This window comes from Rhodobacter sp. CZR27 (assembly GCF_002407205.1).
Classification (GTDB): Bacteria; Pseudomonadota; Alphaproteobacteria; order Rhodobacterales; family Rhodobacteraceae; genus Cereibacter_A.
In genome coordinates this window covers 3,266,375-3,321,410 of sequence record NZ_CP023548.1, presented here as the reverse complement: position 1 = coordinate 3,321,410, position 55,036 = coordinate 3,266,375, and the positions used below count along the sequence as shown (strand labels likewise).

The following is a 55,036-nucleotide window of genomic DNA, read 5'->3' as shown; positions in this document are numbered from 1 at the left end:
CTCGCTTCTGGGTGACCGGCGCGCCGGGCAACGGGGCGACATCCTCACGGTCGTGATCGAGATCGATGACCGGGCCGAGATTTCCAACACCACCGGGCGCAGCCGGTCCGGCGACGAAAGTCTCGGCATCCCCTCGTTCTTCGGGCTGCCCCAGCGGATCGACAAGCATCTGCCTGATGGGGCATCGATGGCGGATGCCGTCTCGACGAGTTCCTCGTCGAGCTACGAGGGCGACGGCTCCGTGCGGCGGAAGGAAAAGCTCACGCTGCGGATCGCGGCGACCGTGGTTGAGGAACTGCCGAACGGCGTCCTTCGCATCGAAGGCCAGCAGGAGGTCCGGGTCAACTACGAGCTGCGCGAGTTGATCGTCACCGGCTACGTCCGCCCCGAGGATATCTCGCGGCTGAACGAGATCACGTATGACAAGATCGCGGGCGCACGGATCGCCTACGGAGGGCGCGGCCAGATCACCGACGTTCAGCAGCCGCGCTATGGCCAGCAGGTGGCCGACATCATCCTGCCGTTCTGACCATGCTGCGGCTTCTCCTTCCCCTCCTGCTGGCAGCCGTGGGCCTCGCGGCGGGCACGGGCGCAGGCATCCTGCTGCGGCCGGCGCCGGAACCTCCGGAACCGGCGGCTGCGGCAGCCGAAGAGAAACCCCACGAGGTCGCGCCGGCCGACGGTCACGCGAGCGCGGAAGATCCGGAGGACCGTCCCGAATATGCCAAGCTGAACAATCAGTTCATCGTCCCGGTCCTTGAAGGGGGCCGGGTGGCCGCGATGGTGATCCTGTCCCTGAGCCTCGAAGTGCCGCATGGCGGGACCGAGGACGTCTATGCGGTGGAGCCCAAGCTGCGCGATGGCATGCTCCGCGTGCTGTTCGATCACGCCAATGCAGGCGGCTTCGAGGGGTCCTTCACCGAGGCGGCCAATCTTGTCGTCCTTCGTCGGGCGCTGCTGGAGGTCGCACAGTCCGTTCTCGGCCCCCGCGTCAAGGACGTGCTGATCGTCGACATCATGCGGCAGGACAGCTGAGCCCCGGCTCAGCCGAGCCTCGCCTTCAGAAGCCTCAGGGCCTCGGAACGGGCGAATGCGGTCCCGGCCGAGGCCTTCTTCGTTGCCCAGTCCGCCGTCTGCCGTGCGAGGACGAGGTTGATCTCCGCCCGCCGCCGATCGGCCCAAGCCTGATAGCGCAAGCTCGCCCTGGCAGCCAAGAGGGGATCCAAATCGTCGGCCGGGGCGCACTCCAGCGCCTGAAGCCGATCCAGACTCTCCTGCCGAAGACTGGCGGCACGCTGCAACTCGGCCAGTCGGACGTCGAGGATCATCTGTGCAAGCCCTTCGAGCCGCGCGATTTCCTTCTGGTGTTTCATGGTCTGCGTCCCCTTGCCTTGCGCCGGATGGTCTCGGCGAACCGGATCGCGGCCGCGACGGCGCGATAGTGCTCCGGCCGGATCTCCTCGCCGATGCGGACCGAGGCGTGAAGCGCCCGCGCGGTCGGCGGATCGCGATGGATGGGAACGCCTGCCTCTGCAGCGCGCTCCCGAATGCGGGCCGCCACCTCGTCCACGCCCTTGGCAAGGCAGACAGGCGCGCGACGGCTGCCGCGCTTCCACTGCAGTGCCACGGCGTAGTGGGTGGGGTTCACCACGATCACATCCGCTTTCGAGACGTCCTGCAACATCCGGTTCGTGGCCACGTCGATGGCCTGTCGCCGCCGCTGCGCCTTCACATGAGGGTCGCCCTCGGAGTCCTTCATCTCGTCCGCCAGCTCCTGCCTGGACATCCGGTGGCGCCGGAGATGCTCTGCCCGCTGCCACAGATAGTCGCCCGCCCCGATGGCTGCCGAAAGAAGCACCACCAGAAGCAGGAAATCCAGCAGCAGGTCGAGCATGACGGCCGTTGCGATCCGCGGCTCCATGCGGAGCAGGCCCAGGATCTCCTCGGAGCGCTGCACGACGCAGACCCCGAACAGCAGGCCGACGGCGAGCAGCTTGACGAAGCTCTTTGCGAACTCGAACAGGCCATTGCGCCCGAAGCGGTTGCGCCATCCCGCCAGCGGCGAGATCCGCTCGAGCTTCGGCTGCAGCTTCTCGGGGGCCACGACGATCGAGCGCTGGACCGCCATCGCCCCGATCGCCGCGGCGGCCGGCAGCAGAAGGATCGGGCCGACGGGGATCAGGACGCTGAGAAGAAAATCTCCGGTCGGCGCGGTCCCGGCACCCAGGAACTGCCGCGACAGACCGTCCGCCTGGCCGAGAAGGATCGCCCCGACCGTACCCAGCTCCGTCATGGTCCGGCTGCCAAGCCACAGGCCGGCCAAAAGAAAGCCCGCATAGGCTGATGCCGTGGCAAGATCCTGCGACTTCGGGATCTCTCCCTTCCGCCGCGCCTCATCCAGCCGCCTTTGCGATGGCTCGTGCGGCTTTTCCTCATGGTCGGACTCGCTCATGGGGCCTGCCCGAAGGGCGAGGCGAGGAACCTCGCCAGCGCCTCCAGCCAGAGCGCGAGTGCGGCCGGTGCCGACAGGAGAAGCAGGGCAAGTCCGCCGAAGGTCAGGGCGGGGGCGCCGACAAAGGACACCATCAGCTGAGGCATGGCGCGGTTGATGATGCCCAGCGCGACGTTGAACACGAAGGACGCCGCCACGAAGGGCATGGCCAGGCTGAAGCCCAGCGTGAAGGTCCGGGCGATCAGGTCAAGCCCCCAGGCCGAGGCATCCACCGCATCCGGCAGGCGCCCGGCCGGCAGGAGGTCGTAGGAAAGAATGAACAGCTCCGCCACCTGCACGTGAAGACCGCTTGCCACCGCGAGGGCGAGCCCCCCCATGGTCAGGAGGTTGCCGATGACCGGCTGCGGCTCGCCTGCGGTGCCGCCGAACAGTTGGGCCAGGGATGTGGCCTGAGCCGCGATCGATCCTGCCGTCTGGAGGGCAAGGACGAACAGCCTCAGGCCCATTCCAAGCATGAGCCCTGCCACGGTCTCGGTCAGAAGAAGCGTGATCGAGCCATCGAAGTCTGGCACACGCTCGCCCACCGCGGGGAACACCACGGCGGTGAAGGCCAGGGCCAACGCAAGACGCACCCTCTGGGGAACCGCCATCTCTCCGAATGCAGGCAGGATCGCCATTGCGGCGCCCACCCGCAGGAACACGAGAAAGCCGGACCGGAACAGCGCCTGGGCCATCTCCGCGAGCTCGGTCAGGCTTTCGATCAGCGGCGTCATGCCGGCACGGTGCCCACCATCGAGGCGCGGGCTTCCGTGCCGATCTCGTCGTAGGACAGCACGGGCACGCCCAGACCCTTCGCCGCGGCCACCGCCCTCAGGAAGCGGCGACGCAGCGTCGAGGTGACGAGCGCCGGCTGGATCCCGTGATCTGCGGCCCGCGCCAGCCGCTCTGCCAGCCCGTTCGCCAGGCGACTGAAGGCCTCGGGGGGCAGCGCCACATCGCGGAGGCCGCGGTCCGCCTCGATCTGATGGGCCAGGAAGGTCTTCTCCCATTCCGGTGCGAGCTGGATCAGGGGTATCGTTCCATCCTCGCGCTTCAGCTCGGCCACGATCTGGAAACCCAGCCGCTGGCGGACGTGTTCGCAGATCGCCTCGGGCGAGTTGAGCGTCCGGACCTCGGCGATCGCCTCGAGGATCAGCGGCAGGTTGCGGATCGACACCCGCTCCTCGAGCAGGAGTCGCAGCACGTTGAGAAGCAGATCCATCGGGACGCGATCCGGAACGAGCTCGTCGAGGAGGCGGCGGTTTGCCTCGGCGCGGACGCGATCCGTCAGGTTGACGAATTCGTCGAGCAACCGCCGCAGGCCCTTCAAAGTCAGAAGACGTGCGAGATTGCCCTTCATGATCTCCAGCAGATGCGTTGCCAGCACTTCGGCGGGCGTGACGACGGTCAGCCCTGCCAGCGCCGCCTCCTCCTGATGGTCGGGCAGGATCCAGCGTGCGGGCGCGCCGTAGACGGGCTCGCGCACGTCCACGCCTTCCGGCGCATCGACTCCCTCCATCAGCAGGACGAGCGCACGGTCCGGCATCAGCCGGTCGCGCACGCGCTCGACCCCCTGCAGGCGGATGCGATAGGTCCCGGGGGGCAGCATCACCTCATCGGTCACCCGGATCTCGGGAAGGATGAGGCCGAACGCGCTCGCGATGTGATTGCGCATGTTGGTGATGCGCGCGTCGAGTCCGGTCGCGGGATCGAGCACCATGCCGACAAGATTCGGCGCGAACTCGATGTGGATGTCGTCGAAGTCGAGGACATCCCCCATCGGACGCTGGAGCGGCTTCTCGGCTTCGTGCACTGTCTCCGCGGGAGTCTCGACCCTCCGCGATCCCATGTAGGCCAGGGCCGCCAATGCCACGGCGGCGATCATGAACGGGACGAAGGGCAATCCCGGCACCAGTGCGAACAGAGCCATCAGGAGAGCCACGGTTCCCAGGGCGCCCGGGTAGCGACCGAGTTGCTGAAAGAACGAGACGTCGGCAGATCCGGAACCGCCACCGCGGGCGAGGAGGAGCGCCGCGGCGATGGAAATGATCACGGCGGGGATCTGGCTCACCAGACCGTCGCCGATCGTCAGGATCGCATAGGTCTCGAACGCCCGGCCGACTGGCATGTCATGCATGAACACGCCGACGATAAGGCCGACGACGATGTTGAGCGCGGTGATGAGCAGGCCGGCAACGGCATCACCCTTCACGAACTTCGACGCGCCGTCCAGCGAGCCGAAGAAGTTGGTCTCCGCCAGCTCCTTCTCGCGCCGGCGCTTGGCCTCGGCATGGTCGATCGCGCCGGCGGACATGTCGCTGTCGATCGCGAGCTGCTTGCCGGGCATGCCGTCCAGCGCGAACCGTGCCCCGACCTCGGCCATTCGACCCGCGCCCTTCGTGATGACCACGAAGTTCACGATGAGCAGGACACAGAAGATCACGACGCCCATCATGACGCTGCCGTTCATGATGAAACTGGCAAAACCCTCGATGACATGTCCCGCCGCGTCGGTTCCCGTGTGCCCGTTGCCGATGATGAGCTTGGTCGACGAGATGTTGAGCGACAGCCTCAGCATCAGCGACGCGAGAAGGATGGTCGGGAAGGCAGAGAAGTCCAGCGGACGCTCGATGAAGAGCGTCACGGTGAACATGAGGATGGCGAGTGCGAAGGAAAGTGCCAGGCCGACGTCAAGCATCCAGGCCGGAATTGGAAGGACCATCATGACGATGACGGCCATCAGCGCCAGCGCGAGCAGGACGGTTGGCTGGAACAGGTCGCGGGGCGAGAACGATCCGGGCATTGCGTCAATTCCCGAAGAGGGGTCTGGGCGCGCCATCGAGCGGAACCAGCGAGCCCACCGCTCCGACACCGCCTGCCCGGAGCAGCGGATAGCCGTTTACGCGAACGGCTCCCGGCTCCGGTGCCGCGGTCTCCGGCAACCCCGCATAGAGCCGGTCGAAGCGGTCGCGGTAGCGCGCGGCAAGATCCGGTGTCGCCGAGTGATATGCTCCGGCAGCCATTGACCAGTCACCCGATTTCGCCTGCAGGTCCTTGAGATACCGCGCGGCGTAAACCGCATTCGCCCGGGGGTCGAACATCTCGCGGGTCGAGGCGAACGCTCCGGCATGCCAGCGGTGGTTCAACTGGAAGCACCCGACATCGAAGTTGCTTCGGCCGGACTGGATGGTCGCCTCGACGAAGTGCTCCGCCTCAGCGCGGCTGGGGAACCAGTGCCCCTCGCCGGCGACGTTGACCGCCCAGGGCCAGGGCTTCAGCTTTCCATCCTCCAGCGAGCGCCCCGTCTCTGTCAGGGTGATGGCCATAAGCACATCGCGCGGCACGCCGGTTTCCCGCGCGGCCAGCGCGGCCGCATCCTCGCAAAGCCCCGCATCGCGGGCACTCGACCCGGCGCTGTGGGAGAACGCAGCTGACAGAAGGACGACCGCGACGGCACATATTCTCATGGCCGTTCGCGCAGAGCCGACATCGCTCATCAGGGTTTCACCCTTTGTTCCGGTTTGCTTCCGCAGTATCGGCGAGGAGTACTAGGAAATCGTTACGTTCATTGGCCCGGCTGACCCAGCAGCGCCTCGATCCGCGAGCGGTCCGACGCGCTCTCCTCGACCAGTGCACGACTTCTCGCGAGCGGGCCTGCGAGTTCCCCGTCGATCGACGTCGCGGCCGGAGCCGGTCCCTGCGTCTGAAGCGGCGCGGGCGATTCGGGAACCGCAGTGGGCACGGGCAGTGCGGGTGGAACCCTCCCGGCGGGTGTGGCAGGGAGCCGGCTCCTCGCGGTGTCGCGCAGCCTGTTCGCCTCCTCGCCCTCCAGCCCGGCGAGCGTTCCCAGCGCCTTCGCGGCGTCACGCTCCTGCAGCGCGATCCTCGAGAGAAGGAGGCGATCCTCCGGCTCCGTAGCGGGGGCCGCATCCAGCCAGCGTTCTGCCGCGGCTGCGAGGCCAAGACCGAGCAGACGATCAGCCAGTTTCCGCCGCGTGGCCACGGGAAGATCGGGAACCTTGTCCTCCCTTGCAAGGACGGCTTGGGCCAGGAGCTCGCTGTCGGGTCCGGCATCCGCGAGAAGCCTCCAGACGTCCGCATCCGCCTCCGGCGCAAGATCGCGACGCGCGAAGGCCGTCTCGAAATCACCGGTCGCAGCCAGAGCGAGGCGGTAGGCGCGGCCCAGCCGCCTGCCGATCTCCGACCCCGGATTCTCGTGAAGCATGGCGGCGAGCGCGATCACGTCCTCGGCGGTCGGCGTCTTGCCAGCGGCGACCTGCCGCTCGACAAGCAGGGCGAGCGCCTCCGCGCCCGTCGGCCCGCTCTGTCCACTGACGGAGGCGAGCTGCTCCAGCGGCTCTGGCCTGCCCTCGGCCACGGCCAGGCGCGCCTCGGTCAGGACGGCGGCCTGACCGGCATCCCCTGGCGCGCGTAATACGGCATCCTGCACGGCACGGGCGCCGGCGGGATCGCCGCGCGCCATGTAGTCTTCGGCCAGGCGCGGCCCGAGGTGGCGGCGGAGGTGAGTCGGAAGCGCGGAGAAGGTCCTCAGCACGGCGGGGCTGTTGACGGAACGGGTGCCGGAGGGGGGATCCGAGAGGACCGACCACAGCGCCGCCGCCGTGTCGCAGGTTGCCATGCCGGCGAACGCACCTTCCGGCACCCGTTCACCGTCAAGGATCCGCGCCAAGGCATCCCAGACCGGCCTGTCGCTCTCAACTCCCGGGAATGTGGCGAGCAGCTGCCGCGCTTCCGCACCGAAGCCCAGACTGAGGTAGAAGCGGACCGCCTTCCCCAGCGCTTCCGGCTGGATGTCGTCGAATTCCCCGGTCAGCCCCGCGAGCGCGGTAGCCATCTGCCGTGCGACAGGTTCCTCGGTGCTCCAGGACGTGACGTCGATCCTGTCGTCGGCGATGCAGTCCGACCCTGCGGCAGTGAGATGCTCCTGCGGCCGATCCGCGGCGGCGGGTTCGAAGCCGGGCTCGCGCAGCACCTGCATGTGAGGCGTAGGCGCATCATCCTCGGGGCGGGTCGGCGCGGGTGGCACCTCCGTCGCGAAGTCGACGGCTCCGGCCGCGGCGCCGCGGCTCAGCTGTTCGACGAGCGATTGCCGCATGGCGTCCACGGCAGGCTGGTTCATTCCGACCTGCAACTCGACGGTCGGTTGGGGCGCATCGGCCTTCCGCCAATCATATGCCTGCGTCGGAGCAGCGGGACGCGAGCGCGGTCGCACCTGTGCCAGCGCCGGCGTGCCTGGCGGCGGCAGCGGTCGCTCGTACGTCGATTCCGGGGGAGCCGCCCCATCATGGATGTCGAGGACGATCACGCCGGGCCGGACCTCGACAGGCTCCACGTGACAGGAGCAGCCGATGCCGAGATGCAGGTCGCTTTCGGACGCCGCGCGCAGAGAGGCGAGGCGCTTCCGGTTGATCAGCCGGAAGGCCTTGGAAAGATCGAAGCTGCGTTGCCCGGGAGAGAGGCGCAGCGCGTAGCCCTCTGGGGTCCGTCCAAGCTGCCAGTGCCGGATCGACGGATCCTCGACCACCACGCGGGTGAAGCCGGGGTGCTCTCCCGTCCGGATCGCCACCTCGGAGGCGAGCGCTCCCTGACAGAGGGCGGCAACCGCGGCCGACAGTGCCGCCGCGCGGGACAGGCGGGCCATCAGGCGGCCTCCTGCTTCAGCGCCCTCAAGGCTTCTTCCAGATCGGTGAAGCTGGGGCGCACGTGATGCGGGGTGTTCTGCCGCCCCACCTCGATGCACATGTTGGCAGGATGGTTGTGCAGGTTGGCGATCAGCACCTCGCGGATGAGGTTGTAGAAGTGATCATCCTCCTCGACCACCGCCCGCATCCGCACCGAGAACGGGCCGACGATGCCGTAGGCGAGGAAGACGCCCAGAAACGTCCCGACCAGGGCGCCGCCGATCATCTTGCCCAGGATCTCCGGAGGCTGGTCGATGGAGCCCATGGTCTTGATGACGCCGAGCACTGCCGCGACGATCCCCAGCGCGGGAAGCGCGTCGGCCATCGACTGCAGCGCATGGCTGGAATGAAGGGCGTGTGCCCGCGCCTTCTCCATGCGCTTGTCGAGAACCTCCTCGACCTGGTGCGGGTCATCGTAGTTCATCGATGCCGCTCGAAGCGTATCGCAGATCAGCTCGATCGCCTCATGGTCGTGCTGGATCCTCGGATACCGTCCGAAGACCGAGGAATCCTCGGGGTTCTCGATGTGCTCCTCGAGTCCGACGGGGTTCACCTTCGCGATCCGCACCAGCTCGAACAGAAGGCAGAGCAGGTCGCGATAGTCGGACGGCTTCCACTTCGGCCCCTTGAACACCTTGCCGATGTCCTTGAGCGTCTGCTTGACGGCGGACATGTCGTTGGAAAGCAGGAAGGCGCCAACGGCAGCCCCGCCGATCATGATCATCTCGAACGGCACCGCCTTGAGGATGATCCCGAGCTTGCCGCCGGCAAGCATGTAGCCGCCGAACACCATCACGAAGATCACAACGATGCCGACGATCCCGAACATTCCGATACTCCCGCTTCTGTTGCCCGCGAGGTTCGCAGGGCGCAGTTAAGAAAGCCTCACTCCGTGGGAGCGAGTGCGTTCCTGCCGGCAAGAAGGACGCTGACGCTGTAGGCCGCCTCGGCCGACATGCCCGACAGGATCGCGGCCGCCGGTTCGGGCCGCATCCGACCGATGAAGCCGGCCGCGAACTCGGGCGCCATGGCCTCGAAGAGCGCGGCCGCCTCCTTCGGCTTCATGGTCTCGTAGACGGAGGTGAGCCGGGAGAGATCGCCCTCCGCGGCGCCGTCGGCACGCGCCAGCGTCTCCGACAGTTCCGCCTCAGCCGCGGCAAGTTCATCGAGCCGCTTCCGGATCGTCCGGTCGGCACGGTCGAGTGCGGCCTTGCGCTCCTTCATGGAATCCTCCTGCGCACGGACCTGGGCTTCGCGCTCGCGAAGGGCCTCGGCCAACGCCAGGGGCGGCTCGGGGCAGGTGAGCGGTGCGCCATCGACAGGCTTCTCCGGCGCCCGCGCCATGGCGGCCCCGATACCGGAGCCCAGCCGCATCGCGCCCGACGAGGCCAGCAGGAGCGCAAGCAGCACGAGGGCGCCTCGCGCCCGATGTCGGCTCCGGTCGCTCATGAGCCGATCTCCGCATCCTCGCGCAGGCTGCGGCGGCGGACGAAGCGCAGGCGGCGTTCCGCCTCGGCATCGGCGTCCGCCCGCGGCTCTGGCGGCTTGTCGGGCAGGTCATGCATGGACGCGAGGAGCAGTTCCAGCCGAACGGCCACGCCCTCTGCCCGCTCGGTCAGGGTTTCGAGCGAGCTGGCCGAGACCACGGCCGCCCCACGCGCCTTCTCGAGCGCCCGCGTCATCTCGTCGACCTGCGCCGAGAGCACGGCAATCGCGCTGCCCATGCCGCCCTCGAGCGTCGAGAACCGCTTCAGCCGCTGCGACAGGACGTAACAGTAGAGCGCCGCGCCAAACGCGCCGCCGGCCATCAGGATATCCGCGATGAATTCCACTCCCACCTCCTAGTTCAGCACGAATTCGGTCACGAGAAGGTCCCTCACGCGACCTTCCCCGGTGACGATCTGGATGCGACGCAGCATCTGCGCCCGCAGTTCGACCAGTGCGGCGGGATCCTCCAGCCGGGACACCTCCACGGCCCGCAGATAGCCGTTCAGCACGTCGAGGATCCTCGGCAGCAGCAGCGTCACCTCGGGAGCCGCCGTCTTCGACACTTCAAGCTGCGCCGTGAAGCGCAGGTGGGACATCGACGAGCCGCGACCGAGGCTGATCACGATCGGCTCGATCGGCACGAAGGCGAGATCCGGCAGCGCGGCGGGTTCCGGTTCCGCCGCATGATCCGCACCCTCGGCCGGGGGGGCCAGGATCAGGCCCGACCAGGTGGCGTAGAACCCGCCCGCGCCCAGCGCAAGCGCAAGCACGAACCCAAGGACAAGCGGCAGCTTCGACCGCTTCCTCGGCACCTCGCCCTGGGAATCCCCCACGTCCGTCATGATCGACTCCGTCCTCTCGACGGGCCGATCTATAAGCCTGATCCTCCTAACCGATTGTTAAGCCACATCCGTCATTCCTGAGCCGGCGAGGCAGAAGCCAGCCAGTTTCGGAGACCGAAGTGCAGAACCTGATTTCAATCTGGAGCAGCCTCGACGGTCGTCGGCGCGCGATCATCGCGGGGACGACGATCGCCATGTTTCTCGCGATATTCGGGCTGTCCCGCATGTCCGGCCAGCCGCAGATGGCCCTGCTCTACGCGGGTCTCGAAGGGTCGGCCGCGGGCGAGGTGATCTCGGCGCTGGAGGCGCAGGGCGTCGCCTACGAGGTGCGGGGCGATTCGATCCACGTGGATGCCGCGCAGCGGGACCAGGTCAGGATGACCCTTGCCGCGGAGGGTCTGCCGGCAACGGGCGCCGCGGGCTACGAGCTGCTGGACGGGCTGTCGGGTTTCGGCACGACCTCGCAGATGTTCGACGCCGCTTACCTCCGCGCGAAGGAGGGCGAGCTTGCCCGCACCATCCTTGCGACGCCCCAGGTGAAGGCCGCCCGCGTGCACATCGCGCAGAACCCCTCGCAGCCGTTCCGCCGGGACGCGCGCTCGACGGCGAGCGTGACCGTCACGACGTCTGGCGGGACCCTGGCGGCAGAACAGGCACGGGCCTTCAAGCATCTGGTCGCCTCGGCCGTCGCGGGCATGCAGCCGGAGGACGTGTCGGTGATCGACAGCGTCGGCGGGCTGATTCTCTCGGGCAACGAGAAGGACGCGGCGGCGGCCGCCGGCGAGGGTCGCGCGACCGAGATGCGGCGGAATGTCGAGCGGCTTCTGGAGGCCCGCGTCGGTCCGGGACGGGCCGTCGTCGAGGTGAGCGTTGATGTCGAGACCGCCAGCGAATCGATTGTCGAGAAGAGCTTCGACCCTCAGGGCCGCGTGCCGATCTCGTCGGAGACGCAGGAGAGGACAAGCTCCTCTACCCAGCCCTCGCCTGACGTCACCGTGGCGTCGAACCTGCCCGAAGGGGATGCCGCGGGCGGCCAGGGCGGCAAGACGAACTCCAGCGAGACGCGGGAGACGGTGAACTTCGAGGTCTCGCAGAGGCAGCGCGAACTGCTGCGCCAGCCCGGCGCCGTGAAGCGGATCACGGTGGCCGTGCTCGTCGATGGCATGAAGACCGTCGGGCCGGATGGTACCGTCACATGGCAGCCGCGCCCCGAGGAGGAACTCGAGGTGCTGCGCGAACTGGTCGGCTCCGCCGTAGGCCTGGACGAGCAGCGCGGCGACCGGCTGACGCTTCGGTCCCTGGCGTTCGAGACGCCGCCCGAACTCGGGACGCTCGCCGAGGCCGGACTGCTGTCGTCGATGGAGAACTTCGATCTCATGAGCGCGATCCAGATCGGGGTTCTTGGGCTGGTGGCGCTTGTGCTCGGATTGTTCGTGGTCCGGCCGATCCTCACCACGCCGCCGCGCCTGCCGGAACCCCTTGCCCCGCTGGCCCTTCCGGCTGTCGATGACGGCAGCGCGCTGACCGGCGAGATTGACGACGGCAACGACCTGCCCAACTTCGCGATGGTCACCTCCGATCCTCTCGATCTCGATGAGGATACCGATCCGGTCGCCAGGCTCCGCCGGCTGATCGAGGAGCGCCAGGCCGAATCCGTCGAGATCCTGCGCGGCTGGATGGAACCACAGCGGGAGGGCTCGTGATGGCCCTGCGACTGGAGGTCTTCGAGACCGACCTGCCCGAAGCTGCCGAGGTCATCGTGACCGACGCCGCCACCCTGGAAGAGGGCCGCCTTGCCTCCTACGAGGAGGGCTACAGCGCCGGCTGGGAGGATGCCACCACTGCCCAGGCCGAGGATCAGGCGCGGATGCGAAGCGACCTTGCCCGCACCATGCAGGCTCTCGGTTTCACCTACCACGAGGCCCGGATGCACGTCCTGCGCGCGGTTGAGCCGCTGCTTGCCGCCGTGATCAGTCGCATCCTGCCGGATGTGGCGCGCGAGGCGCTCGCGCCGATCGTGCTCGAAACACTGATGCCGCTTGCCGAACAGATGGCGGAGGCACCGGTAACGCTGATGCTGAATCCGGCCTCGCGGCCGGCGGTGGAGGCGCTGCTGGAAGAGGCGACGGGGCTGCCCCTCACGCTGGTGGACGAGCCGACGCTGGGCGAAGGTCAGGTCTCCCTGCGTCTGGGCGCGGCCGAGACGCAGGTGGATCTCGATCGCGCCGTCGCCGAGATCGCCCTCGCCGTGCGCAACTTCTTTGACCTCAGCGAGCAGGAGATCCGCCATGGATGAGTCCGATCAGAATCCCTTCAGCCAGGTCCCGATCGAGATCTGCATTTCCGTCGGGCGCGCCCGGCCGCAGGTGCGCGAACTCCTTCGCCTGCAGCGCGATGCGGTGCTGCCGCTTGACCGGCGCGTGGACGATCCGGTTGAGCTCTATGTCGGCGACCGGCTGATCGGCCGGGGCGAGCTTACGGAACTGGAGGGCGAGCAGGCCGGCCAGCTTGCGGTGCGCCTGACGGAAGTCGCCAACCTGCGGGGTGGTCTCTGATGAGGCTGCTGCCGGCCGTCCTTCTGCTGATCGTGGCAGCCCTGCCCGCGGCCGCGCAGGATCTTCCGGTCGATTTCGGCGACGGCGGGTCTCTGACCACCCGCAGCATCCAGTTGATCGCGCTCATCACGCTGCTCAGCCTCGTGCCGGCGCTGGCGATGATGATCACCTGCTTTCCGTTCATCGTGACGGTGCTTTCGATCCTTCGCCAGGCGATCGGGCTGCAGCAGGCCCCGCCCAACATGCTGATCATCAGCCTGGCGCTGTTCCTGACGTGGTATGTGATGGACCCGGTCTTCACCGAGGCCTGGGTCAAGGGGGTCGAACCCCTGACTCGGAACGAGATCGACCTGAGGGAGGCGCTGACCGCCGGCCTCGCCCCGTTCCGCGGCTTCATGGCGGGACGCATCGACGGCGACACGTTCGCGGCACTTCAGGCATTGCGGCCGGACAGCACGGGAGAGCCGATCGACTCGCCCCTGTCGCTGCTCGTCCCGTCCTTCCTGCTCTCCGAGATCCAGCGCGCCTTCGAGATCGGCTTCCTGATCTACCTGCCCTTCCTGATCATCGACCTCGTCGTCTCCGCGGTCCTGATGTCGATGGGCATGATGATGGTGCCGCCGGCGGTCGTCTCCATGCCGTTCAAGCTGGCCTTCTTCGTGGTCGCCGACGGCTGGAGCCTGATTTCCGGCGCGCTCGTCCGCAGCTATTTCTGAAGGCGAGCGGTCCAGAGCCTGAAGCGCTCCTGTCCGGTGACCTCGCGGATGAGGCCGAGGGCCGCGAGCCGGTCGATGTTGCGCTGGACGGCCGCGCGGGAGGATCCCGTTTCAGCCTCGGCGACGGGCGCCGAGAGCAGCGGCCAGCGGGCGAAGGCGTCGAGCAGCCGCGAGGGCGTGCGCCCGGAGAGGCCCGAGATCTCGTCCGCGGCCCTGTCGCGCCACTCCTCAAGTTGATCGAGCAGCCGGAGAGCCGCCAGCGAGGCCTGTTCCGCCCCTGCATACCAGCGGGCCAGCCGCTCCTCGGGGGTGCCACCGGGACGCAGGGCGGCACTGCCGCCGGAGGCAAGCGGCAGGAAGCTGCCGGATCGTCCGTCCGCCGCGGCCAGCCGCGCCGCCACGACCGCAGCCTCGATGGGCGCGGTACCGGCATCGCCGATGATCAGGTTCCAGGAGTGGAACACCAGCGCCGCCCGGGTGATCGGGTGCATCCCGGTCGAGGCCGCATCCACCGCCTCCCAGTCCAGCGCCCGATCAAGCGCCGGCCCCCGGCCAAGGAAGGCCGAAATCCCGGTCGCCGGGCCGGGACCGGAGACCAGCCGGCGGGCCGCCCAACCGGCACGGGTGAGCGCCAGACTGTCCTCCTGCGGACCGCTGAGGCGGAGCGCGATCCACAGCGAGAGCCGGTCCGGCGTGACGCGGTCTCCCGCCCACCAGCTGAATTCTGCCGCTTCCACCACGCCCAGGCGCTCGCGCAGGCCGACCGGTGCCCGGCGCACCCTCTCGTCCAGCGCCCCGAGACGCTGGGCGACCCGGCCAAGGTCGGCCGCAAGAGATGCCTCGGCCCGCCGCCATTCGGCCGCCCGCAGCAGATCCCGCCGATCGGATCGCGGCAGGGGCGGTCCGACCTCCTCCTGAAAGGGATCGGCTGGCACGAACCAAAGATCCTCCTCCGCCGGGACCCCGTCATAGAGGGAGGGCGGGTCAGGCTCGGTGTCACGAAGGGGCGGCTTCATCGTTCGACCATAGCATCGCCTGCCGGCCGAAGGGAGGCTGCGGCTTGTCGCCGCACTTCGGATCTTTACCCTTGTCCGGAACATCGTCATCCTGCCCCAACCCTGGCTGCAGGGTTCCAACGGAGAGCCCTGATGCTCGTCGCCCTCGACAAGATTTTTGCCGACGACCCTTCACCTTACGTCCTGCTCGACCGCAACCTGGTCATGATCTGGGCCAATGCGGCCTATCTGCGCGCCACCGGCCGCACGCGGGAAGAAATCGTCGGGCACATGATGACGGACGTGTTTCCCGCGGATCCCGATTCGATCCCGCATCAGATGCTGCGCTCGTCCTTCCGTCGGGTTCTGGATGAGGGGCGCCCGGACCACCTTCCGCTGATCCCCTATCCGATCCCCGGACGCGACAGCCAGTTGGAGGACCGGTTCTGGAGCGCGACGAACACCCCCATCAAGGATGCGGACGGCCGGGTCGAGTTCATCCTTCAGAACACCAACGACATCACGGCCATCTACCGCGCCGAGCGGATCGCGACCCAGCCGAGCGACCAGGCGCGGATGATCCAGCGCGCCGAGGCGGTGGCGCGCGAGAACCTCGAACTCGGCAGCGCGGTGGACTTCTTCCGCAGCGTGTTCGACCAGGCGCCGAGCTTCATGGTCGTGCTGGAGGGTCCCGAGCATATCTTCCGGATGGTGAACCAGGCCTATGTCCAGCTGGTCGGGAAGCGCGACCTGCTGAACCGCACCGTTCGCGAGACACTTCCCGAACTGGAGGGGCAGGGGTTTCACGAACTGCTGGACGAGGTCTACCAGACCGGAACCGCCTTCACCCGGCGGGAGGCCCCGGTGCTGCTGCGAAGGCCCGACGGGGTCCAGCGCCGATATGTCGATTTCATCATGTGTCCGCTGCGCGGGCCCGATGGCTCGATGCGGGGCATCTTCGTGGAAGGCCACGACGTCACCGGGCAGAAGCTCGCAGAGGCGGAGGTGATCGAGACGCGGGAACGCTTCCGGCTCATGGCCCAGACCGTGCCGAACCATGTCTGGACGGCAACTCCCGAGGGCGATCTCGACTGGCTCAACGATCGGCTTCGCGACTACGCCGGCCTTCCGGCCGAGCGGCTGATCGGTGACGGGCTGATGGCGGTGGTGCATCCGGACGACCGCCCGCGGGCCGAGGACGTCTGGAGGGACGCCATCGCGACCGGCCGCCCGTTCGAGCAGGAGCTGCGCATCCGCAGGCACGACGGTGCGCACCGGTGGCATATCTCCCGCGCGCTGCCCATCCGCTCGGACGAGGGGCGGATCGTGCGCTGGGTCGGCACGAATACCGACATCGAGGACCGCAAGCTGGCCGAGGAGGCGATCGCCGACCTGAACGCGACACTCGAAGAGCGGGTGCAGCAGCGCAACCGCGAGCTCGAGGCGCTGAACGACACGCTCCGCCAGAGCCAGAAGATGGAGGCGATCGGGAACCTGGCGGGCGGAATTGCGCACGATTTCAACAACCTGCTGCAGACGGTCAGCGGAAGCGTGCAACTGGCCATGCGGGCGCTGCCGGTTGGCTCCGAAGCGCGGCCGAGGCTTGATCAGGCGCTGCGCGCGGTGGAGCGGGGCGCCACGCTCGCCTCGCAGCTCCTGTCCTTCGGCCGGCGCCAGCCGCTGGCGCCCCAGGTGATCCACCTCGGCAGGCTCCTCCATGACGCGAATCACATCGTGCGGAGCGCCGTGGGGGAAGGCGTCGAGATAGAGGTGCTCGTTGCCGCCGATCTCTGGAACACCTGTGTCGATCCGTCGAACGTCGAGACCGCGCTCCTCAATCTCGCGCTGAACGCCCGGGATGCGATGGAGGGGCGGGGCAGGCTGACCATCGAGATCGGCAACGGCTGCCTCGACCGCAGCTATGCCCGTGCCCATCCCGATGTGGAGCCCGGAGAATATGTGACGCTGACCGTCACCGACACCGGCTGCGGCATGGCCCCCGAGGTGATCGACCGCGTCTACGAGCCCTTCTTCACCACCAAGGCCGAGGGGCGCGGCACCGGCCTCGGGATGTCCATGGTATATGGGTTCGTCAAGCAGTCGGGCGGCCACATCAGGATCTGCAGCGAGCCGGGGGCCGGAACCTCGATCACCCTCTATCTTCCGCGATCGCTCGAAGCCGAGGATGTGGCAAGGTCCCTCGCGACCGGACCGATGACCGGAGGGTCCGAGACGATCCTGCTGGTGGAGGACGATAAACAGGTCCGGGCAACCGCCGCCGGCCTGCTGCGGGACCTCGGCTACCGGGTGCTCGAGGCGCCGGACGCAGACCGCGCCCTTGCGCTGCTCGAGAGCGGCGCACGCATTGACCTGCTTTTCACCGACGTCATCATGCCCGGCAGGCTCAACAGCCGGCAGCTTGCAGACCGGGCGCAGGCGTTCCATCGGAACCTGCCTGTCCTGTTCACCTCGGGATACACCCAGGACTCCATTGTCCATGGAGGGCGTCTCGACAGCGGCATCCACCTGCTGAGCAAGCCCTACACGCAGGAAGCGCTGGCTCGGAAGGTCAGGGAGGTCCTCTCAACGGGCCGGACCAACGGCAAGGATGAGCCCGAAGGGCTTGCCGGCTTGCGCATCCTCGTCTGCGAAGACGATGTCATCATCCGCATGAACCTGGTCGAAGGCCTCCGCGAGGCCGGCTGCGAGGTGGCCGAGGCGGGCGCGGGTTCCGAAGCGCTTTCTCTGCTGGCGGCTCAGGGGGCGGACGTGATGCTGGTGGACCTTGGCCTGCCCGACATGTCGGGCATCGACCTCGCCATGACCGCGCGCGCCGGGCACCCGGATCTTCCGATCCTGTTCGCCACGGGCGATGCCTTCGTGACCGAAGCGGAGAGCATGGCGCACACCGCCGTGCTGACCAAGCCCTTCGGCGACGACGCGCTTCTCGATTCGGTCGCGCGCCTGACCGGTCGCCGGCTTCATCTGACGATGAATTCGGCGTGAAGCGCGCCAGCCGCGTGGATGCTCTTGAGGATGTCGATCATGTCGTTGGGTGCCACCCCAAGCGCGTTGAGCCCCGCCACGACTCGCGACAGCGTGGTTTCGCCCTGGATCTCCGCCAGCCCGCTGCCCGGGTTCTCCTCGATCGAGGCGGACGTGCGGGGGACCACGATCGTCTCGCCCTGGCTGAACGGATTGGGCTGAACCACCATCGGCTGCTCTTCCACCCGCAGCGTCAGACCGCCCTGCGCGACGGCGACCCGGCTGATGCGGACATCCTCGCCCATCACGATCGTTCCCGATCGCTGATCGACCACGACGCGCGCAACCGTCTCGGGTTCGACGGTCAGGTTCTCGACCTGCTGCAGCACATGCGCGGGCGATCGCGCCCGCGCTGCCCCGAGGTCGAGGGCCACCGTCCCCGCGTCGAGCATCAGGGCGACCCCTCGACCGAGTTCCCGGTTGATCACCCCCTCGATCCGCCCCGCCGTCGTGAAATCGGGTGTGCGAAGGGCAAGCCGCATGTTCGTGAGGCCGGCGAAGTCGAACTCGACCTCGCGCTCCACCCGGGCTCCCTCCGGGATGGTTCCCGACGTGGGGACGCCCTGCACGACGCGCGCCGCCTGCCCCTCGGCCGAGATCCCGCCGGCAATGATCGCGCCCTGCGCCACCGCGTAGATCTGTCCGTCCGCCCCGTTGAGCGGGGTCATGACCAGCATTCCGCCGAGCAGGCTCTTGGCATCGCCCATTGCGGAGACCGTCACGTCGATCTGGGTTCCGGCACGGGCGAAGGGCGGCAGCGTCGCCGTCACGAAGACGGCGGCGACGTTCTTCGGCCGGTATTCCTCACCGGTCACGTTGACGCCCAGCCGCTCGAGCAGGTTGGACATGATGTCCTCGGTGAAGGGCGAGTTTCGCAAGCCATCCCCGGTTCCGTTGAGGCCGACCACGAGGCCGTAGCCGACCAGATCATTGCCGCGCACGCCGTCGAACCGCACGAGGTCCTTGATCCGGATCGGGGCCGCGGCCACAGGCAGGGCAAGGCAGAGGAAAACGAGGATGAGCCGGATCAGCATCACAGGTAATCCACCAGACTCATACGGCTGAGCCGCGTCGTCAGCTTGTAGAGCGTCTCGATCTGCGTCTGCGTCGCCTCGAGCTGGGTCGCCGTCTCATAGCTGTCCACGCCGAGCAATTCGATCCGCGCGATCTGGAGGGAGGTGGTCTCGGCGGCATTCGCCGTGGCGGCGGCCTCGATCCGCTCCTCGACCATACCGATGCGGGCGGCGAGGTCGATCCGGTCCGTCTGCCCCTGCAGGAGCCGCGCGCCCGCCGACTCCGCCAGGCTGGTCCGGCCGGCATCCGAGCCGGACAGCGCCCCGCGGTTCAGCATGGCGGCCAGCGCGAGGCCCTTCAGCGTCTCCTTGATCACGGAGTGCTGCGCCGTCACCTGCAGTTTCACGTTTTCAGTCGCAGAGACCGCGATCGGCGCCAGCGATGCGGCCTGGCAACTCATCGCCGCATATCCGCCCGCATTGTTGAACCAGGCGAAAACCGCCTGTTCGACATCCGCCGCCGAGGCGGCGCCCGCGATTGCGGTTTCCAGCGACGCGAGGATTACATCGGCATCCGCGACCGCAGCGGACTGCGGTTCGTTTCCCGCAAAGATCGAGCGATCGCCGATCCGGGTGTTCAGTGCCGAGATGGCCGACCGGAATGCGTCCTCCGCTGCGGTGCCAAGCTGATCGGTGGTCATCTTCATGCCGTTGGGAGAGAGGCTCGTCAGATCGAGTGCAAGATCCGACGCCGACTTGTTCATCGCGGACAGCACATTCTGCATGCCACTCGCGAGCAGGGTCGCCTCGCTGGTCACGGACTTCCTCGCGGCGAGAAGGGCGAGGCTGCTGTCGATGCCGTTGATCGACCCCAGGTCGCCCTTGACCTTCTTGCGGACGTCGGCGGTCAGCCCCGTCACGGTCTCCGTGGACAGCCGCTGAGCCTGGGATTTCAGAGCCACGTTCTGGCGCCGCAACATGAAGGTTCGGGCGAGATCGCCCAGAGAGACCGCGGTCATCTACATCTCCAGAAGGTGGTTGATCAGCTGGTCGCAGGCGGTGATCACCTTGGCATTGGCGGCATAGGCCTGTTCCAGCCGAAGCAGACGCTCGAGCTCCTGGTCGGTATCCACGCCGTCGCCCAGTTCGAGCGCATGAAGCTCATCGCGCCGGGCAGCAACGAAGCTGGCCTCTTCATCGGCCGAAAGAAAGGCCGAGGAGACGAGCGAGACCGTTTCGGTCGCAAAGCCGGCAAGGCTGTAGGCGCCCTCAATGCCGCCGGTAGACGCGCTCAGGCGCGCATCGAGGGCGGCTCCAATCGCATTCAGCAGCGTGGCGTTCCCGCTGGGTCCGGCGCTGGTGGCGTTCAGGCCGTCGCGCAGACACCAGAGATCACCGCCCCGGGACGGGTCGACCAAGACATTGACGCTCAGCCGGCCGGCAAGACCGGCTTCGTCGGCGGGGTCGAGGGCACCGCCTGCGTCGGTAAACAGTCCGGCATCGCCAACTCCGAGCGTGGGGTCGACGCTGGGGCTTGCCAGACGGTCGACAAGGCTGCGGGCCAGCGCGTCGAGCCGCGCCTGTTCCTGCGGGGCCAATTCGTCCCGGATGGCGAAGGCCGCGGCCAGCGACCCGCCGGCCATCAGCCCGGTTTCACCGGAGACGCGCACCGGCCGGCCGTTCAGCGTGAGACCCCCGAGCGCGCCATCGGCCAACCGATCCGTGGCGTCGATCCCCGGCTTGGCCGTGAAGCCGAACTCGGCAGCCCTTCCATCGAGAAGCGCGGCGCCCCCGGCGGTGAACAGGGCAATCTGTCCGTTCTCGCGCTGAACCTCGCGCAGCGGAACGATGCGTGCGATGCTGTCGACGAGCGTCTGGCGCTGATCCTCGAGCGCCGAGGCATCCCGGCCGACGCTGCGGACCTCGGTGATCTTCGCGTTGAGGTCCTTGACGCGGGCCAGGGTGGTGTTCAGCTGGTCGACCTGGGACGCGATCGAGGAGTCGGCGTCCTGGCGTGCCGTCTGCACCGCATCGGAGGCCTGGTTCAGGCCTCTCGCCAGTGCAGAGGCGGCATCCAGCACGTTCTGGAGACGCGCCGTCGACTCGGGCCGGCTCGCCGCGGCCACCAGAGAGGAAGACAGGGACGAGATCCGGGCCAGCAGCGAGCCATCCCCTGTATCACCGAGCGTGTCCGCCAGGCCCTGGTAGAAGGCGGCGCGGGTATCCCGATTGCCGGTACCGGCATCGGCCAGCCGCCGGTCGCCGACCAGCGTCATGTCGATCATCCGCCGGACGCCCACCACGCGGACGCCCTGCCCCTCGCTGCCCAGGTTTCGTGCGGCAACCTCCAGCTCTCGCCGCGCATACCCCTCGGTCAGGGCGTTGGCGACGTTGTTCGAGGTTGTTTCCACGCCGCGCGCCGTGGCGGTCAGGCCCGAGAGCGCGTTGGACAGGGCGCCGGTGATGCTCATCGCTCAGCCCCTTCAGCGCTTGATGTTGGTGGTTTCCTGCAGCATCTCGTCCACGGTCTGGATGATCTTGGCGTTGGACGAGTAAGCACGCTGGGTCTGGATCAGGTTCGTGAGCTCCTCCGCGACGTCGGTCGTGGAGCCTTCGCGGGCGTAACCGACCACGTCGCCCGTCGGGCCGTCCCCTGCGTTCCAGAGGTAGAAGGACCCCGAGTCGGGCGATATCGCGAAGGTCTGGTTGTTCAGCGCCGTCAGGCCGTTGTAGTTCGGCACGTCCACCAGCGGCACCTGGTAGATGACCCGGGTGAAGCCCGTGTCGTAGGTCGCCCGAATGTAGCCGCCATCGTCGATCTCGACGCTGGTCAGGTTGCCCACCGGGGAGCCGTCCTTGGTGATCCCGGTCTGGGCGAAGTCGCCGGAAACCTGGGTCATGGCGTTGGCGCTGCCGGGCTTGCCGAGCGTAAGTTCGACCGTGTTGCTCGCCTTGCCCGCCACCGCGAGCGTCACCGTGCCCGTCGCGCTGCTGTAGGTGGGAGACGCAATTGTCCCCGTGCCGTAGGGGTCCACGTTGAAGACGTTGCCGTCCGCGTCGGTGAAGGTGCTCAGCGGGTTGACCGCCGGGGCGCCGGGAGGTGTCGCGCCCGACAGGTCGAGCAGCGTCCCGCCGCCACTGCGGGCGTCGCTGAACTGCATCTCGTAGATCCCCACCACGCGATTGGCGCTGGCGGAATCCTTGATGACCATCGTCCAGTTGTTCGTGGGGGAGCCGCCGCTTGCCGGCATTTCCGGATAGTAGCTGACCGTGAGCGTCTCGGAGGTCCCGAGGTTGCCGAAATACTCCACCGAGACGGTCAGCGCGTCGCCCGAGGCACCGTCCCGGGTTTCTTCCGCGGGCAGGTTCACGCCCAGGCTGATGCGGGTCGTGGGATCGGCCGCCGTCTGGTTCGCGGCGATGACCACGGGTTCGAGCTGGGCGATCGAATCGCGCGACATCGTCGGGATGGTGCCATCGGCAGTTGCGGGCCAACCGAGAAGCACAAGGCCGGTGTCCGTCTTTAGGACGCCGCTGGGGTCGGTCTTGAACGAGCCGGTGCGCGTCATCAGCAGCGCGTCGTTGCCCGTCGTGCTCCCGATCGAGGTTTCCTGGATCACCGGCAGCATCCCGCGGCCGGAGATCGCCATGTCCATCGCGTTCGAGGTCGAGACGAGCGCGCCCCGCTCCTCGATCAGCCGCAGGGTATTGGCACGGACTCCGCCCGCCGAATAGGTGCCGGAATTCGCCGACTGGGTGATCACCATGCTTTCGAAGTCGGCATCGGCGCGCTTGTAGCCGTAGGTTCCGGAGTTCGCGATGTTGTCGGCGATCGTCGCAAGCCTCGTGGCATTGGCATTGAGCCCCGCCACCCCGGCGTTGAGCGAAGAGGAGATCGTCATGAGGAAAGCGCCTTTCTGCTGCTTCGGGCCTTGGTGACCCGAAACTGCGCGCGGCGACTTAATACGGGGCTAACGCAACCCCTCCCGACGGTCGATCATCGGTCCCTGCGGAGCAGAATTACTTCAAGTCGATTGTTTCGCACCACGGTCGGATCCGGCGTGGCCGGTTTCCGGTCGGCGAAGCCCGACACACGTTGCAGCCGCTCGGCCGGAAGCCCGGCCGATTCGATCAGCCCGCGCATCCCCTGCGCCCGCGCCGCGGACAGGTCCCAGACGGGATTGCGGATCAGCGTGATCGGATAGCTGCGGACATGCCCGTTCACCGCGATCCGGTTCGTGGTGATCGGCAGGATCTCGGCCAGAAGCCGCGCGATGTCGTTCAGCACCGGCTCCGGCTCGGCGGTGTCGCCGAAGAACAGCGGCACGGCCGGAAGGTCGAAGATCTCGATCACCAGGCCCTCGTCGGTGATGCGCGTCACGACGTGGCGCAGCAGGCGCTGCATCGTCATGCTCTCGCCAGCCCGGGCGCGGAGCATCTTGTCGACCTCTTCCAGCCGGGCCTGCTCCTCGGCGGCCTCGCCGGACTCTCCCAGCTCGCCGCGCGCCTTCTCCTCGACGGTCGCACGGTCGTTCACGGCGCCGGTGCCCGTCTGGGTCATGGTCTGGTCGTGAAACACCGAGTTGCCACCGAAGGCGCCATCGCCCCCGCCCGAGACCCGGTTCATCGGAATCGTCGGATTGAAGTAATCCGCCAGCCCCTTGCGCTGTTTCTCGGTCGTTGCGTTCAGCAGCCACATCAGCATGAAGAAGGCCATCATGGCCGTCACGAAATCGGCATAGGCAACCTTCCAGGCACCGCCATGGTGCCCGCCGCCCTGCACGACCTTCTTCCGCTTTATGACGACTGGCGCGGCATTCGACTGCCCTGCCATCCCGTACACCCGTTCATACACACCCGGCGCCAGTGTTACCGAAGGCGCGTGAACGGCACCTTAACCTGCGGCATTTTAGGGGTCGGAGGAGGTCGGGGTGGCCACGAGCGCAATGCGGGTTTCCAGCCCGATCGCCGTATAGTCCGCGTGGAACCGCCGCGCCGCCGCGCGGGTCAGACCGGCCTCGAGCCGAACGCCCTGAGCGCCGCCCGGCGCCAGCAGCCGCTCGCGCCGGATGCGGCTTCGGGTGGCGACGAAATCCGCGAGGTCGGGGCGGCCGAGGTCGTGGCCGGCCGCAAGGAACAGATCGAACCGCTGGAAATCCCGGTTCAGCGCATCGACCAGATCGCCGTGGCGCTCCATCACCACCTGCGCGGTGCGGGCGTCGAGGCCGGCCCCCACGGCGCCGCTGAAGTCGCAGCGCGACAGGCCCAGCCGGCGCAGCAGGGTCGCAAGCTCGGGCGTGAGGGTGCAGCCCCGCCTCAGGAACAGGTCGTAGCGCGCGGCGGGAGCGCGCGAGATCGCGACCCTCAGGCCACTGTCGCGGCGCAAGGCCCGACGCAGGGCATCCGCCTCGCGGGCGCTGAGGGAAAGGACCATCCCGTTGAGCCCGTGGAGTCCCGCCCGGACGGCATCGGGCGGGATCCGCAGATGCGAGGACAACCGGCCGATGGTCGCCTCGGTCGGGACGCGCACGGGCTGGATCGCCACCTCGACCATGACGGCGGTCTCGGGGCTTCCCGCCGGTTCGATCCGGATCGTCACGCCCATCGCCGACAGCAGCGGCGCGAGATGCCGGGCCGCTTCCTCCGGAACCGCCTCGCCAAGCACGGCAGGCTGCCGGACGAAGTTGCGGATCACGGCGAGCCGGTCCAGACCGAGGTGCGATGCGATCACATCCGCGGCGACGCCGGATTGCTCGGCCGCCGAGACGAGGGTCACGCGCACCTGACCGGAAGTTTTCCGTTTGGCAGACATGGCTTGCTCCCTGTTTCCCTTCGGTCAGCTTGTCGCTCAAGGTGTGACGTCACCGTAATCGAGCCGTCAAACATCCGTCAAATCGCCAAGATGAGATTTTCATGCACGTTTTCCATGACGCAGGTCATCGGTTTCCGAACGCGTCGGACCAGTCTGGGCCTGCACCGGAACGGGGTGGGCCTGCGCGGCCTCCACCAGGGCTGCGGCATCCGGCAGCCCCGCGCCGAAGAAGGTGGCGGGACCCAGCAGCGGCTCGTCATCGGCATTCATCGTGTCCGGCGTCAGCGGCCGGAAGCCCGGCGCAACGGTTGCCGTGACCGAGGACGCCCGCGTGAGGAGCCGCTTGGCCGTCCGGCCGTCCAGCGCATCCTTGCCCGCCGCGCGACGCGCACGCTGCATCAGGGCGACCAGACCTCCGACCAGGGAGGCGGCGCCGGACGTTCCGCCAAAGGCGGTGTAATACCCCCCGCCTAGCCCCGGATTGCCCTGCGCCGGCACGACGGAGGACCAGGGAGCGGCCCCACTGTCATAGCCGAAGACGCCCGGAAGGTCCGTCGTGACCAGCTCCAGGGGGCAGTAGACATGCTCCTTCCCGGCGCCGACCGAGTGGTCGTGCATGCCGATCAGCGGGTCATGGCGGTTCAGCCGCATCTGGTGGCGGGTATAGACCGGATAGTCGTCCGAGGGCGCCACCAGCGTCAGCCCCTCGCCATAGTTGGAGTAGCCGGCCCGCAGCCCTTCGGCCGTCACGGCGCCCACCGCGATGATCCCGTTGCCATCGTCGGCGAGGTTCGCCGGATAGATCAGCTGGCTCTCGCCGTCATTGCCGGCCGCACAGACGATCGGGATATGGCGCGAGATCGCCTGGATCAGGTGGCAGAGGATCTTCCACGGCCGGTCGGGCTGGAAGCCCTGCTGCGCGCCGTAAGGGTCGGACGCAGCCGCTCCCGGTGCCTGCAGGCGCTGGAACAGGTCGGCCGCGTCGCGGCTCTTCCAGGTCTCCAGATCGGCCTTCAGGTCGTCCTTCGGCTGCAACCGCCCGCGCACCGGGTCGGGCAGGCCGCGCGGCAGCACGATCACGTCCACCCGATGCTGCCAGGCATAGAGGAAGGCCGAGATGAACTGCAGCGGATCGCTCTCGAACGAGGTGCGGATCGAGATCAGGCGCGAAAACGGGTCCACGCCGAAATAGGGCAGGAGGTTTGCGTCCGGGTTGATCTCGCCATGCGGGAAGGCCCGTTCCGGGGCAAGCCGCGCGCCGCTGTGGGGCGCGACGGCGGCGGGCTCGCCGACGATCAGCCCGGCGCAGGCGGTGCCATGGGCGGCGAAGGTCTCGTCGGGCTCGAACAGCCGCCGCGTCACGCCCTGCGAGCCGCGCAGGTCCTCGACCATGGCCTCGAGGAAGTCCGTCTCGTGCGAGGACAGCTGCAGCGGGTGAAGCCCCTCGAGGTCGAGGGTGGCGAAGAACGCCTGTCGCTCCTCGCGGGTCCAGGGTGTCGCATCGTCCACGGGCAGGGCCCGCGCGCCGTAGCGATGGCTGGTCAGGTCGATGGACCGATCCGAATCCACCCGGCTGGCAAGGTTCGGATGCATCCGGCTGACGCCGGTGTCGATCAGCGCGACGGTGGCGGTGCCGCCGTCGATCCGGTCCCAGACCGTCGAGCGGATCCGCGGTGCGGGCACCTGCCGAAGCGCGCTGTCCGAGACCGGCGGGACGTCGGACGGAACCGGGCCGAAATCCGCATCGAGCACCCCGAGCGCCGCGAGATGCCAGAGCCAGTAGTAGCGCGGGGGAACCGGGCGGGTCATCCTCACTCTCTCCATGTCAGTGCCACTCCGCCTGTGCCGCAAGGAAGGCGGCGCCGAACGCGTCGCGCAGGTAGGGCGCGAACCGCCGCGCCAGCTCCTTCCCCGCAATGGTGTCCGAAGGGAAATGCAGGCCCGCCCATTCGCGGTTCTCCGCCACGTTCTGCGCGATGCGCTGCAACTCCTCGGTTGCCGGATGTTCGGGCAGGATGGCGTTGAAGGCGAAGACGATGGAATGGGCCTGGAAGGAATGGTTCGACGGGAAGCTCTGGTGCGCGGGCACGGCCAGCAGCGGGCGCAGCCGCGGCTCCACCACGCTCGGCCGGTCGCGATCGATCCGCGCCTTGTAGAGCAGCCCGACATATTCAGTCGCCTGCAGGATGTTCAGGAACAGCCCCTCGGTCGCCTCGTAGCCCGAGAACCCCTCGATCCCCAGCGGGCGCAGGAACTCGTCGACCGAGAACGCCGCTTGCGCCTCGATCTCCGGCAGGCGCCGCATCCGCTCGGCGTCGCGGGACTGCATGGCAAGCAGCACCGCCGTCTCCAGCCGGGTGAAGTCCGGCCCCGGCGGCAGGCAGATGTCGAGGCACTCCCAGACGAAGCGCCGGGCGACGGTGAAGGGATCGGCCGCCGGAAGCTGGTGAAGCCGGCGCAGCTCCAGCGCCGGCATTAGCGTGGCCGCGCCCGCCGCAACCCCGCCACCCGCCAGCTTGTTCTTGTTCTTGTTCTTGTTCTTGTTTTTATTCTTGTTCTTGTTCTTGTTGAGCGACGACTTGTTCTGCACCGACTTGTTCAGCGCCGACAGCGCGCCGGTGCCGGCAGCCACGTCCGCAGCGGCCGATCCGTCGCTGCCGATGTCATGGGCTGCGTGGGCCGGGCCCTCGACGGGCAACACGCGATCGGCGTTGACCTCGAAGACATAGCGATTGAGAAACGCCGCGACCGCGGCGGCATGGGGGTTCGACATCCCTGTCCTCCTGGCCGGTTCAGTGCCTGCGCACGCCGGCCTTTACCAATCCATCCAGAAAATGCCGACCGCCCTCGGTATCAAGGCCGGGATAGCCCGACTCCCTGAGCGAGGCGATCGAGAAGTTCGGCTCGACCTGCAGCAGCCGGTCGAGGAACAGCCGCGCCTCGTCCGGCCGGTCGAGGTGGGCGTTGGACGACACCAGCACCCGCAGGAGCGAGTTGAAATCCGGCCGCTCGGCCAGCGCCGCCTGCCCGGCGTCCAGCGCCGTGCGGTGATCGCCCGAGAAGTTGCCGGTGATGGCGCGGGTCGTCTCGAAATAGTAGCGGTGCGGGCTGAAGGCGCCGAGGTGCCGCGCCCAGCGCGCCATGGCGAGCGCGCGCTTCGGCTGCCCGGCATAGGCATGCAGCATGGCATAGAGGTCCCAGGCCAGCGTCTGCGCCGGATTCACGCGCAGCGACCGCTCGAACAGCGCCGCGGCATGGTCGAATTCGCCGAAGAGATAGGAGTGGATATGGCCGACCAGCGCCGAGACCAGCGCGTTGTTCGGCTCCAGCCCCAGCGCGCGATGGGCGAGGTGCTGCGTCTCCTCGATCAGCGGGGCATCGGCCGGGTTGAAGCGCTGGCCCACGCGGAACGTGTTGAGGAAGGCAAGCCACGCGTAGCCCTGCGCCGTGGGGGTGGTATCGACGTGGCGGCGCAGGATCTCTTCCGACCGGTCGAGATCGCCCCGCGCCAGCCGGAACATCGAGGCGACGGCGGCGGCGATGCGTCCGTCGGCCTCGGCGGCCTCGGTGCCGTGGCGGCGCAGGAAGTGCATCATCGCCTCTTCCGTCGCGCGCACGATCAGCGGCATGGCAAAGGTCGCCTCGGCCGCCTCTCGCCGGGGCGCCGCCATCTCGTCGGCCCAGACCAGCGTGTTGTCGGCGGGATTCTGCAGCACGATCCCCAGCCGCAGCGAGGTCGGATCGGCCAGCACGCGGACCTGAATGCTCAGATGAACCTGCTCGGGCAGGCGCGAGAACAGCGGCGGTCCCACGTCGCCGAAACCGACCGGCGCCATCTCCACGAGGCGCAGGTCGCCGGTCTCGATCAGGGCCCGCCGCAGGGCGCGCTGCACATCGGCATGAAGCACCGCCGCGGCCGGGTCGCCGCCAAGGATCACCGGCGGCATCAGCGCGACGCGCCAGCCCGGCTCGCTGTCCGAGGGCGGCGCCCCGGTCGGAGGCCGCAGGGGCATGGAGGGCGGCGGCGCGGTGCGCGGAACAGCGGGCGAAGCCTCGCGCCGCGCCTCGGAAAGCACGGCCTTCGGCGCCAGATCGGCCTCGAAACCGGCCTCCTCCAGACGGGCGAACCAGCTTTGCCGCTCCAGCGTCAGCCATTCCTCGAACTCGGGATCGCGCACGTCGATCCCTTCAAGGAAATGCTCGGTCGTCACCGGCTCCTCGCCCCGCCTCTCGCGCTGTGCGAGTTCCAGCGCATCGACCGATACCATTCCCAGATCGAGCGAGACCGTGTTCTTGTCCGCCGTCAGCAGCTGCGCGCCGCGCGCCCCCAGCGACTTGCGGATGTCGAGCAGCGCCTGCCGCAGGCTGGCCGAGGCCTGATCCTCGCCCCGGTCGCTCCACAGCTTGTCGCGCAGCCACACGCGCGAGCGCGACCCGCGAGGTGCCACCGCAAGCATGGCAAGGATGGCGCGCGACTTCCTCGACTTCGGCGTCAGATCCTCGCCGCCGGGCCCCAACAGGGTGAAGGGCCCGAACAGATACATCTGGAAGGCAGGACGGCTTGCCGCCATCGAATAGGTCACCGACTGAGGGGGCGGAGCCCCGGAGTCCGCCCGATGGCGCCACAGTGACCGACGCGCGACGTCGGGTAAAGCGGGAACGATGGCAGGCGACATGCCAGCCATGCTGATGACCGCATGGGCGACGCAGGCCAAGATGCTTCCCTCCTTGACGGTTCAGGTCTAGCGGCTTAGCCCGTCCGCGTGATCCGAGCGTCAAGCGAGCGTCAAAGTCCGCGGTCGGCGGCCGGAAAATCGATCATCCCGCACCCGCCCCTGCCGAAAGAGCCTGCCATGCCGCGGATCCTGATCGGAGCCACCCTGTTCGACGGCCAGCACTTCCGGTCCGGCGAGGCGCTGCTGATCCGCGACGGCCGGATCGAGGCCATCGCCGCGCCCGAGGCGCTGCCCCCCGCCCCTGTCGAGCGAATCGCGGGGATCCTCGCGCCGGGACTGGTCGATCTGCAGGTGAACGGCGGCGGCGGCGTCATGCTGGATGGTGGCGCAACGGCGGACACCCTGCGCACCATCTGCGCGGCGCAGGCGTCGCTGGGGGTGCTCCACGTCCTGCCGACCCTGATCACCGACACGCCGGAAGCCACGCGCCGCGTGATCGAGACGGCGATGTCGGCGGGGGACATCCCGGGCTTCCTCGGGCTGCATCTGGAAGGGCCGCATCTCGACCCGCGCCGGAAGGGGGCGCATGACGCCGCCCTGATCCGGCCGATGACCGACGAGGACCTGTCGCTCTACCTGAGGGCCGCCGCCGCCCTTCCGAAGCTGATGCTGACCCTCGCCCCGTCCGCGGCCACGGCCGGGCAGATCGCGGCGCTGGCACGGGCCGGCGTGACGGTCAGCCTCGGCCACACGGATTGCACTCTGGCCGAGGCACGCGCCGCCTTCGCGGCCGGCGCCGCCTGCGTGACCCACCTGTTCAACGCCATGAGCCCGCTCGGCCATCGCGAACCCGGCCTGCCCGGCGCGGCGCTGACCTCGGACGTGCCCGCGGGGCTGATCGCCGACAGCCTGCACGTCGCGCCCGAGGTCCTGCGCATCGCACTGGCGGCAAAACCGCAGGGGTTGTTCCTCGTCTCGGACTGCATGGCGGTGGCCGGCACCGACCTCACCGGCTTCACGCTGCACGGCCGCCGCATCCTGCGCCGCGACGGGCGCCTGACGCTCGAAGACGGAACGCTTGCCGGCGCCGACCTAACGCTGCCGCAGGCGGTCCGCAACCTCGTGGCGCTGGGGGTTCCGGCCGCGCGTGCGCTGGCAATGGCGACCTCGGCCCCGGCCGCGGCGATCCGCCGGCCCGGCCTTGGCCGGCTGTCGCCGGGGGACCCCGCCGATCTGGTGCTGCTGGACGAGGGCCTGCATCCGGTGGCCATCTGGCGCGCGGGCGTCAGGACAGACCTGCCGTCTCGGCCCTGAGCCAGTCGCGGAAGGCCGCCAGCGGCGGATGCTCGCCCCGGCCCTCGGGCCAGACCAGCCAATAGGCATGGCGGCCGTCCACCGGCCCGCCGAACGCCGGCGACAGCGTGCCCTCGGCCAGCGCCGGTGTCGCCAGGAACTCGGGCAGCAGCGCCACCCCGATGCCGTGGATCGCCGCCTGCATCATCGTGGCGAACTGGTCGAACACCATGCCCCGCGGCACCGGCGCACTCACCCCGTGATGGGCAAACCAGTTGGCCCATCCCCGCGGCCGCGTCTCGAGCGTCAGAAGCGGCAGCGACAGCAGGTCCGCCGCCCCCCGCACCGGATGCGCGGCAAGGAACTCGGGCGATCCGACTGCCACCACCCCCTCGCCGAACAGCCGCATGTGGCCCGCCCGGGGCCAGGTCGGGCTGCCGAAGTGGATCGCCGCGTCGAACTCCTCGCCCTCGAAGTCGAAGGGCTTCAGCCGGGTCGCGAGGTTGATCGTGACGCCGGGATGCACCTTCAGGAAGCCCGGCAGGCGCGGCGCCAGCCAGTGCGTCCCGAAGGTGGGCAGGATCGCCAGCGCCAGCACCCCGCCATCCGGGTCGGAGGCCAGCCGCAGCGAGGCCCGGCCGATGATGTCGAGCGCGCGCCGCACCTCCTCGGCATAGGCGAGCGCCGCCTGCGTGGGCTTCAGCCGCTTGCGCTGGCGCTGGAAGAGCGCGACGCCCAGCTGCGCCTCCAGCGCCTGCACCAGCCGGCTTACGGTGCCCTGCGTCAGGTCCAGCTCGCGCGCGGCCGCGGCGGTTGAGCCGGTCCGTGCCACGGCCTCGAAGGCCGAGAGCTGGCCCACCGGGGGCAGATACCGTCGCGCAACCGCCACTTGATGCGTTTCCTGCATGAACTTCGGCAAAAATAGCGTTTTCCGAGCCGCTCATGAAGCGGTATCTGCCGGGAAACTCGCCCGGAGGACACCATGAAAGACCTGAAAGCCAAGGATGCCCCCGATCTCGGCCGCTTCGACTGGGAAGACCCCTTCCGGATGGAGCTTCAGCTGTCCGAGGAGGAGCGGATGCTGCGCGACGGCGCCCGCGCCTACGCCCAGGAACGGCTGCTGCCGCGCGTGACCGCCGCCTGCCGCGAGGAGCAGACCGATCCCGCGATCTTCCGCGAGATGGGCGAGATGGGCCTTCTGGGCGCCACGATCCCCGAGGCCTACGGCGGGCTCGGCGCCTCCTACGTCGCTTACGGCTTGATCGCGCGCGAGATCGAGCGGGTGGATTCCGGCTATCGCTCGATGATGTCGGTGCAGTCCTCGCTGGTGATGTATCCGATCTACGCCTACGGGACCGAGGAGCAGCGGCAGAGATACCTGCCCGGCCTTGCCAGGGGCCAGTTCATCGGCTGCTTCGGCCTGACCGAGCCTGATGCCGGGTCGGACCCAGCCGGCATGAAGACCGTCGCCCGGAAGACCGCCGGCGGCTATGTGCTGAACGGCTCGAAGATGTGGATCTCGAACGCGCCGATCGCGGATATCTTCGTGGTCTGGGCGAAATCCGAGGCGCATGGCGGCAAGATCCGCGGCTTCGTGCTGGAGAAGGGCCTGAAGGGGCTCAGCGCCCCGAAGATCGCCGGCAAGCTCAGCTTGCGCGCCTCGATCACCGGCGAGATCGTGATGGATGGCGTCGAGGTCCCCGAGGACGCCCTGCTGCCCGACGTGGAAGGGCTGAAGGGTCCGTTCGGCTGCCTCAACCGCGCGCGCTACGGCATCAGCTGGGGCGTGCTGGGCGCGGCCGAGGCCTGCCTGCACGCCGCGCGCCAGTATGGCCTCGACCGCAGGCAGTTCGGCCGTCCGCTGGCGCAGACCCAGCTTTACCAGCTGAAGCTTGCCAACATGATGACCGACATCGCGCTGGGGGCGCAGGCCAGCCTGCGCGTCGGGCGGCTGCTGGACGAGGCCAATGCCGCGCCCGAGATGATCTCGATCGTCAAGCGCAACAACTGCGGCAAGGCGCTCGAGGCCGCGCGGCACGCCCGCGACATGCACGGCGGCAACGGCATCCAGGAGGATTTCCACGTCATGCGCCACATGGTGAACCTGGAGACCGTGAACACCTATGAGGGCACGCATGACGTCCATGCGCTGATCCTCGGTCGCGCGATCACCGGGCTGCAGGCCTTCTTCTGACTTTCTCACGATCAACCCGCGGGGCGCCCCGCGGGGGAAGGAACCGATGCCGCGCTCGCTGATCGTCCATGAGAATTTCCTTGCCCGAGTGAAGGCGCGCGACCTGCCGCCGGGCAAGGCGCCGACGCCGGGACTTGCCCCGCACGAGATGGTCTCGCTGTTCCGCAGCCAGTGCCTGTCGCGCGCACTGGACCGCACCAGCCGGGCGATGCAGAAGGCGGGGCAGGGCTTCTATACCATCGGCTCGTCGGGGCATGAGGGCATGGCCGCGGTGGCCCATGCCCTGCGCCTGACCGACATGGCCTTCCTGCATTACCGCGATGCCGCCTTCCAGATCGCGCGGGCGGCGCAGCTGGGGCAGTCGATCACTTGGGACATGCTCCTGTCCTTCGCCTCGTCCTCCGAGGATCCGATCTCGGGCGGGCGGCACAAGGTCCTGGGATCGAAGGCGCTGGCGATTCCGCCGCAGACCTCGACCATCGCGAGCCACCTGCCCAAGGCGGTGGGCGCGGCCTATTCGCTGGGCCTCGCGCGCCGCCGCCCGCCCGAGCACCGCGCGATGCCCGAGGATGCCATCGTCATGGCCAGCTTCGGCGACGCCTCGGCCAACCATTCCACCGCGCAGGGCGCCTTCAACACCGCAGGCTGGACGGCATTCCAGTCGGTGCCGCTGCCGATCCTCTTCGTCTGCGAGGACAACGGCATCGGCATCTCGACCAAGACGCCCCGCGGCTGGATCGAGGCGAGCTTTTCGCATCGGCCGGGTATGCGCTATTTCAGGGCCGATGGTCTCGACATTTCAGAGGCTTGGGCCGTGGCGCGCGAGGCCGCCGACTTCGTCCGCAGCCGCCGCAAGCCCGCCTTCCTGCATCTCTCCACCGTCCGTCTCTATGGTCATGCCGGGGCGGACCTGCCCACCACCTACATGAGCCGGAAGGAGGTCGAGGCCGAGGAGGCCAACGACCCGCTGCTCCACTCGGTCCGGCTGCTCGACCAGTCTGGCGCGCTCTCGCCCGACGAGGCGCTGGCGATCTATCTGGAAACGCAGGAGCGGGTGGAGCGTGTCGCGGCCGAGGCGGTGACGCGGCCGCGCCTGCGGACGGCGCCCGAGGTGATGGCGAGCCTGATCCCGCCGCCCCGCGCCTGCGCCCCGGCGAACGGCCCCTCCGAGGAGGCCCGCGCGGCGGCCTTCGGCGCCGATCTCAAGGCAATGGACGAGCCGCAGCCGATGAGCCGGCTGATCAACTGGGCGCTAACCGACCTGATGCTGGCCCATCCCGAAGTGGCGCTGATGGGCGAGGACATCGGCCGCAAGGGCGGCGTCTATGGCGTCACGCAGAAGCTGCAGGCGCGGTTCGGCGCTGACCGGGTGATCGACACGCTGCTGGATGAGCAGTCCATCCTGGGCCTCGGGATCGGGCTGGCGCACAACGGCTTCCTGCCGGTGCCCGAGATCCAGTTCCTCGCCTATCTGCACAACGCCGAGGACCAGATCCGCGGCGAGGCGGCCACCCTGCCCTTCTTCTCGAACGGCCAATATACGAACCCGATGGTGGTGCGGATCGCGGGTCTGGGCTACCAGAAGGGCTTTGGCGGACATTTCCACAACGACAATTCCATCGCCGTGCTGCGCGACATTCCCGGGCTGATCCTCGCCTGCCCGTCCCATGGCGCCGATGCGGTGATGATGCTGCGCGAATGCATCCGCCTTGCGCGCGAGGAGCAGCGGCTGGTGGTATTCCTGGAACCCATCGCGCTTTATCCCATGCGCGACCTGCTGGCCGAAAAGGACGGGCAGTGGATGCAAACCTATCCCGAGCCGTCGCGGCGGATCGGCTTCGGCGAGATCGCCGTCTCCGGCGACGGCAAGGATCTGGCCATCGTGACCTATGGCAACGGCAATTACCTGTCGCATCAGGCGAATTTCGCGCTTCGTGAAAATGGTGTGGCCGCACGGATCATCGACCTGCGCTGGCTGGCCCCCCTGCCCATCGAGGCGATGCTGGCGGCCGTCGCCGGTTGCGACGCCGTTCTGGTCGTGGACGAATGCCGCCGCTCGGCCGGCCCGGCCGAGGCGCTGATGACGGCTCTGGCCGAGGCCGGGCACCGCCGCATCGCGCGCGTGACGGCCGAGGACAGCTTCATCGCCACCGGCCCGGCCTATGCCGCGACCCTCCCCTCGCGCGAGGGAATCCTCGCGGCCGCCCTCGATCTGGTGCGGTCATGAGGGTGGTCGTCGTCTGCCCGGGCCGGGGCACCTATACGAAGGCCGAACTCGGCTCGCTCGGCCGGCTCCATCCCGACAAGACCGCGCTTTTCGCCGGCTTCGACGCCCTGCGCCGCGCCGAGGGGCAGGAGACGCTGGCCGATCTGGACGGCGCGGCGGACTATTCCGTTGCGCGCCATACGCGCGGCGACAATGCCTCGGCGCTGATATATGCCGCGAGCCTTGCCGACTTCCTGTCGCTTCGGGATGTCGAGATCGCCGCCATCACCGGCAATTCGATGGGCTGGTATACGGCACTGGCCTGCGCCGGCGCGCTCACGTCCGACGACGGCTTCCGGGTGGTGAACACGATGGGCACGCTGATGCAGCAGGCGCTGATCGGCGGGCAGATCGTGCACCCCTTCATGGCCGAGGACTGGCGGCCCGACCTGGCGCGCAAGGCCGGGCTTCTGGCGCTGGTGGCGCGCATCGCCGCGCGTCCGGGCCGGGTTCTGGCGCTGTCGATCGACCTGGGCGGGATGCTGGTCCTTGCCGGCAATGCCGAGGCTCTGGCCGAGTTCGAGGCCGAGGTTCCGCCGGAGCAGGGCCGCTTTCCCCTGCGCCTGGCGAACCACGCGGCCTTCCACACCGCCCTTCAGGCGCCCGTGGCCGAGCGGGGGGGCTCCCTGCTGCCGGAAAGCCTGTTCGGCCAGCCGAAGATCCCGCTGATCGACGGCAGGGGCGCGCTCTGGTGGCCAAAGGCCACCGACACCCGGGCGCTGCGCGACTACACGCTCGGCCATCAGGTGACCGAGCCCTACGACTTCACCCGCGCCATCACGGTCGCCGCGCACGAATTCGCGCCGGATGCCTTTGTCGTCCTCGGCCCGGGAACGACCCTTGGCGGCGCGGTGGCGCAGAGCTTGATCCTCGCCGACTGGCGCGGGATGAAGGACAAGGCCGATTTTCAGGCCCGGCAGGCCGAAGGCCCGCTGCTGATCTCGATGGGACGCGAGGATCAGCGCGGGCTCGTGACAGGAGGAAGGCGATGACGAAGCTGTTCGATGCCCTGGGGCTGGACGGGGCCGAGATCACGAGCGGCGCGCTGGCCGTGCATTCGCCCATCGATGGCGCACGGCTCGCGGCGGTTCATCCCACCGATCCCGCCGCAATGCCCGCCATCATCGCGAAGGCGCAGGCGGCCTTCCGCATCTGGCGGGACGTGCCCGCGCCGCGGCGAGGCGAACTCGTCCGCCTGTTGGGCGAGGAACTGCGTGCCGCCAAGGCCGATCTGGGCGCGCTGGTGACGCTGGAAGCGGGCAAGATCACCTCGGAGGGGCTCGGCGAGGTGCAGGAGATGATCGACATCTGCGACTTCGCCGTCGGTCTCTCGCGCCAGCTTCATGGCCTGACCATCGCCTCGGAGCGGCCGGGCCACCGGATGATGGAGACCTGGCACCCGATGGGGCCTTGCGCCGTCATCTCGGCCTTCAACTTCCCCGTGGCGGTCTGGTCGTGGAACGCGGCGCTGGCGCTGGTCTGCGGCGATCCGGTGATCTGGAAGCCGTCCGAGAAGACGCCGCTGACCGCGATGGCCTCGATGAAGATCCTCGGCCGGGCGCTCGCGCGGTTCGGCGACGCGCCCGAGGGGCTGGCGCAGCTGGTGATCGGCGGCCCCGAAATCGGCGAGGCGCTGGTGGCGTCGAAGGATGTGCCCATCGTCTCGGCCACCGGCTCGACCCGGATGGGGCGGATCGTCGGCCCGAAGGTGGCCGAGCGTTTCGGGCGCTCGATCCTGGAGCTTGGCGGCAACAATGCCATGATCGTGGCGCCCTCGGCCGATCTCGACATGGCGGTGCGGGCCATCGTCTTCTCGGCCGTGGGCACGGCGGGCCAGCGCTGCACCTCGCTCCGGCGGCTGATCGTGCACCGGTCGATCCGCGAGGATCTGGTGGCGCGGCTGGCGACAGCCTACGCCTCGCTGCCGATCGGCGATCCGCGCGCCGAGGGCACGCTGGTCGGGCCCCTGGTTGATGCGGCGGCGCGCGACCGGATGCTTGCGGCGCTGGAGCGGGCGCGCGCCGAGGGCGGCACCGTCCACGGCGGCCGGCCCGTGCCGGGTGTCGAGGGCGGGGCCTATGTCGAGCCTGCCGTCGTCGAGATGCCGGCCCAGACAGCGGTGGTGCGCGAGGAGACCTTCGCCCCCATCCTCTATGTCATGGGCTACGAGACGCTCGACGAGGCGATCGCCCTGCAGAACGACGTGCCGCAAGGCCTGTCGTCCTGCATCTTCACGCTGAACCTGCGCGAGGCCGAGACCTTCCTGTCGGCCGCCGGGTCGGATTGCGGCATCGCCAACGTGAACATCGGCCCATCGGGTGCCGAGATCGGCGGAGCCTTCGGCGGCGAGAAGGAGACCGGGGGCGGACGCGAAAGCGGCTCGGATGCCTGGAAGGGCTACATGCGGCGGCAGACGAACACGGTGAACTATTCCGCGAAGCTGCCGCTGGCGCAGGGCGTGAGGTTCGACTTCTGAGACCGGCGGCAGGCGGTGCGGCACCAGTCCAGCACCGCCCCCCGATCAAGGGGAAGCTCCTCGGCCAGCCCTCCGGTGAAATCGTCCCACGCCGGGCGGCTGTCCTGCCGGACCGCGACCAGCACCGGGATCTGCCGTTCGCAGGCGCGCTCGATGACGGCGCGCAGCCCGTGGCCCTCGGCCTCGGCCTTGCCGAAGCGCGGGATCACCAGCAGGTCCGGGTCGGCGCCGAGCGTGGCCAGCGCACCCGCCGCCGCCCCGGCCAAGGCCTGCGGATCAAGCTTGCAGCCGCGCGAGCCCGGCCCGAGCCGCTGCGTGATGCCCTGTGCGCCCCCGGTCGCCAGATCCCTGATCCGCACCTCGCCATCAGGCTGCCGCTCCTGCAGGAAGCCGGCGAGGATCAGACCCTCGGCCCGCAGCACCGCGACCACCTCGTCGAGGAGCGCATCCACCCTCGGCGCGCCCAGCGGGATCGCCGCGAGGATCAGCCGCTCGGTTTCGTCATGCATCGGCCATCTCCCGTCCGCCGCCCCCTCCCTCGCCCGACGTGGCGTCGCGAGCCTTGATCTCGCGCAAGCGGGGCTCGTTCAGGGCCACAGGACATGGCACCATCCCTGCGGGAGGACCCGCCATGACCACATCGCCGATCAGCCGGTTTCCGGTGCCGGACCTTGCAACCCTGCCGCCGGACATCTCCGAGCGCATCCAGGCCGTCCAGGAGAAGTCGGGCTTCGTGCCCAACGTCTTCCTTGTCCTCGCGCACCGGCCGGACGAGTTCCGCGCCTTCTTCGCCTATCACGACGCGCTGATGGAAAAGCCCGGCACCCTGACCAAGGCCGAGCGCGAGATGATCGTGGTGGCGACCTCGAACGCCAACTCCTGCCAGTATTGCGTGATCGCCCACGGCGCGATCCTGCGCATCCGGGCAAAGGACCCGCTGGTGGCGGATCAGGTCGCGGTCAACTACCGCAAGGCGGACATCACGCCCCAGCAGAAGGCCATGCTCGACTTCGCGATGAAGGTCTCGCAGGCGTCGCATCTGGTGGGGCCGGCGGATTACGAGGCGCTGGCGGTGCATGGCTTCGACGCCGAGGATGCCTGGGACATCGCCGCCATCTCGGCCTTCTTCGGCATGTCGAACCGGATGGCCAATGCCACGGACATGCGGCCCAATGCGGAGTTCTACGCGATGGGGCGGTAGGCGGGGCGCCCCCGGCGCCTGTTCCACGCGGCAGAGCGACCATCGCTGCACCACCCGGCAGCGCAGGCGCATGGATATTACGCTGTCCGGGGAATCGTCGGCAGTGCGTGGGCGGCATCGTGGGACGCCCGGTAACATTATTTCTTGAAAAAACCGGCGCGCCGGTGTTTTGCGTTGCAGCAACGTGAACCACGGGTCCAGTACAAGCGGAGGTTGCCCATGCGCGCGACGACGTTCCACCCTTCCCGCCGGTCGGTGCTTGCCGGAGGCGCGGCCCTCGCGGCCACGGCGGCGCTGCCCCGCTTCGTGCAGGCCCAGACCTCGGAGCCGATCCGGCTCGGCTTCCAGTTGCACCGCACCGGCATCGGCGCCGCCTACGGCCGCTGGTACGAGCGCACGGCGCTTGCCGCGCTGAAGGTGGTGAACGAGGCCGGCGGCATCGCGGGCCGGCCGGTCGAGATCCTGTTCGAGGATGACGCGACCGACCCGCGCCGCGGCGCCGAGGTGGTCGAGAAGCTGGCGACGCAGGCCAATGTCGACCTGATCTTCGGGCCGCTGTTCAGCCATGTGGTGATCGGTTCGGCCCCGCGGGCGGGCGAACTGAAGATCCCCTACCTCGTCTGCTCGGAAGGCTACCACGTCGCCTCGGGCAAGCTGAACCGTTGGGTGCTGCAGCCGGGGATCACCGACGTGCGGGCGCAGGTGACGGCGATGGCGCCCTTCGTGACCTCGACCCTCGGCAAGAAGGTCACGATGATCTTCCCCGACTACGCCTTCGGCCACGACCACCGCGACTTCTTCTCGGCCGCGGTCGAGGCGCAGGGCGGCGAGGTGGTGGCGAAGATCGCGATCCCGCCGACCGAGACCAGCTTCACCCGCTACTTCCCTCGCATCCCCTCGGAGACCGAGGTGCTCTATCACGTCATGGTCGGGCCGTCGGTCCTGACCTTCGTGAAGGAGCTGGGCGAGTTCTACGGATCGGGCGCGAAGCCGCAGATCTTCGGCTTCATCGACTCGCTCGAAGCGGTGGACATCGGCAGCCCGGGCCTCGAGTTCCTCGAGGGCTCGCACTTCTGGGAAGGCCAGTGCCGGATGCTCCAGCCCGACGCGTCCGAGGCCGAGACCTTCTATCGCGCCGCCGTGGGCGTGGATGCGAACGGCGCGGCCATCGAGGATCCGAAGAACGTGTCCTGCTACGGCCACATGTTCTCGGTCTGGGAGACGCTCTTTGCGATCAAGCAGGGCATGGAGGCCTGCGGCTGGCGCGGGCCGCAGGACCGGCAGGCCTTCGTCGAGGCGATCGAGGCGATCACCGACATGCCCGCGGGGCGCGAGCGTCCGCAGGGCGCCAAGGTCTTCAACGCGAAGCTTCACCAGGCCTTCGGACACCAGTTCATCACCAAGCTGGAAGGCGGGAAGCTCGTGAAGGTCCACGAGACCTCGATCGAGGACGGCCATTACGAGAGCGACGTGGACTACACGGCCATGTCCTTCTGAGGATGGACTTCGGACCCTACCTGCTTCTCGCCGTGATGGAGGGGCTGGTCGGCGCGGCGGTGCTGGCGCTGACCGCCTCGGGGCTGAGCCTCGTCTTCGGGGTGATGCGGGTGGTGAACGTGGCGCATGGCGAGTTCTTCATGCTCGGCGCCGTCGCCGCGTGGTTCGTCAGCCAGTGGGTTCCGGGCCCGCCCGCCGCCGCCTTCGCGGTGGCGCTTGTGGCCTGCCCGCTGATCGTGGCCGCGCTCGCCGCACTGGCGGACATGGCCGTGCTCAAGCGGCTGGGCTACGAACCCGAGGCGACCATCGTCGCGACCATCGGCCTGCTCTACATCCTGCAGCAGGCGGCGCTGACGCTCTACGGCCCCGAGGCGCGGCCGGTGCCCCCGCCGTTCGAGGCGCGGCTGCAACTGCCGTGGTTCGGCTGGTCCGGCTACAAGCTCTTCGTGATCGGGGCCGCCGCGGCGGTGCTGACAGGCCTGTGGCTTCTGCTGACGCGCACGCGGGCGGGCCTCGTCATGCGCGCGACGCAGGTGGACCGCGAGACCGCGACGGCCTTCGGCATCGACGTGGGCCGGGTTTATGCCGGCGTCTTCGCGCTGGGTGCCGCGCTTGCGGCCGTGGCGGCCGTGCTGATCGTGCCGATCCAGCAGGCGCACTATCTGATGGGGGGCGACCCGCTGCTTTTGTCCTTCATCGTGGTCATCATCGGGGGGTTGGGCAGCCTTCGCGGCACACTGGTCGCGGCACTCGTGATCGGGATTTCGGACGGCGTGATCTCGACCTTCTTCGAGCCGACGCTGGCGAAGATCCTTGCCACGCTGCTGGTCGCGCTGGTGCTGGTGTTCCGCCCGCAGGGCCTGTTCGGAGAGCGCGCATGAGGGCGCTGGCCCTGCATCTCGGGGTTCTGGCAGCGCTTTTCGCGTTGCAGTTCGCCCTGCCCGCCTATCACCACACCAACGCGGCCCGGATCATGGTGCTGGCGGTCTATGCCATGGGCTACAACATCGCCTTCGGCTACACCGGCCTTCTGTCGCTGGGCCACGCGCTGTTCTTCGCGGCCGGCATGTATGCCACCGGCCTTCTGGTGGATCGCGGCGGCTGGGAGGCATGGGCCGCGCTGCCCGCCGGCCTGATTGCCGGAGGCGCGGCGGCGGGGCTCCTCGGCCTGCTGGCGCTGCGCACCACGGGTCCGGCCTTCATGATCGTGACGCTGATGGCGGCGCAGGCCTTCCATCTGTCCATCCTCTACTGGGGCGGCTTCACCGGCGGGGACGAAGGGTTCACCCTGTCCGGGGCAGCCCGGATCGTCGGGCCGTTCGATCTCGCCCAGCCCGCGACGCGCTATGCCGCGGCCTTCGCCCTCTTTGCCGCCGGGATGCTCGTCACGCTCGCGCTGGTGCGCTCGCGCCTCGGCCGGGTGCTGGTCGCGGTGCGCGAGAACGAGGCGCGGACGCGGATGCTCGGCTATGACACCTTCCGGGCGCGACTGGCGGCGATGACCCTCTCGGGACTGTTCGCCGGCGCGGCGGGGGCGGTCTACGGGCTGATGTTCGGCTATGTCGGCGGCAGCTTTGCCTCGATTCAGTATTCGATCCTGCCGCTGATCTGGGTGTTGCTGGGCGGGGCGGGCACCGTGCTCGGGCCGCTGCTGGGCACGGCGCTGATGTTCTACCTGATCGACCTGTCGTCCTCGGTCACCACCGCCCCGCAGTTCGTCGTGGGTGCCGCGCTGATCGGGCTGGTGCTGTTCGCCCCCCGTGGCATCCTTGGCACCCTGCGCGAGCGCGGCTGGAGGCTGCCATGAGCCTTCTGGAAGCGCGCGGCCTCGTCTGCCACTTCGGCGGGGTGAAGGCGATCGACGGGGTGGACTTCGATCTGGAGGCCGGCGAGATCCACGCGCTGATCGGCCCGAACGGCGCCGGCAAGTCGACGCTGGTCGGGCTGCTGTCGGGCCGGGTGCCGGTGCAGGAGGGCACGATCCGCTTCGACGGCCGCGACATCACCCGCCTGCCCGCCCACGCCCGCGTGGGCTGCGGCATCGCCTATGCGTTCCAGATCACCTCGGTCTATCCCCGCCTGCCGGTCTTCGACAACGTGGCGTTGGCGGTGCAGCGTAAGGGCGTGCGCGACCTGAAGGCCGCAACCCTTGCCGCGCTGGACCGCGTCGGCCTCGCGGACGAGGCTGACCGGCTGGCCGGCACGCTGTCCTACGGACACCAGCGGCTGCTGGAGATCGCGATGGGGCTGGCGCTTTCGCCGCGGCTCCTGATCCTCGACGAGCCGACTCAAGGACTGGCGGCGGGCGAGATCGAGGGGTTCAAGGCGCTGGTGCGTTCGGTGGTGCCGCAGATGACGGTGCTGCTGATCGAGCACAACATGGAGGTGGTGATGGACCTTGCCCGGCGCATCACGGTGCTGAACAACGGCCGGGTGCTGGCGCGCGGCACGCCCGCCGGGATCCGGGCCGACACGGCGGTGCAGGCCGCCTATCTGGGGCATTGAGATGCTGCGGGTCGAGGCCATCGACGCGGGCTATGGCCGGGTGCAGGTTCTGCGCGGCCTGTCCTTCGAGGCGCGCGCCGGCGAGGTCACCTGCGTCATGGGCCGGAACGGCGCCGGAAAGACAACGCTGCTGCGCGCCGTCATGGGGCAGGTCCCGCTGACCGCCGGCAGCATCGCGCTGGACGGGCAGCACATCGACGGGCTTCCGGCACACAGGATCCCGAGGCTCGGGATCGGCTACGTGCCGCAGGGGCGGCGGCTGTTCGGGCCGCTGACCGTCGCCGAGAACCTGGAGATCGGCCTGATGACCCGCGGCCGGGGCCCGAGGGTGCGCGAGCGGGTGCTGGACCTCTTTCCGCGGCTGCGCGAGCGGCTGTCGCAGACCGCCTCGACCCTCTCGGGGGGCGAACAGCAGATGCTGGCCATCGGCCGCGCGCTCTGCCTTGAACCGAAGGTGATGCTGCTGGACGAACCGACCGAGGGCCTGCAGCCCTCGATGATCGCCCTGATCCGCGACACGGTGCGCGCGCTGCGGGGCATGGGGGTCGCGGTCATTCTGGTGGAACAGCGGATCGAGGCGGTGCTGGACCTTGCCGACCGGGTGGCCTTCGTCGAGACCGGGCAGGTCGCCGAGAGCGTCGCCGCCGCGGCCCTGGCTCCGGATGCGCCGCAGTTCGCGCGCTATGTCGGCGTCTGACCCGCCACTGCGGGCAGGTAGGAGCCCTTCAGCTTCACGATCTCCTCCTGCAGCCTGAGTGCCGAGGGCGAGAGCATCCGGTCCACGGGATGAACGAGGAACCAGTGACGCTCGATGGGAAGACCCGGGGCGGCAAGCTGCACGAGCTGGCCGAAGCGCAACTCGTCCATCACCACATGCAGCGACAGGAAGGCGATGCCGAGACCGGCGATCACCGACTGCTTGATGGTCTCGTTCGAGTCCATCTCGATCAGGTCCACCACCTGCCCCTCGCCCAGCCGGTCGAGATAGCGCGACATCAGAAGCCGCGTACCGGAGCCTTCCTCGCGCGCGAGGAAGGTCTGCGCCAGAAGCTCGGGCACCGGCACCTCCGCCAGACCCGCCAGCGGATGATCCGGCGGCGCGACAATGCCGTGCGGATGCGGGCCCAGCGCGACCGAGGCGACCTCGGGCAGACGCGGCGGACGGCCCATCACGGCGAGGTCCACCATGTGACGGGCGAGGTCGTCGATCACCTGCTCGCGGTTGCCCACCCGCAGCGCGATTCGGATGTCGGGACAGGCGGTGCTCAGGACCTTCACCAGCCGGGGGGCGAAGTAGCGCCCGGTCGAGACCACGCCCAGCGTGACCTGCCCGGTCCGCCCCTGGCTGACCGCCATCACTTGGTATGAGCACTGCGACAGAATGACTTCGATGCGGCGAGCGGCCTCAAGGACCGCTGCGCCCGCAAGCGTCGGCGTGAACGGCACCGCCTCGGGTGAGCGGTGCAGGAGAGGCACACCGAACACATCCTCCAAGTTCTTGATCTGACTGTGAATTGCGGGCGGGGTCAGGCCCAGCCGCGCCGCGCCACCGGTCAGCGAGGCGGTCTCGGCCACCGCCGTCAGGGTACGCAACTGCTTCAGGGTGACCGCATCCAGCCGGATCATTTCAGTTTTTCCGAAGCAAAATTCACTCTTATTAAATTCCACAAAATCACAGGATCGGCAAGGTGGGGATCGTGAAGTGGAGGAGATGAGAGTGAAGCCGTTTTCCACCAATCCCGATGCCATCCCGGCCGACCTGCAGGACGTGATGGATCGCGTCGGCTCGGTCGCGATCGAGGTCGCGAACCGGATCGCCCGGGGCGGCATTGACGAGGACCTTGCCGGCCTCTGCGGCACCAACACCGACGGCGACGGACAGAAGGCACTCGACGTCATCGCCGACGATGCCTTCCGCGATGCGCTCGCCGGTTCCGCCGTGAAATTCTACGCCTCCGAAGAGCAGGAGGATGCCGTCACGGTGAACGAGGCGGGGACGCTGGCGCTGGCCATCGACCCGCTCGACGGCTCGTCGAACATCGACACCAACCTTTCGGTCGGCACGATCTTCGCGATCTGGCCTGCCGAGGCCACCGCCGAGGCGAGCTTCCTGCGCCCCGGCTCCGAGCTGCTGGCAGGCGGCTACGTGATCTACGGCCCGCAGTGCTGCATGATGGTCAGCTTCGGCAAGGGCGTGCAGAAATACGTGCTCGACCCCGGCACCCGCAGCTTCGTGCTGGTGAACGGCGACGTGAAGGTCCCGCCGACCTCGACCGAGTTCGCGATCAACGCCTCGAACTACCGGCACTGGCCGAAGCCGATCCGCGCCTACATCGACGACTGCGTGGCCGGCACCGAAGGCCCGCGCGGGCGCAACTTCAACATGCGGTGGCTCGCCTCGCTGGTGGCCGAGACGCACCGCATCCTCGCGCGAGGGGGCGTGTTCCTCTACCCCCGCGACAGCCGCAAGGGCTATGAGCACGGCCGGCTGCGCTACCTTTACGAATGCGCGCCCATCGCCTTCGTCATCACCCAGGCGGGCGGCGGCGCCACGGACGGCGAGAACCCGATCCTGAGCCAGACGCCCTCGCGCCTGCACGCGCGCACGCCCTTCGTCTTCGGGTCCGCCGAGAAGGTGGCCCGCATCACGGCCTACCACGACCTGCCGGAGCAGGAGACGTCGGCCCTTTTCGGCAATCGCGGACTGTTCCGGAGCTGAGTTCCCATCATGAGCAAGAAACACCCGATCATCTCGGTCACGGGCTCGTCTGGCGCGGGCACATCCACGGTCAAGCACACCTTCGACCAGATCTTCCGCCGCGAGGGCGTGAAGGCCGTGTCGATCGAGGGCGACGCCTTCCACCGCTTCAACCGCGCCGACATGAAGGCCGAGCTTGACCGCCGCTATGCCGCGGGCGACGCGACCTTCTCGCACTTCTCCTATGAGGCCAACGAACTCGAGGAACTGGAGCGGGTCTTCCGCGAATACGGCGAGACCGGCAAGGGCCGCACCCGGACCTATGTCCATGACGCGGCCGAAGCCGAGAAGACCGGTGTGCCGCCCGGGCATTTCACCGACTGGCGCGAATTCGACTCGGACAGCCACCTGCTGTTCTACGAAGGCCTGCACGGCGCCGTGGTGAACGACAAGGTGAACCTCGCGGCCCTGGCCGACCTGAAGATCGGCGTGGTGCCGGTGATCAACCTCGAATGGATCCAGAAGATCCACCGCGACCGCGCCACCCGCGGCTACACGACCGAGGCCGTCACCGACGTGATCCTGCGCCGGATGCACGCCTATGTGCACTGCATCACGCCGCAGTTCACCCAGACCGACATCAACTTCCAGCGCGTCCCGGTGGTGGACACCTCGAACCCATTCGTGGCGCGCTGGATCCCGACCGCCGACGAGAGCCTCGTCGTCATCCGCTTCCGCAATCCGCGCGGCATCGACTTCCCCTACCTCACCTCGATGATCCACGGCTCGTGGATGAGCCGCGCCAACTCTATCGTGATCCCGGGCAACAAGCTCGACCTCGCGATGCAACTGATCCTGACGCCGCTGATCGAGCGCCTCGTGCGCGAGAGCCGGCTGGCCTGACCCACACCCGGAGGAGATACATGGCCCTTATCACCCTCAGACAGCTGCTCGACCATGCCGCAGAGCACGGCTATGGCGTGCCCGCGTTCAACATCAACAACATGGAACAGGGGCTCGCCATCATGGCGGCCGCCAAGGCCTGCGACGCGCCGGTGATCCTTCAGGCCTCGCGCGGCGCCCGCAGCTATGCCGGCGACATCATGCTGCGCCACATGGTCGAGGCGCTGGCCGAGATGAACCCGACGATCCCGGTCTGCCTGCACCAGGATCACGGCAACAACGAGGCTACCTGTCTGTCGGCGATCCGCCACGGCTTCACCTCGGTGATGATGGACGGCTCGCTGAAGGCCGACATGAAGACCGTCGCCTCCTACGAGTACAACGTCGACATCACCCGCCGCGTCTCGGACTGCGCGCACTGGGTCGGCGCCTCGGTCGAGGGCGAACTGGGCGTGCTGGGCAGCCTCGAAAAGGGCGAAGCCGAGGCCGAGGACGGCTCGGGCGCAGAGGGCAAACTCGATCACAGCCAGATGCTGACCGATCCCGACCAGGCGGTCGATTTCGTGATGGCCACGAAGGTCGACGCGCTGGCGATCGCGATGGGCACCAGCCATGGCGCCTACAAGTTCAGCCGCAAGCCCGATGGCGAGATCCTCGCGATGAGCGTCATCGAGGAGATCCACAAGCGCCTGCCCTCGACGCACCTCGTGATGCACGGCTCGTCCTCGGTGCCGCAGGAGCTGCAGGACCTGATCAACAAGTACGGCGGGCAGATGCCGCAGACCTACGGCGTGCCGGTCGAGGAAATCGAACGCGGCATCAAGCATGGCGTGCGCAAGGTGAACATCGACACCGACTGCCGCATGGCGCTGACCGGCCAGTTCCGCAAGGTCGCGATGGAGAACCCGAAGGAGTTCGACCCGCGCAAGTTCCTCATCCCCGCGATGAAGGAGATGGAAACCCTCGTCCGCGACCGCTTCGAGCGGTTCGGCACCGCGGGGCACGCCTCGAAGATCACCGTCATCCCGCTGGATGACATGGCCAAGCGCTACGCGAGCGGCGCGCTTGATCCGGCGGTCGCCACCGCCAAAGCCGCCTGACAGGGAGGAACGGACATGGACAACAAGTCGACCGAGATCAAGGGCAAGGAACGCTACAAGGCGGGCGTGCTGAAATACGCCCAGATGGGCTACTGGGATGGCGACTACGAGCCGAAGGACACCGACGTCCTCGCGCTGTTCCGCATCACCCCGCAGGAGGGCGTGGACCCGGTCGAGGCCGCCGCGGCCGTCGCGGGCGAAAGCTCGACCGCGACCTGGACCGTGGTATGGACCGACCGCCTGACCGCCTGCGACAGCTACCGCGCCAAGGCCTACAAGGTGGAACCCGTGCCGGGCACGCCGGGGCAGTATTTCTGCTGGGTGGCCTATGACCTGATCCTGTTCGAGGAAGGCTCGATCGCCAACCTGACGGCTTCGATCATCGGCAACGTGTTCTCGTTCAAGCCGCTGAAGGCCGCGCGTCTGGAAGACATGCGCTTCCCGGTCGCCTACGTGAAGACCTACAAGGGTCCGCCGACCGGCATCATCGTCGAGCGCGAACGTCTGGACAAGTTCGGCAAGCCCCTTCTGGGCGCAACGACCAAGCCGAAGCTGGGCCTGTCCGGCAAGAACTATGGCCGGGTGGTCTATGAGGGCCTGAAGGGCGGGCTCGACTTCATGAAGGATGACGAGAACATCAACTCGCAGCCCTTCATGCACTGGCGCGACCGGTTCCTCTACGTGATGGAGGCCGTGAACCTTGCCGCCGCCCAGACGGGCGAGGTGAAGGGCCACTACCTCAACATCACCGCCGGCACGATGGAAGAGATGTATCGTCGGGCGGAGTTCGCCAAGCAGCTCGGCTCGGTCATCGTCATGGTCGACCTGATCGTCGGCTGGACCGCGATCCAGTCGATCAGCGAGTGGTGCCGCCAGAACGACATGCTGCTGCACATGCACCGCGCAGGCCACGGCACCTATACCCGCCAGAAGAACCACGGCGTCAGCTTCCGCGTCATCGCGAAGTGGCTGCGTCTCGCCGGCGTCGACCACCTGCACGCGGGCACTGCGGTCGGCAAGCTGGAAGGCGACCCGATGACGGTGCAGGGCTATTACAACGTCCTGCGCGAGTCGAAGAACGAGGTCGACCTGCAGCGCGGCATCTTCTTCGAGCAGGACTGGGCGGACATGCGCAAGGTCATGCCGGTCGCCTCGGGCGGCATCCACGCCGGCCAGATGCACCAGCTGCTGAGCCTGTTCGGCGATGACGTGGTGCTGCAGTTCGGCGGCGGCACCATCGGCCACCCGATGGGTATCCAGGCGGGCGCGACCGCGAACCGCGTGGCGCTGGAAGCCATGGTTCTGGCGCGCAACGAGGGCCGCAACATCGACGTGGAAGGGCCGGAGATCCTCCGCGCCGCCGCCAAGTGGTGCAAGCCGCTGGAAGCTGCCCTCGATACCTGGGGCAACATCACCTTCAACTACACCTCCACCGACACGTCGGACTTCGTGCCGACCGCCTCGGTCGCGATGTAAGGAGCAACGGACATGCGCATCACCCAAGGCTGCTTCTCGTTCCTGCCCGACCTCACGGACGCGCAGATCACGGCGCAGGTGGAATACTGCCTCGGCCGCGGCTGGGCCGTGAGCCTCGAATACACCGACAACCCGCATCCCCGGAACACCTACTGGGAGATGTGGGGCATGCCGATGTTCGACCTCCGCGACGCGAAGGGCGTGATGATGGAACTCGACGAATGCCGGAAGGCTTTCCCCGAGCACTACATCCGCATCAACGCCTTCGACTCGACCCGCGGCTTCGAGACCGTGACGATGAGCTTCATCGTCAACCGTCCGAAGGAAGAGCCGCGGATCGCCATGCAGCGCACCGAGGTGGACGGACGCTCGATCCGTTACACCCACACCGTCGTCCGCTGATCCTATCCTCCCTGCGGATCGGTGGACGGAGTCCGGGGGGCCGATTGCCCCCCGGGTTCCATACAAGCGCGGCGCTCCGGGAATGCCTGCGACAAAAGGTTTGCCTCGTCCCTGCCGCCCCGCGTTCTAATTCGGAATGAAACAGACAGTCCGGGGTTCGAGATGAACGACGAAGTGGCCGCTCCCACCAGCATCGACCTTCGCGCGGAATACGAAGGCTCGGGTGCCAAGGAGGTCCTGGAGGAACTCGACCGCGAACTGATCGGCCTGAAGCCCGTGAAGGACCGGATCCGCGAGACGGCGGCACTGCTGCTGGTCGAACGCGCGCGGCAGAAGCTTGGCCTCGCCCACGAGACGCCGACGCTGCACATGAGCTTTACCGGCAATCCCGGGACCGGCAAGACCACCGTGGCGCTGAAGATGGCGGGGCTGCTGCACCGGCTGGGCTATGTGCGAAAGGGCCATCTGGTCTCGGTCACCCGTGACGACCTGGTGGGGCAATACATCGGCCACACTGCGCCCAAGACCAAGGAAGTCCTGAAGCGCGCCATGGGGGGCGTCCTCTTCATCGACGAGGCCTATTACCTCTATCGCCCCGACAACGAGCGTGACTATGGCCAGGAGGCCATCGAGATCCTGCTGCAGGTGATGGAGAACAACCGCGACGACCTGGTGGTGATCCTTGCCGGCTACGCCGACCGGATGGAGAATTTCTTCCAGTCGAACCCGGGTTTCCGCTCGCGCATCGCGCATCACATCGAATTCCCCGATTATTCCGACGAGGAACTGTTCCGGATCGCGGACCACATGCTGTCCGACCAGAGCTATCGGCTGACCGATGCGGCGAAGGCCGCGCTGCAGGAATACATCGGGCTGCGCCGGCTTCAGCCGCATTTCGCCAATGCCCGCTCGATCCGCAACGCGCTCGATCGCGCGCGGCTGCGGCAGGCGAACCGGCTGTTCACATCCTCGAGCGGCCCGCTCGACGCAGCCGCCCTGTCCACCATCGACGAGGAGGACATCCGCGCCAGCCGCGTGTTCAAGGGCGGGCTCGATAGCGAGCGGCGGGCGGCGGCGGGCGCCAAATGATCAAGGCCATCATCTTCGACGTGGACGGCACGCTGGCGGAGACCGAGGAACTGCACCGCCGGGCCTTCAACGAGACCTTCGCCGCCATCGGCGTGGACTGGTACTGGGACCGCGACGACTATCGCGACCTGCTGACCACGACCGGCGGCAAGGAGCGGATCGCCCGCTTCCTGCGCCACCAGAAGGGCGATCCCGCGCCCATGCCCGTGGCCGATATCCACCGCGCCAAGACCGAGCGCTTCGTGGCCCTGATGGCCGAGGGCGAGATTGGCCTTCGCCCGGGCATTGGCGCCCTGATCGACGAGGCCCGCCGGGCCAGCGTCCGGCTTGCCATCGCCACCACGACCAGCCTGCCGAATGTCGAGGCGCTCTGCCGGGCGTGCTTCGGTGCGGCGGCCTCGGACATCTTCGAGGTCATTGCCGCCGGCGACATGGTGGCCGAGAAGAAGCCTTCGCCGCAGGTCTACCACCTTGCGCTGCGCGAGCTTGGCCTTTCGCCGGATCGTGCGGTGGCGCTGGAGGATTCGCTGAACGGGCTTCGCGCTGCAAAGGCGGCGGGGCTGCGCTGCATCGTCTCGCCGGGCTTCTACACCCGGCGCGAGGAATTCGCAGGCGCCGACCGGCTGGTCGGCTGCTTCTCGCAGCTGGGCGGTCTGGCCGGGCTCGAGGATCTGGTGGCGGTGGACTGATGCCCGGTGTGGTGTTCGACCTCGACGGTACGCTGATCCATTCGGCGCCCGACATTCACGCGGCGGTCAACAGGACGCTGGCGGAAGAGGGGGCCGAGCCACTGTCGCTGGCGCAGGTCACGGGCTTCATCGGCAATGGTGTGGGCGTGCTGATCCAGCGCGTGATGGCAGCGCGCGGCGAGGCGCCCGACGGGCATCGGCACGCCGACCTGCAGGCCCGCTTCATGCGGCACTACGAGACGGACCCGGCCAGCCTGACCACGGTTTATCCCGGAGCGGAGGCCGCCCTGCGCCACCTGCACGCCGACGGTTGGCGGATCGCGCTCTGCACCAACAAGCCGGTCGCTGCCTCGCGGCAGATCCTGCGGCACTTCGACGTGCTGGACCTGTTCGACGAGGTGATCGGGGGCGACAGTCTCCCCCAGCGGAAGCCCGACCCGGCGCCGCTTCGCGCCGCAGCGGCGGCACTTGGCGAGGCGGTGACGCTCTATGTCGGCGACAGCGAAGTGGACGCCGCCACCGCCGAGGCAGCCGGCCTGCGCTTTGCCCTGTTCACCGAGGGCTATCGCCACGCCCCCGTGCACGACCTGCCGCACCACGGGCTGTTCAGCCACCACGACGAGTTGCCGGACCTGCTGCGCCATCTGCTCGCCTGACAGGCGTCACGGCCGGCCCGAGAGGCTCGGCGGCGCGTCCGGACGCATGGCCTGCGGCCGCCCGAGCAGTGGCGCCATCCGCTGGCCTGATCCCCTGCCCCGGCCTATCTTCCTTCCAGGAAAAGGGAGGAGATCATGGGCTGGATCGCAAGCGGCGGGCCGGACTGGGTGCAGCGGCCGGTGCATCGGATGTGGCTTCTGGATCAGACGCGCGGGCTGTTCGACTTCTTCCGCCCCGCCCTGAACCCCGAAGGCGGGTTTCACGCGCTGGATCTGCAGGGTCGCCCCCTGGGCGGAAAGGCCGGGGCGCTGCGGCAGATCCACGACACCGCCCGCATGGTCCATTGCTACGGGCTGGCACAGGAACTCGGCCTGCCCGGGGCCGACCGGATGATCGACCACGGGATGCAGACGCTGTGGTCCCGCCACCGCGACCCGCGGCACGGCGGCTACATCTGGAGCTTCGACGACGACGGCCCGGTCAATGCGACGAAACAGGCCTATGGCCATGCCTTCGTGCTGCTCGCCGCCGCCTCGGCCAGGGTCGCGGGCCACCCCGACGCAGACCGCCTGCTGGCCGACGTGACCGAGGTGCTGCACACGCGCTTCTGGGATGCCGCGGCCGGCGCCTCGCGCGAGGAATTCACCGAGGACTGGAAGCCGCTCGGCCCCTATCGGGGGCAGAATTCCAACATGCACCTGACCGAGGCGCTGATGGCGGCCTACGAGGCGACGGGCGACATGACCTGCCTCACCATGGCCGAGCGGATCGCCAGCCTGATCATCGACCGCCACGCCCGGGCCGAGGGCTGGCGCGTGCCCGAGCATTTTCATGACGACTGGCAGGTGGATCGCGACCATGCGGGCGATCCGATGTTCCGCCCCTCGGGCACCACGCCCGGCCATGCGCTGGAATGGAGCCGGCTTCTGGTGCAGTTGTGGCAGCTGGGCGGGCAGACGCAGGTCTGGATGCAGGAGGCTGCCGAGGCGCTGTTCCTGCACACCGTCGCCATCGGGTGGGACCAGCGGCGCGGCGGTTTCTACTACACCCTGCACTGGAGCGACCGGCCGGACCGCGAGGACCGGTTCTGGTGGCCCTGCGCCGAAGGGATCGCCGCCGCCTATGTCCTGCGGCAGATGGGCGGAGACCAGCGCTTCGAAGACTGGTATCGGCGGATCTGGGACTTCGTCGCCCTCCGCTTCATCGATCCGGTGCATGGCGGCTGGTTCGCCGAACTCGACCCCGAGCTTCGGCCGGTGGAACGCGTCTTCCGCGGCAAGCCCGACCTCTACCATGCCGTGCAGGCCTGCCTCATCCCGCTGGTCCCGGCGAACGGCAGCGTGACGCGCGGGCTGCGCGGTGGCCTGACGCTGCCGAGCACCTGAGCGGGCGGAGCGAAATTTTCTGCGGGGGCGGGGGAACTTCGGCCGGCCCGGCAGGTTTATCCGGCAATCCCGTGGCTGGCGCTTTTCCCCGACGCCTTGCCCTGAACGGCCGCGGGCCGAGCGCCGCCAGCAGGGCCATCCCTCCCCTGCCGGCGGCGCGCCTTTTTCCCGATCCCTCCCGACACCGCCGCTCGCGCAGCCCTTTCCCGGGCAACGCATGCGCAATGCCGCAGGTGTCCCATGGAAAAAGGCGGCGCCGGAGCACCGCCTTCCCGAAGGTAACCGGTGCAGCGCCGTCAGTTGTCGATGCGCTCGACCACCGCGGTGGCGAAGGTGGCGACCATGGCCGAATAGACTTCGGCACTGGTGGGCGGGATCACCGTGATGTCGACGCCCGGCGGCAGCAGCGGCAGCGCCTGGTTCATCGTGACCGTCAGCTCGAAGGTCTTGAAGTTGGTGTTGTCCGTCAGGTCCACCACATTCACCGTGCCGGCCATGGTGCTCTCGGCCGTGCCCACCTGCGACTGGAAGTAGTTGGCCAGCGCGACCTCGCTCATGTCCACCTTGATGTCCATGCCCTCGTCGCCCAGCCGCCCCACGAGCTGCGCCGCGATGGCGGTCTCGAGGTCGGTATCGAGCGATTTCCAGTAGGCCGCCGCCTCGGGATTGGCGAGATCGGTCAGCGAGGTCTGCACGTCGATCGACTTGATCGTCGGCTCGGCCGCCAGCGCAAGCGCAGGCATGGTCAGGGCAGCGCCCAGCAGGGCGGCCACGAAAGTCTTGCCAGACATGGGTGTTAACTCCGCGATTTAAGGAGGGAGCCGCGCGGCTGGGGCCGCCGGTCCTGTGCAGGCAGAACGCCGCCCGGCATGAGTGGTTCCGCGAGGGACTCAGATCAGGGGACGAGGCCGCGGGCTGTCGCGGTCCACCAGCGCGACTTCCGCAAGGGCATCGGCGTCAAGCGACATCTGGCCGCCGCGCCAGTCGATCAGGCCGGCCCTGCCCAGCCGTCGAATCGTCTTGTTGGTATGGACGAGCGACAGGCCCAGCGCATCCGCAAGGTCCTGCTGGCGCCAGGGCATCGGCACGCGCCCGCGGTCCGCCATTCCCACGGCCGCCAGCCGATCGTGGATGCGAAGCAGGGCCCAGGCGATGCGCTGGGTCGCGTCGCGCTGGCCGAGCGAGGCGATCGTCTCGCCCAGGAAATGCTCCTGAACGGCCGCGATCCAGGTCAGGTCATAGGCCCGCTGGGGCTGCTCGCGGAACAGCAGCCACAGGTCCGACCGGTTGAAGACGCACAGCACCATGGCCGTGGTCGTTTCCACCGAATGGCGCATCTCGCCCACAAGCCCTGCCTGCAGACCGATGAAATCGCCCGGGAACAGGAAGTTGATCACCTGGCGCCGGCCATTCTCCAGCGAGGTGGTCCGCATGCCCAGTCCGCTGAGCACGGTGAACAGATGCGCGCTGCCCTGCCCCTCCTCAAGCAGGGCGACGCCGGGGCCGACGCTCAGCTCGCCGGTCTTGAAGCGCTCCATGAAGGCCAGCTCGCACGCGTCGAACGGCATGAACAGCGGCTTCGGGCGCAGCGGGCAGCGCCGGCAGGGAGTGACATCGGAGGCGGCACCGCTGGACATGTCGCAGTTTAATGCAGAGCGCCGCGGATGGGCGCATAGATGAACTTCATCATCATGCCGTGTGGGGTTAAGTCCAAGTGCATTCGTGCTATCTCGTCGCTCTGAAGCATGTGGTCATTGCGGAGGATGTCGCGCAGGCCATACGCGACCACGATCCGGCAGCCGACGTGATCCTCGGTCGCGACCCCCGGGCCATCCCCGAGGATCACGTTCCGCTCGTCGCCTTCCTCGGG

General features: G+C 68.4%; 53 protein-coding genes (2 of these 53 cut by a window edge). 28 read left to right on the top strand and 25 right to left on the bottom strand.

Annotated features, from left to right (window positions below; translation table 11 throughout):
* Both flgH and CK951_RS16115 read left to right on the top strand, forming a co-directional pair.
* On the top strand, window positions 1-529 hold the 3' portion of the coding sequence (gene flgH, locus CK951_RS16120) for a flagellar basal body L-ring protein FlgH (RefSeq protein ID WP_096787091.1). It extends 191 nt beyond the left edge of the window; 529 of the gene's 720 nt are visible here — the last part of the coding sequence; its start codon lies off the left edge, out of view; it ends in the stop codon at window positions 527-529.
* A gap of 2 nt (window positions 530-531) precedes the next feature.
* On the top strand, window positions 532-1,035 hold the full coding sequence (locus CK951_RS16115) for a flagellar basal body-associated FliL family protein (RefSeq protein WP_096787090.1): 504 nt from the start codon (window positions 532-534) through the stop codon (window positions 1,033-1,035).
* An 8-nt stretch (window positions 1,036-1,043) separates the two neighbouring features.
* Here CK951_RS16115 and CK951_RS16110 read toward each other — a convergent pair whose 3' ends face one another.
* From CK951_RS16110 to fliL, 10 genes are all read right to left on the bottom strand, one after another.
* Window positions 1,044-1,373, bottom strand: coding sequence for a hypothetical protein (locus tag CK951_RS16110; protein WP_096787089.1), 330 nt, complete (start codon window positions 1,371-1,373; stop codon window positions 1,044-1,046).
* Window positions 1,370-2,452 carry a flagellar type III secretion system protein FlhB gene (gene flhB, locus CK951_RS16105; RefSeq protein WP_096787088.1) on the bottom strand — a complete coding sequence of 361 codons (1,083 nt, stop codon included), beginning with the start codon at window positions 2,450-2,452 and terminating at the stop codon, window positions 1,370-1,372. The genes CK951_RS16110 and flhB overlap by 4 nt, the downstream gene beginning before the upstream one ends.
* Window positions 2,449-3,225 (bottom strand): flagellar biosynthetic protein FliR, encoded by a 777-nt coding sequence (locus CK951_RS16100; RefSeq protein WP_096787087.1) that lies wholly within the window; start codon window positions 3,223-3,225, stop codon window positions 2,449-2,451. Before CK951_RS16100 ends, flhB begins: the two co-directional genes overlap by 4 nt.
* Window positions 3,222-5,294, bottom strand: a complete 2,073-nt coding sequence (gene flhA / locus CK951_RS16095; RefSeq protein WP_096787086.1) for a flagellar biosynthesis protein FlhA — start codon at window positions 5,292-5,294, stop codon at window positions 3,222-3,224. The genes CK951_RS16100 and flhA overlap by 4 nt, the downstream gene beginning before the upstream one ends.
* A gap of 4 nt (window positions 5,295-5,298) precedes the next feature.
* Window positions 5,299-5,988 (bottom strand): transglycosylase SLT domain-containing protein, encoded by a 690-nt coding sequence (locus tag CK951_RS16090; protein WP_096787085.1) that lies wholly within the window; start codon window positions 5,986-5,988, stop codon window positions 5,299-5,301.
* 68 nt (window positions 5,989-6,056) lie between these two features.
* Window positions 6,057-8,153, bottom strand: a complete 2,097-nt coding sequence (locus tag CK951_RS16085; RefSeq protein WP_096787084.1) for a hypothetical protein — start codon at window positions 8,151-8,153, stop codon at window positions 6,057-6,059.
* A complete protein-coding gene (gene motA, locus CK951_RS16080; RefSeq protein WP_096787083.1) occupies window positions 8,153-9,022 on the bottom strand; it encodes a flagellar motor stator protein MotA in 870 nt (289 codons plus the stop codon). Before motA ends, CK951_RS16085 begins: the two co-directional genes overlap by 1 nt.
* A 56-nt stretch (window positions 9,023-9,078) precedes the next feature.
* Window positions 9,079-9,642: a MotE family protein gene (locus CK951_RS16075; protein ID WP_096787082.1), complete on the bottom strand. Its 564-nt coding sequence runs from the start codon at window positions 9,640-9,642 to the stop codon at window positions 9,079-9,081.
* On the bottom strand, window positions 9,639-10,025 hold the full coding sequence (locus tag CK951_RS16070) for a hypothetical protein (protein WP_096787081.1): 387 nt from the start codon (window positions 10,023-10,025) through the stop codon (window positions 9,639-9,641). Before CK951_RS16070 ends, CK951_RS16075 begins: the two co-directional genes overlap by 4 nt.
* Before the next feature lie 9 nt (window positions 10,026-10,034).
* Complete coding sequence (gene fliL / locus CK951_RS16065) at window positions 10,035-10,523, bottom strand: flagellar basal body-associated protein FliL (protein WP_096787080.1); 489 nt, start codon at window positions 10,521-10,523, stop codon at window positions 10,035-10,037.
* A 119-nt stretch (window positions 10,524-10,642) separates the two neighbouring features.
* Here fliL and fliF point away from each other — a divergent pair, with 119 nt between their 5' ends.
* The 4 genes from fliF to fliP are packed head-to-tail and all read left to right on the top strand — an operon-like array spanning window position 10,643 to window position 13,794.
* Entirely contained in the window at window positions 10,643-12,226 is a 1,584-nt protein-coding gene (gene fliF / locus CK951_RS16060) for a flagellar basal-body MS-ring/collar protein FliF (protein WP_198402374.1), read from the top strand.
* Entirely contained in the window at window positions 12,226-12,819 is a 594-nt protein-coding gene (locus CK951_RS16055) for a flagellar biosynthesis protein (protein ID WP_096787078.1), read from the top strand. Before fliF ends, CK951_RS16055 begins: the two co-directional genes overlap by 1 nt.
* Window positions 12,812-13,078 carry a FliM/FliN family flagellar motor C-terminal domain-containing protein gene (locus CK951_RS16050; RefSeq protein ID WP_096787077.1) on the top strand — a complete coding sequence of 89 codons (267 nt, stop codon included), beginning with the start codon at window positions 12,812-12,814 and terminating at the stop codon, window positions 13,076-13,078. Before CK951_RS16055 ends, CK951_RS16050 begins: the two co-directional genes overlap by 8 nt.
* Complete coding sequence (fliP, locus tag CK951_RS16045; RefSeq protein WP_096787076.1) at window positions 13,078-13,794, top strand: flagellar type III secretion system pore protein FliP; 717 nt, start codon at window positions 13,078-13,080, stop codon at window positions 13,792-13,794. The genes CK951_RS16050 and fliP overlap by 1 nt, the downstream gene beginning before the upstream one ends.
* Here fliP and CK951_RS16040 read toward each other — a convergent pair.
* Window positions 13,785-14,810, bottom strand: a complete 1,026-nt coding sequence (locus CK951_RS16040) for a MarR family transcriptional regulator (protein WP_096787075.1) — start codon at window positions 14,808-14,810, stop codon at window positions 13,785-13,787. The two genes, fliP and CK951_RS16040, sit on opposite strands and share 10 nt — an antisense overlap.
* A gap of 132 nt (window positions 14,811-14,942) precedes the next feature.
* Here CK951_RS16040 and CK951_RS16035 point away from each other — a divergent pair, with 132 nt between their 5' ends.
* Window positions 14,943-17,795, top strand: a complete 2,853-nt coding sequence (locus tag CK951_RS16035) for a PAS domain-containing protein (protein ID WP_096787074.1) — start codon at window positions 14,943-14,945, stop codon at window positions 17,793-17,795.
* On the opposite strand, the gene CK951_RS16030 is transcribed toward CK951_RS16035, so the two are convergent.
* The 9 genes from CK951_RS16030 to CK951_RS15990 form a co-directional block, all read right to left on the bottom strand.
* Complete coding sequence (locus tag CK951_RS16030) at window positions 17,771-18,868, bottom strand: flagellar basal body P-ring protein FlgI (RefSeq protein WP_096787073.1); 1,098 nt, start codon at window positions 18,866-18,868, stop codon at window positions 17,771-17,773. The genes CK951_RS16035 and CK951_RS16030 overlap by 25 nt on opposite strands.
* Entirely contained in the window at window positions 18,868-19,866 is a 999-nt protein-coding gene (locus CK951_RS16025) for a flagellin (RefSeq protein WP_096787072.1), read from the bottom strand. Before CK951_RS16025 ends, CK951_RS16030 begins: the two co-directional genes overlap by 1 nt.
* Window positions 19,867-21,318 (bottom strand): flagellar hook-associated protein FlgK, encoded by a 1,452-nt coding sequence (gene flgK / locus CK951_RS16020; protein ID WP_096787071.1) that lies wholly within the window; start codon window positions 21,316-21,318, stop codon window positions 19,867-19,869.
* A 12-nt stretch (window positions 21,319-21,330) separates the two neighbouring features.
* Window positions 21,331-22,749 (bottom strand): flagellar hook protein FlgE, encoded by a 1,419-nt coding sequence (locus CK951_RS16015; RefSeq protein WP_096787070.1) that lies wholly within the window; start codon window positions 22,747-22,749, stop codon window positions 21,331-21,333.
* A gap of 95 nt (window positions 22,750-22,844) precedes the next feature.
* The gene (locus CK951_RS16010) at window positions 22,845-23,681 is read right to left on the bottom strand and encodes a flagellar motor protein MotB (protein WP_198402373.1); all 837 of its coding nucleotides are present in this window, start codon (window positions 23,679-23,681) and stop codon (window positions 22,845-22,847) included.
* Window positions 23,682-23,756: 75 nt separating this feature from the next.
* Window positions 23,757-24,659: a hypothetical protein gene (locus CK951_RS16005; protein ID WP_096787068.1), complete on the bottom strand. Its 903-nt coding sequence runs from the start codon at window positions 24,657-24,659 to the stop codon at window positions 23,757-23,759.
* 99 nt (window positions 24,660-24,758) lie between these two features.
* Entirely contained in the window at window positions 24,759-26,468 is a 1,710-nt protein-coding gene (locus tag CK951_RS16000; RefSeq protein WP_232520644.1) for a S8 family serine peptidase, read from the bottom strand.
* Window positions 26,469-26,484: 16 nt separating this feature from the next.
* Window positions 26,485-27,432, bottom strand: coding sequence for a phosphatase PAP2 family protein (locus CK951_RS15995; RefSeq protein WP_096787066.1), 948 nt, complete (start codon window positions 27,430-27,432; stop codon window positions 26,485-26,487).
* A 19-nt stretch (window positions 27,433-27,451) separates the two neighbouring features.
* The gene (locus CK951_RS15990; protein WP_198402464.1) at window positions 27,452-29,203 is read right to left on the bottom strand and encodes an SARP family transcriptional regulator; all 1,752 of its coding nucleotides are present in this window, start codon (window positions 29,201-29,203) and stop codon (window positions 27,452-27,454) included.
* Window positions 29,204-29,512: 309 nt separating this feature from the next.
* Here CK951_RS15990 and nagA point away from each other — a divergent pair, with 309 nt between their 5' ends.
* Complete coding sequence (gene nagA, locus CK951_RS15985) at window positions 29,513-30,649, top strand: N-acetylglucosamine-6-phosphate deacetylase (RefSeq protein WP_096787065.1); 1,137 nt, start codon at window positions 29,513-29,515, stop codon at window positions 30,647-30,649.
* Here nagA and CK951_RS15980 read toward each other — a convergent pair.
* Window positions 30,621-31,535 (bottom strand): LysR family transcriptional regulator, encoded by a 915-nt coding sequence (locus CK951_RS15980; RefSeq protein WP_096787064.1) that lies wholly within the window; start codon window positions 31,533-31,535, stop codon window positions 30,621-30,623. The genes nagA and CK951_RS15980 overlap by 29 nt on opposite strands.
* 75 nt (window positions 31,536-31,610) lie before the next feature.
* On the opposite strand from CK951_RS15980, the gene CK951_RS15975 reads away from it, so the two are divergent.
* The 4 genes from CK951_RS15975 to CK951_RS15960 are packed head-to-tail and all read left to right on the top strand — an operon-like array spanning window position 31,611 to window position 37,564.
* Window positions 31,611-32,822: an acyl-CoA dehydrogenase gene (locus tag CK951_RS15975; protein ID WP_096787063.1), complete on the top strand. Its 1,212-nt coding sequence runs from the start codon at window positions 31,611-31,613 to the stop codon at window positions 32,820-32,822.
* Between the two features lie 46 nt (window positions 32,823-32,868).
* A complete protein-coding gene (locus CK951_RS15970; RefSeq protein WP_096787062.1) occupies window positions 32,869-35,049 on the top strand; it encodes an alpha-ketoacid dehydrogenase subunit alpha/beta in 2,181 nt (726 codons plus the stop codon).
* Window positions 35,046-36,080 (top strand): ACP S-malonyltransferase, encoded by a 1,035-nt coding sequence (locus CK951_RS15965; RefSeq protein ID WP_096787061.1) that lies wholly within the window; start codon window positions 35,046-35,048, stop codon window positions 36,078-36,080. Before CK951_RS15970 ends, CK951_RS15965 begins: the two co-directional genes overlap by 4 nt.
* The gene (locus CK951_RS15960; protein WP_096787060.1) at window positions 36,077-37,564 is read left to right on the top strand and encodes an aldehyde dehydrogenase family protein; all 1,488 of its coding nucleotides are present in this window, start codon (window positions 36,077-36,079) and stop codon (window positions 37,562-37,564) included. The genes CK951_RS15965 and CK951_RS15960 overlap by 4 nt, the downstream gene beginning before the upstream one ends.
* Here CK951_RS15960 and CK951_RS15955 read toward each other — a convergent pair.
* Complete coding sequence (locus CK951_RS15955; RefSeq protein WP_096787059.1) at window positions 37,516-38,073, bottom strand: DUF2478 domain-containing protein; 558 nt, start codon at window positions 38,071-38,073, stop codon at window positions 37,516-37,518. The two genes, CK951_RS15960 and CK951_RS15955, sit on opposite strands and share 49 nt — an antisense overlap.
* A gap of 122 nt (window positions 38,074-38,195) precedes the next feature.
* Here CK951_RS15955 and CK951_RS15950 point away from each other — a divergent pair, with 122 nt between their 5' ends.
* The 6 genes from CK951_RS15950 (at window position 38,196) to CK951_RS15925 (ending at window position 43,464) form a co-directional block, all read left to right on the top strand.
* A complete protein-coding gene (locus CK951_RS15950) occupies window positions 38,196-38,765 on the top strand; it encodes a peroxidase-related enzyme (protein ID WP_096787058.1) in 570 nt (189 codons plus the stop codon).
* Between the two features lie 219 nt (window positions 38,766-38,984).
* A complete protein-coding gene (locus CK951_RS15945; RefSeq protein ID WP_096787057.1) occupies window positions 38,985-40,262 on the top strand; it encodes an ABC transporter substrate-binding protein in 1,278 nt (425 codons plus the stop codon).
* Window positions 40,263-40,264: 2 nt separating this feature from the next.
* A complete protein-coding gene (locus tag CK951_RS15940) occupies window positions 40,265-41,143 on the top strand; it encodes a branched-chain amino acid ABC transporter permease (protein WP_096787056.1) in 879 nt (292 codons plus the stop codon).
* Window positions 41,140-42,069: a branched-chain amino acid ABC transporter permease gene (locus tag CK951_RS15935; RefSeq protein WP_096787055.1), complete on the top strand. Its 930-nt coding sequence runs from the start codon at window positions 41,140-41,142 to the stop codon at window positions 42,067-42,069. The genes CK951_RS15940 and CK951_RS15935 overlap by 4 nt, the downstream gene beginning before the upstream one ends.
* Complete coding sequence (locus CK951_RS15930) at window positions 42,066-42,767, top strand: ABC transporter ATP-binding protein (RefSeq protein ID WP_096787054.1); 702 nt, start codon at window positions 42,066-42,068, stop codon at window positions 42,765-42,767. The genes CK951_RS15935 and CK951_RS15930 overlap by 4 nt, the downstream gene beginning before the upstream one ends.
* A gap of 1 nt (window position 42,768) precedes the next feature.
* Entirely contained in the window at window positions 42,769-43,464 is a 696-nt protein-coding gene (locus tag CK951_RS15925) for an ABC transporter ATP-binding protein (RefSeq protein WP_096787053.1), read from the top strand.
* Here CK951_RS15925 and cbbR read toward each other — a convergent pair.
* Window positions 43,449-44,393: a LysR family regulator CbbR gene (cbbR, locus tag CK951_RS15920; protein WP_096787052.1), complete on the bottom strand. Its 945-nt coding sequence runs from the start codon at window positions 44,391-44,393 to the stop codon at window positions 43,449-43,451. The two genes, CK951_RS15925 and cbbR, sit on opposite strands and share 16 nt — an antisense overlap.
* A gap of 85 nt (window positions 44,394-44,478) precedes the next feature.
* Here cbbR and CK951_RS15915 point away from each other — a divergent pair, with 85 nt between their 5' ends.
* The 9 genes from CK951_RS15915 (at window position 44,479) to CK951_RS15875 (ending at window position 53,166) form a co-directional block, all read left to right on the top strand.
* A complete protein-coding gene (locus CK951_RS15915; RefSeq protein WP_198402372.1) occupies window positions 44,479-45,486 on the top strand; it encodes a class 1 fructose-bisphosphatase in 1,008 nt (335 codons plus the stop codon).
* Window positions 45,487-45,495: 9 nt separating this feature from the next.
* Window positions 45,496-46,368 carry a phosphoribulokinase gene (locus tag CK951_RS15910; protein WP_096787050.1) on the top strand — a complete coding sequence of 291 codons (873 nt, stop codon included), beginning with the start codon at window positions 45,496-45,498 and terminating at the stop codon, window positions 46,366-46,368.
* A 20-nt stretch (window positions 46,369-46,388) separates the two neighbouring features.
* Entirely contained in the window at window positions 46,389-47,468 is a 1,080-nt protein-coding gene (fba, locus tag CK951_RS15905) for a class II fructose-bisphosphate aldolase (protein ID WP_096787049.1), read from the top strand.
* Window positions 47,469-47,483: 15 nt separating this feature from the next.
* Window positions 47,484-48,944, top strand: coding sequence for a form I ribulose bisphosphate carboxylase large subunit (locus CK951_RS15900; RefSeq protein WP_096787048.1), 1,461 nt, complete (start codon window positions 47,484-47,486; stop codon window positions 48,942-48,944).
* A gap of 12 nt (window positions 48,945-48,956) precedes the next feature.
* Window positions 48,957-49,346, top strand: coding sequence for a ribulose bisphosphate carboxylase small subunit (locus CK951_RS15895; protein ID WP_096787047.1), 390 nt, complete (start codon window positions 48,957-48,959; stop codon window positions 49,344-49,346).
* Window positions 49,347-49,508: 162 nt separating this feature from the next.
* On the top strand, window positions 49,509-50,435 hold the full coding sequence (gene cbbX, locus CK951_RS15890) for a CbbX protein (RefSeq protein WP_096787046.1): 927 nt from the start codon (window positions 49,509-49,511) through the stop codon (window positions 50,433-50,435).
* Window positions 50,432-51,124: an HAD family hydrolase gene (locus CK951_RS15885; RefSeq protein WP_096787045.1), complete on the top strand. Its 693-nt coding sequence runs from the start codon at window positions 50,432-50,434 to the stop codon at window positions 51,122-51,124. Before cbbX ends, CK951_RS15885 begins: the two co-directional genes overlap by 4 nt.
* Entirely contained in the window at window positions 51,124-51,780 is a 657-nt protein-coding gene (gph, locus tag CK951_RS15880) for a phosphoglycolate phosphatase (protein WP_096787044.1), read from the top strand. The genes CK951_RS15885 and gph overlap by 1 nt, the downstream gene beginning before the upstream one ends.
* Before the next feature lie 135 nt (window positions 51,781-51,915).
* Window positions 51,916-53,166, top strand: coding sequence for an AGE family epimerase/isomerase (locus CK951_RS15875; RefSeq protein WP_096787043.1), 1,251 nt, complete (start codon window positions 51,916-51,918; stop codon window positions 53,164-53,166).
* A gap of 296 nt (window positions 53,167-53,462) precedes the next feature.
* On the opposite strand, the gene CK951_RS15870 is transcribed toward CK951_RS15875, so the two are convergent.
* Both CK951_RS15870 and CK951_RS15865 read right to left on the bottom strand, forming a co-directional pair.
* Window positions 53,463-53,957, bottom strand: coding sequence for a hypothetical protein (locus CK951_RS15870; protein WP_096787042.1), 495 nt, complete (start codon window positions 53,955-53,957; stop codon window positions 53,463-53,465).
* A gap of 99 nt (window positions 53,958-54,056) precedes the next feature.
* On the bottom strand, window positions 54,057-54,734 hold the full coding sequence (locus CK951_RS15865; protein ID WP_232520642.1) for a Crp/Fnr family transcriptional regulator: 678 nt from the start codon (window positions 54,732-54,734) through the stop codon (window positions 54,057-54,059).
* 146 nt (window positions 54,735-54,880) lie between these two features.
* Between CK951_RS15865 and CK951_RS15860 the strand changes: the two genes are divergently transcribed.
* Window positions 54,881-55,036, top strand: partial view of a hypothetical protein gene (locus CK951_RS15860; RefSeq protein WP_096787041.1) — the 5' portion only. Its footprint extends 204 nt past the window's final position; 156 of the gene's 360 nt are visible here — the first part of the coding sequence; its start codon is at window positions 54,881-54,883; the stop codon falls past the right edge of the window.

Excerpts from the sequence above, each read along its gene's own strand:
- CK951_RS15950 (WP_096787058.1), top strand. The coding sequence starts at position 38,196 with ATGACCACATCGCCGATCAGCCGGTTTCCGGTGCCGGACCTTGCAACC.
- CK951_RS15970 (WP_096787062.1), top strand. The coding sequence starts at position 32,869 with ATGCCGCGCTCGCTGATCGTCCATGAGAATTTCCTTGCCCGAGTGAAG.
- CK951_RS16030 (WP_096787073.1), bottom strand. The coding sequence starts at position 18,868 with ATGCTGATCCGGCTCATCCTCGTTTTCCTCTGCCTTGCCCTGCCTGTG.
- CK951_RS15940 (WP_096787056.1), top strand. The coding sequence starts at position 40,265 with ATGGACTTCGGACCCTACCTGCTTCTCGCCGTGATGGAGGGGCTGGTC.
- CK951_RS16010 (WP_198402373.1), bottom strand. The coding sequence starts at position 23,681 with ATGGCAGGGCAGTCGAATGCCGCGCCAGTCGTCATAAAGCGGAAGAAG.
- CK951_RS15895 (WP_096787047.1), top strand. The coding sequence starts at position 48,957 with ATGCGCATCACCCAAGGCTGCTTCTCGTTCCTGCCCGACCTCACGGAC.
- CK951_RS16005 (WP_096787068.1), bottom strand. The coding sequence starts at position 24,659 with ATGTCTGCCAAACGGAAAACTTCCGGTCAGGTGCGCGTGACCCTCGTC.
- CK951_RS15945 (WP_096787057.1), top strand. The coding sequence starts at position 38,985 with ATGCGCGCGACGACGTTCCACCCTTCCCGCCGGTCGGTGCTTGCCGGA.
- CK951_RS16115 (WP_096787090.1), top strand. The coding sequence starts at position 532 with ATGCTGCGGCTTCTCCTTCCCCTCCTGCTGGCAGCCGTGGGCCTCGCG.
- CK951_RS16035 (WP_096787074.1), top strand. The coding sequence starts at position 14,943 with ATGCTCGTCGCCCTCGACAAGATTTTTGCCGACGACCCTTCACCTTAC.
- CK951_RS15930 (WP_096787054.1), top strand. The coding sequence starts at position 42,066 with ATGAGCCTTCTGGAAGCGCGCGGCCTCGTCTGCCACTTCGGCGGGGTG.
- CK951_RS15910 (WP_096787050.1), top strand. The coding sequence starts at position 45,496 with ATGAGCAAGAAACACCCGATCATCTCGGTCACGGGCTCGTCTGGCGCG.
- CK951_RS15990 (WP_198402464.1), bottom strand. The coding sequence starts at position 29,203 with ATGTATCTGTTCGGGCCCTTCACCCTGTTGGGGCCCGGCGGCGAGGAT.
- flgK (WP_096787071.1), bottom strand. The coding sequence starts at position 21,318 with ATGAGCATCACCGGCGCCCTGTCCAACGCGCTCTCGGGCCTGACCGCC.
- CK951_RS16100 (WP_096787087.1), bottom strand. The coding sequence starts at position 3,225 with ATGACGCCGCTGATCGAAAGCCTGACCGAGCTCGCGGAGATGGCCCAG.
- fba (WP_096787049.1), top strand. The coding sequence starts at position 46,389 with ATGGCCCTTATCACCCTCAGACAGCTGCTCGACCATGCCGCAGAGCAC.
- CK951_RS15865 (WP_232520642.1), bottom strand. The coding sequence starts at position 54,734 with ATGCCGTTCGACGCGTGCGAGCTGGCCTTCATGGAGCGCTTCAAGACC.
- CK951_RS16025 (WP_096787072.1), bottom strand. The coding sequence starts at position 19,866 with ATGACCGCGGTCTCTCTGGGCGATCTCGCCCGAACCTTCATGTTGCGG.
- CK951_RS15955 (WP_096787059.1), bottom strand. The coding sequence starts at position 38,073 with ATGCATGACGAAACCGAGCGGCTGATCCTCGCGGCGATCCCGCTGGGC.
- motA (WP_096787083.1), bottom strand. The coding sequence starts at position 9,022 with ATGTTCGGGATCGTCGGCATCGTTGTGATCTTCGTGATGGTGTTCGGC.
- CK951_RS16055 (WP_096787078.1), top strand. The coding sequence starts at position 12,226 with ATGGCCCTGCGACTGGAGGTCTTCGAGACCGACCTGCCCGAAGCTGCC.
- CK951_RS15960 (WP_096787060.1), top strand. The coding sequence starts at position 36,077 with ATGACGAAGCTGTTCGATGCCCTGGGGCTGGACGGGGCCGAGATCACG.
- cbbR (WP_096787052.1), bottom strand. The coding sequence starts at position 44,393 with ATGATCCGGCTGGATGCGGTCACCCTGAAGCAGTTGCGTACCCTGACG.
- CK951_RS16085 (WP_096787084.1), bottom strand. The coding sequence starts at position 8,153 with ATGGCCCGCCTGTCCCGCGCGGCGGCACTGTCGGCCGCGGTTGCCGCC.
- CK951_RS15925 (WP_096787053.1), top strand. The coding sequence starts at position 42,769 with ATGCTGCGGGTCGAGGCCATCGACGCGGGCTATGGCCGGGTGCAGGTT.
- CK951_RS15885 (WP_096787045.1), top strand. The coding sequence starts at position 50,432 with ATGATCAAGGCCATCATCTTCGACGTGGACGGCACGCTGGCGGAGACC.
- CK951_RS15935 (WP_096787055.1), top strand. The coding sequence starts at position 41,140 with ATGAGGGCGCTGGCCCTGCATCTCGGGGTTCTGGCAGCGCTTTTCGCG.
- fliL (WP_096787080.1), bottom strand. The coding sequence starts at position 10,523 with ATGACGGACGTGGGGGATTCCCAGGGCGAGGTGCCGAGGAAGCGGTCG.
- gph (WP_096787044.1), top strand. The coding sequence starts at position 51,124 with ATGCCCGGTGTGGTGTTCGACCTCGACGGTACGCTGATCCATTCGGCG.
- CK951_RS15900 (WP_096787048.1), top strand. The coding sequence starts at position 47,484 with ATGGACAACAAGTCGACCGAGATCAAGGGCAAGGAACGCTACAAGGCG.
- CK951_RS16090 (WP_096787085.1), bottom strand. The coding sequence starts at position 5,988 with ATGAGCGATGTCGGCTCTGCGCGAACGGCCATGAGAATATGTGCCGTC.
- CK951_RS15975 (WP_096787063.1), top strand. The coding sequence starts at position 31,611 with ATGAAAGACCTGAAAGCCAAGGATGCCCCCGATCTCGGCCGCTTCGAC.
- CK951_RS15995 (WP_096787066.1), bottom strand. The coding sequence starts at position 27,432 with ATGTCGAACCCCCATGCCGCCGCGGTCGCGGCGTTTCTCAATCGCTAT.
- CK951_RS16075 (WP_096787082.1), bottom strand. The coding sequence starts at position 9,642 with ATGAGCGACCGGAGCCGACATCGGGCGCGAGGCGCCCTCGTGCTGCTT.
- nagA (WP_096787065.1), top strand. The coding sequence starts at position 29,513 with ATGCCGCGGATCCTGATCGGAGCCACCCTGTTCGACGGCCAGCACTTC.
- CK951_RS15915 (WP_198402372.1), top strand. The coding sequence starts at position 44,479 with ATGAGAGTGAAGCCGTTTTCCACCAATCCCGATGCCATCCCGGCCGAC.
- flhA (WP_096787086.1), bottom strand. The coding sequence starts at position 5,294 with ATGCCCGGATCGTTCTCGCCCCGCGACCTGTTCCAGCCAACCGTCCTG.
- cbbX (WP_096787046.1), top strand. The coding sequence starts at position 49,509 with ATGAACGACGAAGTGGCCGCTCCCACCAGCATCGACCTTCGCGCGGAA.
- CK951_RS15870 (WP_096787042.1), bottom strand. The coding sequence starts at position 53,957 with ATGTCTGGCAAGACTTTCGTGGCCGCCCTGCTGGGCGCTGCCCTGACC.
- CK951_RS16015 (WP_096787070.1), bottom strand. The coding sequence starts at position 22,749 with ATGACGATCTCCTCTTCGCTCAACGCCGGGGTGGCGGGGCTCAATGCC.
- CK951_RS16000 (WP_232520644.1), bottom strand. The coding sequence starts at position 26,468 with ATGACCCGCCCGGTTCCCCCGCGCTACTACTGGCTCTGGCATCTCGCG.
- CK951_RS16040 (WP_096787075.1), bottom strand. The coding sequence starts at position 14,810 with ATGAAGCCGCCCCTTCGTGACACCGAGCCTGACCCGCCCTCCCTCTAT.
- CK951_RS15875 (WP_096787043.1), top strand. The coding sequence starts at position 51,916 with ATGGGCTGGATCGCAAGCGGCGGGCCGGACTGGGTGCAGCGGCCGGTG.
- fliP (WP_096787076.1), top strand. The coding sequence starts at position 13,078 with ATGAGGCTGCTGCCGGCCGTCCTTCTGCTGATCGTGGCAGCCCTGCCC.
- flhB (WP_096787088.1), bottom strand. The coding sequence starts at position 2,452 with ATGAGCGAGTCCGACCATGAGGAAAAGCCGCACGAGCCATCGCAAAGG.
- CK951_RS16110 (WP_096787089.1), bottom strand. The coding sequence starts at position 1,373 with ATGAAACACCAGAAGGAAATCGCGCGGCTCGAAGGGCTTGCACAGATG.
- CK951_RS16050 (WP_096787077.1), top strand. The coding sequence starts at position 12,812 with ATGGATGAGTCCGATCAGAATCCCTTCAGCCAGGTCCCGATCGAGATC.
- CK951_RS15980 (WP_096787064.1), bottom strand. The coding sequence starts at position 31,535 with ATGCAGGAAACGCATCAAGTGGCGGTTGCGCGACGGTATCTGCCCCCG.
- CK951_RS15965 (WP_096787061.1), top strand. The coding sequence starts at position 35,046 with ATGAGGGTGGTCGTCGTCTGCCCGGGCCGGGGCACCTATACGAAGGCC.